The sequence below is a fragment of the Bradyrhizobium sp. WSM2254 genome (assembly GCF_000472645.1).
Lineage (GTDB): Bacteria > Pseudomonadota > Alphaproteobacteria > Rhizobiales > Xanthobacteraceae > Bradyrhizobium > Bradyrhizobium niftali.
In genome coordinates this window covers 57,672-115,342 of sequence record NZ_AXAB01000018.1, presented here as the reverse complement: position 1 = coordinate 115,342, position 57,671 = coordinate 57,672, and the positions used below count along the sequence as shown (strand labels likewise).

The window sequence follows — 57,671 nt, the reverse complement described above, 5'->3', positions numbered from 1 at the left end:
GCCTTTTTCCAGTCCGATCGACTTCGCAAAAGGCCCACATGCGATCGGGCGTCGTCTCGAACACCACGGCCGCGCGATCCACGGGTTCGCCGCGGCGCCACAACCGCACTGTCCTCGGATAGCCCGATGTGGTTGCCATGCCGTCGCCATGCGCGCTGGACAACAGCAGCGTATCGGGATCGACCCATGTGGCGCTACTCTTCGCTTCCGGCAGGGTGAAGCCGTCGGCCACAAAGCTTTTCGCATTGAGGTCGAATTCGCGCAAGACGACGGCATCGCTGCCGCCGCGCGACAGGCTCACAATGGTTCGCGGATGATCTCCCGGCAGTGAAGCCGTCGCGTTCAGAAGCCAGTCCTCACCTTCCTTTGCCGCGAGCTTGTCGACATCGAGCAAGATTTCCCAGGACGGGTTCGACTTGCGAAATTCGTCTAGCGTGGTCCGTCGCCAGAGGCCTCGTCGATTGCTGGCGTCCTTCCAGACATTGTAGAGATAGCCACCACGCCGCGCGATATAGGGAATATTGTCCGGCCGATCGTAGATCGACGCCAGCACGTCGCGATCCCGCTCGAAGGTCGCGCCGCCAAACGCTCGCAACGTCCTGTCGTTCTGCCGCTCGACAAAGTTTAGCGCGCGCCGGCCCTCTATCTCTTCCAGCCAAAGATGGGGATCATCATCGGGAGCGGAGAGCGTTGGCGCTCCAGCTTGCGACTTTGTCGGCGAGCTTGCTTTAGACACCCGTTCACTCCCAGGGCTGGCATTGGCGATCGCTTTCGATTTGCGATCGAGGTTTGCATGATGTGGTTCGGTCGAGACACGAAGCCTACAACCTGACGCAGCATGCGATTCAAGTTCATTCTTTCGAAGTGAACGCTGCTCTGCAGATTTCATAATTGACGTTGGCGCGGCGCCCTTCAGTTCGCTGGCGAGCTGCAGTTCGTACTTGGCGCTTTTACAGTCATTCCCACGCATGCATCAGAGGGATTTCGGCCAAGACGCCGCAAGGATGCGACCCAAGGTCATACGCTGCAAATGGATATTGGCAAAAACGGGTGATGGGCGCTGACTTCTGCGTCGCCGTCAACTACCGATATTCGTAATCAAATATGACAACAGCGCGCCGTTGCTGGTCAATGACTTCTACGGTGCAGGCTCGCGCGGCTGCTCCAGAACAATCTTCGCGTCAGCCTCTCAAAGAATCATGCTGCGCAGCTCCGCCTAGTCGAAACAACAAAGGTGAGCGCATCACATGAGCTAGAGGGGCGACGCATCCGTGAATGCAACACCGGATCACTAGCACGAGGGTCCGATTGCGCGGCTTACCACGATGCGGATTTACCAAGCCGCTTCGGTGACGAGCAATCATTATCGTTCCAGTACTGTGACACTGAGTGGGTGCCGTGTGAGGGCAATTGACTTGCGTCAGAATTCGAGCGGCACCATCAGTCTCGTGCGCTATTTCTGAAGGCGGTGGTGGGTCTGAAAGGCGTTCACTTCCCTGAACCATGTTGGAATGAAGATTGGCATTGTCCGATGTACGACCATGTCGGAGACGCAACATCGCTTGTGCGAGCTGATCTTTGTATTTGCGAAGCTTTCTTTTTGGCACGGTTAATGCTTTGGGGAATGCGCATCGCGTTGGACCGACATAGTCCTGCGGACACGCAAAGACTCTCGATTGGATGATCGGAGAGTCTAGAGCCACCGAGAGATGAAATTTGTTCATCACTCATCCTCATTCCTGACGAACCGCAATGGAGCTTTTGAACAGCCATGCCGATCCAGCAGCTGACGAACTATGTCGATGGCAATAATAGAGCCAAATGCCGAGCGCTTTATTGTGCTTTCTCCTGGGATCTTTGGGTTCGGATGTTGACACGAATCCCAACACCTTCATACCGATCGGCGGCTTGCGTTCTTGCTGCACTGCTCTCCAGTTGCAGTCTTTCGACCGGCAGCGCATTTGCCCAGACGACGCTCACGTCGGCGCCGCCCGCCAGCTTCACGCTCAGCAACGGGCTTCAGGTCGTGGTGATCCCGGACCATCGCACGCCCGTGGTCACGGAGATGATCTGGTACAAGGTCGGCTCCGCCGACGAGACGCCCGGCAAATCGGGGCTTGCCCACTTTCTCGAGCATCTGATGTTCAAGGGCACGGAAAAGCACCCGATCGGCGAATTTTCCAAGACCGTGTTTCGCGTCGGCGGCAACGAAAACGCGTTCACCTCACTTGATTACACCAGCTACTTTCAGCGCGTCCCGCGCGAGCAGCTGCCGACGGTGATGGAGTTGGAGGCCGACCGTATGAACGGCCTCATCCTCAAGGACGAAAACGTACTGCCCGAGCGCGACGTCGTGCTCGAGGAATACAACATGCGCGTCGCCAACAGTCCCAATGAGCGTTTGAGCGAACAGATCACGACCGCGCTCTATCTCAATCATCCCTATAGCCGGCCCGTGATCGGCTGGCATCAGGAGATTGAGAAGCTCGGTCGCGAGGACGCGCTCGCTTTCTATCGCCGCTTCTACGCGCCGAACAATGCGATTGTCGTGATCGCCGGCGACGTCGAACTCCCTGAAGTCCGCTCGCTGGTCGAACGCAATTTCGGCCCCATCCCCGCTCAGCCCGCGATCCCGGCGCAGCGCGTCCGCCCGCAGGAGCCTGAACCGGAAGCCCCGCGCACTGTCACGCTGTCCGACCCGCGCGTCGAGCAGCCCGTCCTGCAGCGCTTCTACCTCGTGCCCTCGGCGACGACGGTCGCTCCCGGGGAGAGCGCGGCAATCGCCGTGCTTGCGCAGCTGATGGGCGGCGGCAGCAACTCCTATCTGTACCGCGCCCTCGTCGCCGACAAGCCGCTCGCGGTCTCCGCCAGCGCCAGCTATTCCAGCATCTCGCTCGATCCGACCCAGTTCTCGGTCTCGGCCTCGCCGAAAGCCGGCGTCGGCTTTGCCGAGGTCGAGCAGGTGATCGACGGCGTCATCGCCGACATCGCGCAGAACCCGATCCGCGCCGAGGACCTCGAGCGAGTCAAGACGCAGCTCATTGCAGGAGCGATCTACGCCCAGGACGACCAGGCGGCGCTCGCGGGCTGGTATGGCGGCGCGCTGAGCACCGGGCTCTCCGTCAAGGACATCCGAAGCTGGCCGGACCGAATTCGCGGCGTCACCGACGTACAGGTCCGTGCAGCTGCGCAAAAATGGCTCGATAAGAAGCGCTCGGTCACCGGCTATCTGATCAAGGACACCAGCACAGCCAAGACTGGCGCAAAGACTACCACCAAGCGCGAGGAGAAACGTTCGTGACCCATCCCTTCCTTCACTCCCGACGCATCGTTCTGTCGTTGGCCGCCGGCGCAGCGCTCACTTTGACTCAGATCTTCCCCTCCGAGGCCGCCGCAAAGATTCAGCGCCTGATCTCGCCGGGCGGCATCGAGGCCTGGTTCGTCCAGGACGCAACCGTGCCCCTGATCGCGATGGAATATTCCTTCGCCGGCGGCTCGGCGCAGGATCCCAGAGACAAGCCCGGCGTCGCCAATCTCGTCGGCGACCTCCTCGACGAGGGCTCCGGCCATCTCGATTCCAAGACGTTCCATGAGCGGCTCGATCGCCGCGCCATCGTGCTCTCCTTCAGCGCCAGCCGCGACACCTTCCGTGGCAGCCTGCGCATGCTGCGCGACAACAAGGACGAGGCCTTCGACCTGTTGCGCTCGGCGCTCACCTCGCCGCGTTTCGACACCGCCGACGTCGAGCGCGTCCGCTCGCAGGTGATCGCCGGCCTGCGCCACGAGACCACGGATCCGACGTCGCTGGCGAGCCGCAAATTCCTGGAGATGACCTTCGGCGATCATCCCTATGGACGGCAGACCAATGGCACGCTGGAGAGCGTGCCGGCCATCACGATCGACGACATGAAGGATTATGTCGGCCGCGTGCTGGCCAAGGACACACTGAAGGTCGCGGTCGTCGGAGACGTCGATCCAGACACTCTCGGCAAGTTGCTCGACGACACCTTCGGCGCCCTGCCAGCCAAGGCCAATCTGGCGCCGGTCCCCGACGTCGAAGCTGCAAAGCCGCCACAGCGCGCCTTCGTGCCGCTCGACGTGCCGCAGACCGTGATCACCTTCGGTGGTCCCGGCGTGAAGCGCAACGACCCGAACTTCATGGCAGCTTATGTCGTCAGTCACATCCTCGGCGGCGGGATGTCCTCGCGGCTCTATCGCGAGGTGCGCGAGAAGCGGGGCCTCGCCTATTCGGTGTTCGACTCGCTGCAATGGATGCAGCATTCGGCGCTGTTCATCGGTAATACTGGCACGCGCGCCGACCGCGCCGGCGACACCATCGACGTCGTCGAGAAGGAGGTACGCCGCATCGCCGAGGCGGGCCCGACGCAGAAAGAGCTCGACGAGGCCAAGTCGTACCTCAAGGGCTCGCAGATGCTGGCGCTCGACACCTCCTCCAAGCTGGCCTATGCGCTGCTGCAAGATCAGCATGATCAGCTGCCGATCGATTATATCGAGAAGCGCAACGCCATTGTCGATGCGGTCACGCTGGACGACGCCAAGGCGGCCGCCAAGCGACTGTGGGGCCAGGGCCTGCTCACCGTCATTGTCGGCCGCGCACCGCAAGCCGCGGCGCTGCCTGCCGGCGTTCCGGCGCCGAAGTCAGACTGATTGGCGCACGTCGATGGCCGGGCTTGTCCCGGCCATCAACGTCAGTGACGCCGCGTTATTGATATGTATGCTTGGTAATTCTCGGCGCCCACGCTGGTACACTCTGCTCCGGGTAGTCCCGCGACATTGCCATCGCCAACCCGACATGCTGACCCGGCTTCGCCTGCGCCTCAAGCGCGGCCGGACAAAGAACAAAGCCGTCGAGCGATATCTGCTGGCGAAGCTTCCCAACTGGCAACTGTATTGACGCCGGCTGGGAGCCGGCCCTTCGTTCGAAAACGATGATCGATATCCCTATGGGATAAGCGTCGCCAGAGACTTACTTTGGAAAAGTGAAACCAAGTTATGAAAGCACAAGGCGCACGCCAATATGGCCCCTGACCTCAGCCCCCGCTTGCCAAAGCAGAAGCTAGATGAGGCGCAGGTTTTCGGCTGATATTTTCCCCGAGCGGCCGATCTTTGGTTCATAGCTGATCTTGTCTCCTTGTGGGAGTAGGACCAAGCCAGCCCTCTGCACCGCAGAGATATGAACAAACACGTCACGGCCGCCATCGTCCGGCGCGATGTAGCCGTAGCCTTTAGTCGGGTTGAACCATCTCACGCTTCCAGTCGCCACTGTCTTTGCTCCCTAAAAACGACACTGAATCGCGCGCTGCGATCTAGCAGCCGCGTTGCTCACCTCAGCAACTCGCGTGCCGCTCCCAACGCGCTGTGAATAGTTGTAGAATACCGTGTGTTTGGTGCGGATTTGCGGGATTCTTTGTCTGTCGTTCTTGAGTGGCACGCAGCGAATGTCTTCAATCCGACAACCCTGGTACGACAAAATACGGAAGGCGATGACTTCGACCGCTCTCTCCTGTACTCATCCGTCCTGTGTAGATCACATCACGAGACTCACTGGATCGGCTTATCCAGGTGATGTTGAAGTTCGTTGCGACTGACATTGGCAGCGATCCAATTGATCAGCAGACCTCTGCGGACCGGGCGGGCCGCTCAATCATTGGCAGACTTGAATCTTATGGGAAGGGCCATCCACCGCCAGACCACGGAACGTGTGCGCTACGTTCCAGATTTTTCTTGTGACATGCTAGGCTGGTGCATTTAGATGGATCACAGGATCGGCACCGTCGAGCCGGGATGCAAACAATGCCACAAAGACTCGATCCGCGTGGCTGGCCGTTGGATCAGACGATGGGTCGTTTCAACGTTTCTTTCATTTGCCGATGGAGAGTCGATGTCTACGAGGCAAGCGGTGTGCCAGCTGAAACAGTTATTGGGGATGCTCGCTGGACTCGCCGGCATTGTTGGGATCTCCGGTGCTATCGCAGCGAGCAATCCGAGATGGGACAGCGCACAGGGATTTGGTGCTGGAACCACGGGTGGCCTGGGAGGCGAAGTTGTTCAGGTCAACTCACTCAAAGATCTGACTTATCAATTGTGTCGTTCGTATAGCTCCGGAATCTGCAAGGACGATAGTCCGCGCGTTGTCCAGATTGTCGGGACCATAGACTTCACAGGAGCGGAAGGGCGCGGCGAGGGTCCGGGTTGCCAATACAGCAACACTTGTCAGACGCCCTACAAGGGTGAATCGCTTCTCCTCTTGGATGGGCTCGACACGCACTGCGACGGCAAGCTCAAAATGGAAGTCAGCTTCGATAAAGCGGGCAAACATCCCTTGGAGGTCGGATCAAACAAGACCGTGATTGGCGTCGGATCAAGCGCTACAATCAGGGGCAAGGGACTGCGACTGAATGGTGTGAGCAACGTCATTGTCCGCAACCTGACCATCGTTGACATCAATCCCGGCATTGTCTTCGCGGGCGATGCGATTGCGATTTCGCGAGCGAACCGGGTCTGGATCGATCATAACCGTTTTCATAACATCGGGCGCCAGATGATTGCCGGCGGCCTTGGGGAGACGACGAATATCACGGTCTCGTGGAACGATTTTGATGGCAGGGATAACTACTCCTCTTATTGCAACGGAGCGCATTACTGGAACCTTCTTTTTCTTGGCAGTCCTCAGTCGATCACGGTTGCCAACAACTACTTCCATGAGGTCTCCGGACGGGCTCCGCACGTTGACGGTCTACGGTCGGTCATTCACCTGGTGAACAACTACTTCCACAACACCGAGCTGCTGCAGCGCAATGGTTTCTTCCACGCGCTGGACGCCGGACCATCTGTTCAAGGCCTGATTGAGGGCAACTACTTCGACAACATTGAAACCCCAATCAGGGCCGAGAGTGGGCACGTCTTTGGCGCGCTGGGAGGCGTAAATCGAGAAATGCAAGACCTCTGCCTAGCCATGCTTGGACGCATGTGTGCGGGCAACATCGCGAGGCCCGCGCCGCGGATCAATGGATTCCGGCTGGATGAAAGCGTCATTAGATCTTTTGGCGCTCTTCCGAAGGCGGCTATTCATCGTCCCTTCCAGGCGGATGATGTCCCGGCATTGGTCACCGCCAACGCAGGTCCCGGCCACATTTGAATTTTCCGATAGGATCCAGCGAAGCTGCGACCGCGCGCACGCATCTGGCCGAAGTACCGCGGAATTCTCCCTCTTCCGGGCAGACCAATTGCCGGTCCGTGGCAGCTGCGCTTCAAAGAGCGCCTTGAGCGTTCAGGCCAGTCGATCCTCACTCCGAGACGCATCGATTTTTTGCAAGCGCGCAACTGCCTCGAAGCTTCGGCGGGTCTAGTTCAACCTCCTGCTCGCCCAAGTCACCGTCCACGAAACACGATATTCTCCGAACTGATTGAGACCTCATCGGCAGATGCGATCGGTTCAAAAACAAAATGCCCGGCATGTGTCGACGAATGCAGCTCTTGCTGCGCCGCGCTGCTTCGATGGGCTAACAAAAAGACTTTCGGATGCGGCGCCCTATTCCTGCTGTTGCAACCAAAGAACGCATTTTTCCATCGTGACTGCAGGGCATTTAGCGGTCTTGCGGCACAAATAAAGGAATATCTCAGATTTGAGAGGGCTGGCATGAGTAATTTGGATCAGCAGTCTTCCGGAGCGACGGCTTGACGCCACGCCCAAGGATCCCGGGCAGCCAGTAAGAGTGTGTTATGGGGCGTGAATTCTACAGAAAACTGGCGCAGCAGGCGCGTGATCTCGCCGAGCGGGCCGATCCGTTCACCAGGCAGCGGTTGCTGAAGCTGGCCGGCAGCTACGACGTGAAGGGCGGAAATCTGGCGCGGGCGCCACGCCCGACGGAGCGTCCGCTGCCGAACCCGCGTACCGCGCCGCCCGCATCGATCTTTTCAGGTCCGGGCGAAGCTGGATGAAGTTCGGTGCAGGCCACCCGTTCGCCGATCCGGAAGCCGCGGCACGCAAGCGATCGCCGGCGGCATCGAGCCCAACCAACGGCCAGTTCCTTTGCGATGCCAGCCGCACCGGCGGCGTTTTCCAAACGGGCCTGACATTGGCGGTTGAACGGGACTGGATCAAGCGGCATGGGTCCGGGACACATTTCAGACCGGCCGAGCACGGAATTGGATCTCAACTAGTTGTCGAGCGCGAAACCAAGCGCTCTCGCTCTCGGCTGCTTCGCTTGAGCCGACTGACCTTCTTGAATTGATCGGAAGCTCAGGCCGATCAGGCAAGCGAAAGCATCATCAACGAGCATTGGAAGGATGACGGCCATGATGGACGACAATTTGGCGCGCATGCGCACACATCTGAGCGCCATCCAGCGCCACCGAAGACTGCTGAAGACCAAGCTCACCGAACACGACCGGCAGTACGTCTGCAGACGCCTGTCGGAGGAAGAGTGCGCGCTCGAAAGCTTGCGAGCGTCGATTTTTCCCATGGTGTTCGAGAGCCCCAGGCCGATGATATCGGCCTCCTAGCCGGTACGGCCGTGTCGATGGCGACGGCCTACGCGCGCAGGAGCGCCGCTATGGCACTCACGTCAACGAATTCATATATCGGCTACCGATATTGGAGCCTTTTTTAGATGCGCGGCCTGCTAATCCTCTTTGTGACCTTTGTGATTATGCTGGCGGCGCGCAGCCAGCATCAGATTGGTTTCGTGCCGCGCCCCACCGCATCCATGCCACCGGTCAATGTACCCTAGAGCCGAAGGTTTGGCGCAGACAGCGCGGATTGCGCTACAACGTGCTTCCGTCTCTCTGGGAATTCGGACCGGTTTGCGTTAGGCGGAGCCTCGCTTTCCAAGTTGTCTGAGGACCTGCAGGAAGCGGGCAAGCCATGCCTCAAGCCATGCGTCAGTTGAGGCCACTTGCGCTGCTGCGATCGTGCGCGCGCTCGTCTCATCAACAAGGAAGATTTGAGGACGGCAGTTTTGGTTTCTGACTGGATCTTGCACTTCTCCCACCCTTTCGCGAGGAGCGTGGCGAGGAGGTGTCCGGACCTCCCAAGCCACGCAGCCGCAACAGCTCAGTCGGCGAGCGGTTTTGGCATGTGCAAAACAGTATCGGTTCCCGGGCAGGTTGAATTGATCTAGCGCAAACACGAGAGCCGTTCGTCTTTAACCCAGCAGATTTGTGGATTGTCCCGGTTGTGTAATCCGAGAAGACCAGCTGCGTTTTTCTGGGCGCATTTTCACGGCCGCGCTTCAATGGTAGTGCAAATAGCGCGAGTTTCCTGATCGTGGTCCTCTTTTTCTCCCCCTGCGATGGAGTGTTGTCCAATCAAGCCTCTAGAGCACGCCCTCGAAACCAACGGGACCATGCGAGTAGACCGGATTATCGGCGCGGGCTGACGCCTGCCTTGATCCTGTGAACCTGCGGTCCGGCCGAATGTCCCTTTTGTGCGAGCGGATCAGGAAGCGTTTGTGCTTCTTCGCGCGTGGTCGGAGCGGCGGCGCTGCCGCCGCCCGTGCCGACCTGAGCGCGCGAGCACCGGCAGCGGGGCAGCGGGGATGGAGCACTCGGGCGGACCTTTTGCGGGCTCCGGACGCCTGGGGCGCGCTTCCATGAGCTCCAAGACGGCGCGTCCCTTTTCCGTTATGCGCCACCCGCCGTTGATACGTTCAATCAAGGCTTGCGAAAAGATGTCAAGGTCGGGCACAAGCGAACCCAGTCGTCGGGTGCGTTCGGCCCAATCGCTACCGCTGGTCGCCAGGATCGCCATGTCGCGCTTCAAGTCCGCCATCACGGCAAACCCATCCGGATAGCTCACCAGGATCTTAAGAACCGTGACCTGGAAGTTCACGCGGCACCCTCTTGTGACTATCGCCACATCGTCGGCGCCTTCGAGAGCGCTTCGCGGCGAACCTGCCGTACACAGTCGGTCGACGTCTCTCCCCCGGTGGTTGCTCCCAGGACTTTTGAGGCGACATTGGTCCGGCCGCCGGTGTCGTACCGGGACACATACTCGCAGATCTCGTCAACAACCCTGCGCATCCGAGCAAGAATGACCACCTGAATGTCCATAAACTGGAATAATGGGCGGGCTATGCTGGTATAAATAGGACTGGCCGAAACCCAAACTACGCCTCGCGATCGCAAGGTGCAACGGCCCCTCGACGATACCTGCATAGTCCGAGTAGCCATACCGAAGCAACTCACCGACTGGGGCGCAGACCACGTCCGTTCCGCGCAGTGCCGAGTCCTTCCCACGGCATTGCTGCCGATGACAGGCCGTTGGCTCAAGACGTCAAGAACCGCCGGCCGATCGGTGCCGATCATCAACGTCCGTATGAGTTCGCGGGATCCAGGCGGCTGCCGGTTGCTGCCGATTACCCCAAATGATGATGCAGCTGCCGATCCGACGCCGACAGCGCTGTCATGACAACCATCATCATCGGCATGTCGTAGGCAGCAGTGTCACAACGGCTAGAGGCGCCATCCGCCACACCAAGGCGGCGGCCATTGTCCGGCTTAGTTCGTTTCGGCGCAGTACTACGGCCGGAAGCGCAAAGGCCACGATCGTCGCATCGCCGGAATGAATGGCGTCTTTCCTCGGGCTCGGTGAAAGCAACGTTCGGATCGCACCAATTCGCGCGCCGCGGCGTCCATTAGGGTTTGCTTTTTATTTTTGCGTTACCGATCGCGACGATTTTGACGTCTGCCGCCGACGGCCATGCCTCGCCAACGCCTCGACTGGCGGCAAGACGAGCGAGATCCGCTTCGTCTTCGCCAACGATCCGCACGTCTGGTCGTGACCGTCGTCCCGGACAGCGTTTCCCAATTGGCGGCTCCCTGCCAGGCGGGTCAGCACTTGCTCGGCTGACAGCCAACTGTTGGCCGATGAGCTTCTTACGGCACGCCTACGCCGGCTGTGGCAACCTCAGTCCGCCATCCGTCCTCGCACCAACGCCACGTAGCGCGATCCACGGCAGCTGACCTCATGATGTCGCGACTGCGTCTTTAGCAACCTTGAGCGGCGACGCCTTGACCGACTTGCTGGCTGGCTTGGCTGCGAATTCCATCGGCTCCTTCGTGAAAGGATTAACTCCGCTGCGGGCTTCAGTAGCAGGCTTGTTCACGACCGACATCTTGACGAAGCCGGGGATGACGAACTCGCCAGACTCGTTCAACTCCTTGTAGCCGACGGTCGCCAACTGCTCGATGACGGCCTTTACGTCACCTTTGGAAACTTGCGTTCCTTGAGCAATTGCGTCAATGAGCTGGTTCTTGGTCATCTTGGCCACGATGAATTCCTTTGTAGCGCCGAACGATACAGTGCGTGATGTATCGCCGGCTCTTTTCCTCTTGTTCGAGCACGGCAAAACTACACGAATTACTTTCATTCACTGAGGTGATGAAGTCGACCGGTTTAAAACCTATCGGAAGCAAAAACACAACGATCTTTGTTTCCAGCATTCGCTCACGCGTCACAGGTGGACGGCGCATGCCCTATTCGGTATGCAGGTCAATGTTTGAAATTGGCCGATGCAGCAGTCAGCGCAGCAATCAGAGCCAATCCCTCTTGGATCTCGCAGACGAGTGATGATCGCAGAGCGAGCCTCATTTTATTTCAAACTTCGTAACGCTCGCGCGGACAGGTCACCTCTGAAGGAAACTCGGGGCCCGCGAATACTGGTGGCGTCGGGACAGAAGCACAAAGCTGATCCCCTCTCTCTTACCGGCGATGCCCTAGAGAGATACCGAGCTTGATTGCCTTTTGACGGAGAGAACCTTCCGTCCTTTTCATAGACTTCGCGATCTTCGCTACCGGCACCCTAGCCTTGGAGTGTGCGCGAAGTTCTTTGACGTCCGCCTTCGTGTACTCGCGGCGGACTACCTTCTTCACTTTCTTCGCCATTGGAAATCTCCACTCGTTGTTGAGCGGGGCTTCTAGCACGAAAGATCAAATTAGCAATGTTGCGACGCGTCGCATTTCGTGCGATTTATAAACCGCTTTTGCGAATTCACTTCCGTCCTGATATCTGCAAAAGTGCTGCCTTCTATTCAGTCAACTACAATTGAAACACTGAAGGGTTTTCCGGACACAATGGCGGCCCGATGTTCGGGGGCGCGCCATAGTAGCGCCGTCAAGTGTGACTCGCATGCGATAGGAGCCGATGTGGCACTGGGACCTGGTCGCGCGGCGCTGAATCATCTCGGTGTGCGCCTGCACTCGGATGCAGTCACTCAGGAAACAAATTCCTAGCTCACCTCGATCTCGGCGGCCTCGTTGTCGGTCAGTTTGGCAAATTCCTTTTCCCGGCCACGTATCGACAGAACACCCTTGTTCTGGTGGAGAAGCGAAATAATAGATCGACAGTGCCGCCCCGCATGTCGACGATCTCCGTCACGCTACGCCTGAACGTATCCTAAGATACCAGATATCTCGTCTCCGCCGGAAGATCTGTATCGATTGTCCTTGCCACGCCATTCATAGAGAAATTCGGCGTGAGGCGTGGCAGTGGCATCGAAGAAGCGTTAGAAATCTGCCGTCTCGTTGAGGACGCGAACACTCCGTTCGCCCGTCGCCTTCCATTTGATGAAGGGGAGCAGGCGGACAGAATAGCTTTCAAGAATCCGCTGATAAGCGTTGATGTTATCCAAAATGGCCGCGGAGACCGGAAACATCATGCCCGGCGGATTGAAGCCGCGTTCCGCCAGAACGTAATGGATCAGATAGCGATGAAGGCGGCCGTAGCGAACTTGGTGTTGAGCACAGCTTGGCATGAAAAGGCGTAATTTTCCATGAAATCCGTAACTTTTGCACCATTTGCGTGAAATATGGAGCCCCGAAGTGACAAGAGGGGTGGTGTGGAACGGCCATTTCCTTGCTGACCTATAGAGCACGGTCGTTTGGGCAGGAAATGCGCCGATGCAAACCGCGTGACATTCAGTCATCCGCACATCTTCGGCCAGCAGCGGTGTGAGGATCAGACCATTCAGGAGGCGGTGCATTTGCGCTCAGTTGGATCGGCTCAAGCTGGGGTTTGAAGACGAGCAGATGAGCGCCGGCCGCCCTCGCGTTTGGACCGCGGCGCAAACGACCTTTTCCAAGTCGAAGGCGTTCTGACTATCTGCGCAAATTCAGCACCGTCAGAAAGCATTCGCCCTGCTCGCGGGCGACGCGCCGGCGCTGACGGCGTACGCGCCGACCGTGATGCGTCAACGCGGCAAGCTGCGATGGGCAAAGTCTGGAGCACTCAGGTTGAGCTTTTTCGGCCGCCGCGTTGAATCCCTACGACGAGCTTCCATACTCTCCGACACGGCGCGTCCTGTTTTCGGTTGTGCAGCACCCGCGGTTCGTACGCTCGATCAGCGCTTATGAAAAAATGTCAGATTGGGAATGTGCGAAGCCGGTCGTCTGGCCTCCGGCCTAATCCTGGCCGCTGGTCGCCAAGATCGCATTGGCGTGCTGGAGGCCCGCCATCGCGGCGAGCCAACGCGTGCCCTTAAAGCGGCTCGCGCTCGCATAAACCCTCAAGTCCGTCAGCTGACGGTCAGCTACGCTGACTATGACCCCTCGCCGGCTTGACCAGCCTTGGCGCTGTAAACGATTCACAGAGGAACCTGATCCACCATGGACCGCCGAACCGACCGTTACTTCGACCTTAAATGGCGCGCCGGCGTTGCAAGCCGAGATTGTCCGCTGGGCGATTCCGACGAACGGAACCGGATCGGACCAAGCTAGAGCGTCTCCTATGCAATGCGGAGCTGTCAGAGGTCTTCGAGGCAGTCAAAGCGATCCTTCATTGATCTGGCAACGAGCCGCAGGATGTCCAGCTAGAACATCATCAGGTCGACAGCGGAGTTCAGCTATGACGAGCCCGGTCCGTGATGTTCGAGTTTCTCGACATGAGCCGAGCTCACTTCCTGCCTCGTGCTGCAAAAGCCTGATCGTCTGGCTGCGCGCGACCTCGGCCGCTGAGGAGCGGGAACGAGCCGACGAAGACATTTATCGCGGCACTCTTGGGCAATAATCGAGCCCGAGAACCAGGCGCTGCGCCGCATGACTGGTCGGTAGCGGGTCGCGTTCGTTCTGGCCGACGAGTTCGGCCCCTCGTCGACAATTGAAGCACACGAAATAGGAGATGAATGATGCACTGGCGCACACCAAGACTACACCTGAATGAGGGCGACGGCTATTTATCTCCTGATGCCTCGCAGCCCCTGAGAACCTGGACTCGGTGGCCGCTCGCGGCACTTCTCCTCAGCTTGGTGCTTTGGGGCGCTCTCTTGCTCTTCGCCACGTTCTCGTGAGCGCCATGCCACTCACCGGCTCCGGCGCTCCCGAGCGACTTGCGCGAGCAAGCATCCACGATGGATCGAGATATCCGCCAGGTTTCGAGTTCAGCGACACGCCCTCGTCAGGGCTGAAAAAGCTGTGTGCGTTTCACAAGCAATCGTTGGTTCCAGGACTGCCTCCTGCTAGTCGCAATGCAGTTGCCAGCACGATTCGCAGGTAGCCACGATCGAACTAAGCCGGCCCCGCCATGCCATAGGCGCGAATAAGGCCGCCAACTGCGTCGATGCGATTGGTCCGACCGGGCTGCGTACGGAAACCGCCGCGAGCGCAACTCTCCTGAGCGATCACGCAGCAGCGGCTGCTTGCGCTCTCTAGCGCCAAAGACGCAAGTTTCCCGCATGACCGGCATCCGGACTCTATTGGTGCCCGCGGGTGGACGGATGGCGGAGCCATGTTCATGCAGCCCGTCGCTAGAGATTGCAGCGAGCGGTGATGTCCAACCTGGCTTGTTCCCGGACTCTTGCGCAGCGCTTGCAGCTCCTGAAGCACACTTCGTCAGAAGGCTGCTCCTGACCGACGGTTGTCCGTGTATATGCCATTGTCCATCGAGATGGCGCAGCACCTTGGAGTTCGGTTCAGTCCGATTGAAGAAGATCGCGTGAGACATTCGTCCTGCCAATCGACGCATTGATCATCGACTGAACAATGTGTGATGGCGTTTTGCGCGAGAACAAGGCGGCCGCGGTTCAGGCGTCGTAGTTTGGATTGATCCCGAGTGCCACGCCCGGACCTGCGCTATACTGGTTGCGAGGTCGCGCACGGCCGGGCCGTTTTCCTGTTCACTCGAGCCCAGCAGCATGGGGCAGATATGCGCACCATCACTTTCCTCTGCCCGATCACACGAGTTATGGTTCAGCACCGGCTAATTGACGACGATGCGGCCGAACACCAGTTTCAAGGCGTGTTTTGCCCCGCCTGTTCCCAGCTGCACTTCGTAGATCGCAAGACCGGAAAGCTGCTAGGCGGGAAGACGAATGACGGCGCGTCCTCACAGAGCGGCTGAAGTACCCGCCGCCGAAAACTAATCCGGTGGCGAACGCGAGCATTTGGCTTCCGAGTTCCATCAGTCTTGAGGTGCAATAGTCAGTATCAGGAGAGTTCAACGGCAGGCTTTTTGCATAGAGCCACCACGTGATCAGCCTGCTCGGCACATTTCGTTTCCTAAATGCGTTGAAAGAACACTGGACCTTAGGCCCGCAATTTTGCACTACGAGAAAATCCGCCGGATGCCCGTGGCGGCAAGTCTCTACAGTGACATTGGGTGACCGCGGCCTGCTACCGTGTGAAGTCGGTGCGCCGGCGTAGGCTGCGGCGGCGGACGTACCGGCGGCACCACAAACACCGAGCGAAGCGAAGCAATCCAAAAGTCTTTCCGCGGTAATAGTCCGGATTGCTTCGTCGTTTCGCTCCTCGCAACGATGAAGAGGAGAGAGGGGGAGCACTAGCAATGATCGACCACATCTCCGTCGGCGTCAGCGATCTCAAACGCTCTGCAAGATTTTACGACGCCACGCTCGCTGCCCGCGGGCTCCCGCGCCTGGTCACACGGCAGCGCACAATTGGCTTCCGCAAGGCCTATCCGGAGTTCTGGATCAATCTGCGCGAGGCGATGCCGTACGTAGCACCGGAGAGCGGCGTGCATATCTGCCTGCGGCCGAAGATTACGGCCGAGGTCGACGCGTTTCATGCCGCAGCCCTTGCGACCCGCGGCGCATCCGACGGCGCGCCGGGCATGCGCCCGCACGACCGCGTGCGTTACTACACAGCCTTCGCCTTCGATCCCGATGGCAACAGGATCGAAACGGCGACGTTTCCGGCTGAAAAATCTTAGAGCTTCCGCACGATGTCCGGCTCGAGCTGCTTTTCCGCCTCGGCGATCTGGGCCGCCGCCGATTTCAGCTTCGGCAGGATGTCCTCGACGCGATCGGCCTTGAGGATATCGACGGAAAAGCCGGTGCGGATGAACTCGATCTGGCGCATGTGCGACAGCAGCAAGAACAGCGGCTCCCAGAAATTGGCGATATTGGCGAGGAGCACCGGCTTGGCGTGACGGCCGAGCTGCTTCCAGGTCAGTTGCTCGACCAGCTCCTCCAGCGTGCCGACGCCGCCCGGCAGTGCCACGAAGGCGTCGGAGCGCTCGAACATCAACCGCTTGCGCTCGTGCATGTCGGGCGTGACGATCATTTCCTGCACGCGGGTCAGCGCATTCTCGCGCTTCCGCAGGAATTCGGGAATGATGCCGGTTACCATGCCGCCGTGATCCAGCACGGAGATGGCGACCGAGCCCATCAGGCCAAGCGAACCGCCGCCATAGACCAGGCGGATGTTGTTCTCGGCGAGCGTCTTGCCGAATGCCTTGGCGCCTTCGATGAAGTGGGAATTGGTCCCGGGACCGGAGCCGCAATAGACACAGACGGTTTTGATCGTGCTCATTGGTACCATGATGCTTTGCAGCGAAGTCTTTCGCTAGTCCAAGGTGTTGCGTTGAATGACGGGAGCCAGTTAGCATCTGAACAGGCAAGCTTTGGGTTGACGACTCCTGATCGCAAACGGCGCTCTTCGGCAACGCGACCGCACGAGCAAATGTGTTGCACCTTCGTCCGGGGCAACGGATCTCCTGGCCAGATTGCAGACCTGAATTCTTTGACGTGTCGCTTCATTGCAGTTTCGATTGACGGTCGCAGGTGTCGGCCAGGGAGACAAGCTTGTGTCGTGCACCGATCGGTCCATCTTCAGCCGATCAGAGGTGTTGGCCACCATTGATCGGCACTTCGACGCCGGTGATATAACTGGCGTCATCCGAGCACAGGAAGAAGATGACCTTAGCGACCTCTTCAGGGGTCCCCACCCGGCGCAGCGGAATGTTCGGTACGACCCGTGCTTCCGTATCCGGTGACAAAATATCCGTCTTGATCTCGCCCGGGGCGATTGCATTCACACGAATTCCATGCGGCGCGTAGTCGTGAGCCATCTCGCGCGTGAGACACGCAAGAGCGGCTTTCGAAGTCGCGTAGGCACTGCCGGCGAAGGGGTGCACCCGCGAGCCTGCAATTGAGGTCACGTTGACGATCGATCCAGACGCGGCTTTCAATTCGCCAAAGAGCCCCTGCGCAAGCAGAATTGGAGCCACCAAATTGAGATGGAATACGTCCATCCAGGTCTCGATCGATGTCGCCAACGATGTTAGTCGTGCGCCGCTCGTCGTCTTCGGTGACATCGCTGCGTTGTTGACCAAGGCGTGCAACGGCGCGCCCGCGAGGCGCTCTTTAACCTCGGTGATAGCGCGCGGCAGCAACCGATGCTCGCTGAGGTCGAGCTGGACATGATTGTCGGATGCGGCCTCCCAAGGACATCGCCGGGCATCGATCGGTTGCCGCGCGCAGGAGATGATCCGCCAGCCTGCTTCCGAAAACAGCTTTCCGGTGGCGTAACCTATCCCACGCGATGCTCCGGTCAGCAGCAGCGTCTTTCGGTCTCTCCGCCGGCCGCGTGCCTTGTCCGATTTGAATGAACTGCCCTCGTTGTCAACCGACATTCGTCTGGCGACCGCATCCTTGTTCGGCAGATCGGCCCTCAAACACGCCTCCTATCAGGTTACGCTCAACCTTCTTGGTGCAGGATTTGGGCCATCTCTACCGACAGTGTGATTCACGCGTGTTGCGAAGCCAGGCCCCGTGGTTTACGACCTGCTTGGCGAGTTCCAGACATCAAGTCCGTTGGCTTTCCGACAGCGGCAACGCGAGGACCGCGGCAAATGACCTTCACTCTTTTCGCGCACAGCTGCGCAAAACCTCGTTCAGTAGATCTGGGCTGAACGCGCGAGTGAAGGTCCTGCCGATGTTGAATGCCGCCGCACGCGGCTCGTCCCGATCCTCGCGGAGCTATTAGCAACAGGAGGGATGGCAGCCATCCGGCTATCCAATAGTGCCTGCCAATTCAAGACGCCCGCTCGCTGGCAACCCCAGCGGTTCATACCGCTGCTCTTGCCCCAATCCACCAAGGGGCATTCGAACGCGGGCGCCGAGGAATAGAAGGCCATCCTCAGGCGTCAACAGCCTCAAAGTACCTGGCGTAAGGTCCCTCTTTGAATTGGCGACGCAACTCATCAAAATCCTCTACGGTTTGGTCGAGCGGCCGCACTTCCTGGCGCTGAAGTTTGACGCGACCGGAAACATTCCGCATACGAACCCCGAGGAATTCCCAAACCAACTCCAAGCACAGGTGCGGCTCGCGAAGAAGCGTCTCATACTCCAGCTCGAGGATTTTGGTCGACGCGAAGGACTGCCTGATCCTATCGTGGAACTCAGCGGTGGTCTTGAAGTAGGTTTCGCAGGTGCTGACGCTTAGGCTGACGAGTGGCGGTTGCGAGTCGTCGCTATCAGAGCTGTATTTCAGCCATTCACCGGTTTGCCTCGCCTGCACGAGTGAGCGGAGCGATTCCAGCGGATTTCTACGACACACGATGACCTTAAGGCGCGGCCAACCGGCCAGCTCAGCCATCATCCCCGGACGGTCATGAAACTGCGGTTCGTTGATCTTGCAGCCAACATGAGTCACGTCGATTTTGTCGCTCGGCGTTGGATAGCGCAAGTAGGCGCACTCCAGAAGCTCACGATCGCTACGTAGGAGCCGCGCCTTGTCGGGCCAATTTGGATCATACTCATTGAGCAATTCCCCGTTGCTCACCACGTTCGGATGTTCATTGAGCAATTCTTCCAGATAGTGGGTGCCGCTTCTCGGCATCGCGAGGATGACGAATGGCTCAGGCGATCGTTCCGATTTCAACATTGTGACAGCTCCTGATTGACTCGATCGAGACAGTTGGGCCCCTAACCAATGAGGCTAGATCAGCCCGCACGTGATACTATCGTTCCACAAGGCGGGATATATCGGTGAGATACGAGCATTCTTGCCGCTGGCTTCCACACCCGCAAATTTCCGCAGAACTGATTCACACTATGTGGGGCATGGTTTGTTCAACGCATCAGCCGGCGGCGAAGCAGCAAAGCCGATACGACGAACGCGACCACAGTGTATATGCAAAGTACGCCCACATGCAGACCGACGCTGCTGGCGTCCCGGTCCAGCATTGCCGGCCGAATGAGGTCAATCGAATGTGCTAAGGGCAACGCCTCTGCTACGCGCTGCAGCGCGATGGGCAGTTGAGCAACGGGAAAGATCGCGCCGCACAAGTACATCATGGGTGTGAGAAAGAGGGTCTGATAGAACACGAAGTAGTCGTAACTGGGCGCGAGCGCTATCACAACCATGGCGAGGCCGGCGAAGGCAACACCAGTGAGCGCGATAGCTGGCAGCGCATAAGGGATGGACGGCCACGCCGCATAGCCCAGCGCGGCGGCTACAATCGTAATTCCCGTTCCTGCCAGAACAGCCTTTGTCGCTGCCCACGCCAATTCACCGAGAACGACGTCGCCAAGCGTGAGTTCCGTGCAAAGGATGGCGTCCCAGGTGCGCTGGGCGTTCATCCGAGCGAAGGCCCCATAGACGGTTTCAAAGGTCGCCGAAATCATCGCGCTTGTCGCGACCATCCCAGCCGCCAGAAAGGCGACGTATGAAATGCCATCGACTTGGCCGATCATCAGTCCCAGGCCGAAGCCGAGACCGAACAAGGCGCTCATGGGCTCAGCGAGGTTTCCCAGAAGCGATGCCAGCGCCGCTTTGCGCCAAGCCATATAATTCCGGCGCCATACGGCGCTCCAGTTCCACGCATTGGCGGGCAGAGCCGCCGCATACTGCTCCCACATCATTCAGTCCCTCATCTCCCGACCGGTCAACCGTAAGAAGACGTCCTCGAGGTTCGGTGGCCGCTGAAGCAGACGAAGACCGGTCCGCCCACGCAGCCGCGCGAGCACCTGCTCTGGATTTGGCGCATAGCAAAAGAGCGTCTCGCCGCTGATTTCGGTGCGTTGAGCGAGCGGCTTGATGAGGCCGCAGAGCTCGTTCGGATCGCCACCGTAGACCTCAATGACTGGGCAACCGATCTGTTCGTCGATCAATGTGTGTGGCGGCCCTTCGGCGATCTTGCGTCCTGCCTCGAGGACGCATAGGCGATCGCACAATCGCTCCGCCTCCTCCATGAAGTGCGTCGTCAGAAGAATCGTCTTGCCGCGCGACAGCAGCGCGCGCAGCCGCTCCCAAATCAAATGCCGCGCATGCGGATCGAGCCCGGTGGTCGGCTCATCCAAGATAAGGATCTCCGGATCGTTGATGAGCGCCCGCGCCAGCGTCAGACGCCGCTTCATGCCACCGGACAGTTCGGTCACCCGCGCGTCTGCCTTGCTCTCAAGGCGGGCGAACTCGAGAAGGGACGGAGTGATCTTCTCGACATCCTTTGCTGTCATCCCGAAATAGCGCCCGAACACCAGCAGGTTTTCGCGTACGGTGAACTCGAGATCAAGATTGTCAGCTTGCGGAACGACGCCGATGCGCTTGCGCGCCAATCGAGCGCGTGCCGGCACTTTCTCGCCGAGCACGGTTATCTTGCCAGCCTCGGGCGTGGACATCCCGAGAATCAAACGCGCAATCGTGCTCTTGCCCGCGCCGTTCGGTCCCAACAGGCCGAAGCACTCTCCCGATGCCACCGTGAACGACAGCTGGTCGACGACCACCTTCTCGCCATAGGACTTTTTCACGGCCGTGAAATCGATAGCCACGTTCGATACGCGCCCGGACCCCCTGTCAGCCGGCGTGACCGGCGCCGGCTCCATCGCGATTGTTTGCCTTGAGATTGGCGCTGCTTCGACGCCGCCAAGCATTTTTTCTATTCCTTCTGCTACAATTTGTCGGCCGGACCAGCTCGCTGATCTCGCCTTCAACAACCGCAATGCGATCCGTCTGCGATACGGCAACTCTGACATAGTCATTTGTCAGCCTCCGAAGCGGGTTGCTTATGCAGACGGCCTCCGAAAGCTGGCGATCAAGCAATCTTCGTTATCCGACTCACCTTGGCAGTGGACACGCTCGATCTCGACCAACGCTTCATTCAACATGGCGATGACCGTCTCTGCACCGGCCACGTGTCCCCAGCGTCGGCAGATGTGGTCGCGCGCCGATCCGAACACCACAAGCCCGCCTGGCGCGAGCATTCCGACCAAGTTGTCGACCGCCGTGCGCATCTCCAGCGTGTCGCTGAGGTAATAGAGGACTTCTGCTACAACAATAAGGTCGAACCGCTCTGGTGGTGAAAAGTGTTGGAGGTCAGCGACTTTCCAGCCGATGTGTGACCATCTCTCCGTCCGGCAACGTGCGCGGCTAATGGCCTGCGGCACGACGTCGACGACCGTGAGCCGTTTGCAGTGAGGCGCGAGCATCTCGGTGAATGCGCCCGCAGCGCACCCGACCTCCAACGCGCTTGTGATGCTTTGGCGGGAGAGCGACATCCGAAGCATTTGCGTGTATCGCTCCCGCTCGAACGGATTCGCGTCCAGACGCCACGGATCATCGGCGACCAGTTCTCGCTCTAGCAACTGATAGTTCTTGTCTAGGCTCACGAGCTTCTCACCTCTTTGACGCGCACAATTACGCGTCGCCTTCAGGCCTGTCAGGTACCGTCAACGTCAAACGCATGTGCACGTGTAGCCGTTTCGCCCATCGACGGTGCAATACCCGAATGGCCTGTGGCATCTAACCTGGCGCTCTGCCTCGGCGTGCTGGCCTGACCTTCACCTGAATCTGGCATATTGGCGGACTTGCGCGACAACCAGTCACTGTTGCTCAACGTGCACAACGCATATACCTTCACAGGAAGTAACAGGAACATGCTGATCGGTTTGTGTAGAGCGAAAGCGAGAAAGCGAAGCTGTCGGGCACGAAATGCCGCCAAGCTGCAGCGAACCATGGTCATTGACGCGATGATCAGTGCCGTCGGCCACGGCAACTCGCTCGTCAGTGCGATTTGCGCAAGCGCGGTCAGTATTGAAACGCCGAGCAGAAGCGGAAGGAGGTTCTGCCCGACAATGTCCAGCGTGATGTAGAAGTCGAGGCGTGGCAGCAGGGGTAGCGCAAGCGCCGTATCCCGGAAGGTACTCCGTGCCCACCGCAATTGTTGACGCAGATATGGCACCAGCCTATCCGGAACGACGGTTGCTGCGATCGCATCAGGAACGTACTCAGTTCGAAATCCGGCCGCGAGCATCAGGATCGTGAGATGGCGATCCTCGCCAAAGTCGCTTGGCTTTCCTCGAAAATACTGCGTCTCGTACTCGTGGAGGACCAAATCGAGCGCCGATCGGCGATACATGGCGCACGGGCCACAGCAACATAAGACGGCTCCGAAGCGAGCTTCCGCCAAACGCTCTTCATTACAGGCTAGCCAGTACTCCATATCTATCAGCCTGGTCAGCCACGTGCCGCTTCGATTGCTGGCTGTGAGCTGCCCCATAACAGCGCCAACCGCTGGATTTTGCATCTTCCGTACAAGCTTGGTCACCACGTCGACGGCGATTGTCGAATCTGAATCGACGTTGAGAACCAAATCGCCGGACGAGCGGCGCAGCGCTGCAATTTGCGCCTTGCGCTTGCCAACATTCTTTCCCAGCCACATAAAGTTGAACCGCGGATCATCTGTGTAGGCGTCCTGTACAGGGCACAGGTACCTACGATTTTCCGAGCCGTCATCTACCACGTACACCCGCACTTGCCCTTCGTAGTCTTGGCTTGCGATCGACTCCAGGCACGCCGACAGCGTGCGCGGGTCCTCGTTGAAGCAGGGCACGATCACATCGACGCTCGGCAGCGGACCAGTCTCGGAAGCGTCGTCAGTCGGGGACGGGATCTGTGTTCGGAGCGCGTTGAGCGTCTGCATGCTCCTGTAGATGGCGGACAGCAGGGCATAGGACGACACAGCGACAACGCTTGTTGTGGCAAGCAGATTCATGGGGGCGGCTCTTTTTTAATGAGATTGAGGAAGTGAGCAGATGGCGAATCCTTGCTCGCCCAATGCCGGAATAAGCCGGGAAAGCGCCTCGAGGGTCTGATCGCGACCGCAATCGATGGCTTGTTGGCGCTCGACGGGAGGACATCCGTCGTGCAAGAGCACAACAGCACCGGGCCGGACCGACGCCAGCACTGCGTCAACAATCGCCGGAACCCCGGGACGAGACCAGTCTCTCGGGTCTACTGACCAGTGCAAGGGAACCAGTCCGGCTTTGGTTGACATCGCGAATACCTGGTCAGTCCAGATGCCATACGGCGCACGTATGTGCCGCAGTGACGCCTCGGGACAAACCGTCCTGATGACGTCGCTCGCCGACTGAATCTCATGTTGCACCTCAGCTGGTTCGCATCGGGAGAGATCGGGATGTGTCATCGTGTGGTTTCCGACTTCATGCCCTTCTGCGATTATTCGTTGGATCAGTTTCGGGTGAGCTGCCGCGCACGTCCCGATGACGAAGAAAGTCGCCGGAGCCTCGTGCTCGGCAAGAACATCAAGGATAGACGCCGTCCAACGTGGATCCGGACCGTCGTCAAAGGTCAGGTAAACGTTACGATCTCCGGTGGCGCTAACGTGCTCGCTTCGCGCTTCCGACAAGCGGCCGGGGCAGGTCACAGCTCTGGCCCATTCCGATCGATCATGGTCCCGACCGGCCATTCGCTTATCGGACGTCCTATTGGGAAGACCAGAACCACCAAGTCGTCGTCGGTACGGGTCGGCGGCAAGTCGAGATGAATATCCGGCCGCGTTGAACGCACGCTCACTCCCGGCAAAACCGTCGCGAGACCCTGACGGCCGACCAGCTTGGTCACATGCTTCTGTAACGCCTGCCGTACTGCACCAAAGCCAAACGGGACCGCGAGCTGCTGCAGCACCGGATACATCACCCGCATTGAGTGCGTGATCCCCAGCCCCTCCAGATCCGGACGAACACCGTACAATCCTAGCTCAGCCACGAGCAGGTCGACGTCCCCGACTTTGATGAAGCGGCGCAGTGCGCCGATATGAGCTGCGATGCCGTGCGCATCGTAGCCGATGACACGAATCTCGGGCCTCGCGCCGGCCCAGCTTCGTCCGCCTTCGAACGGCTTTGCATTGAATTCACCGGTAGGCCCGTACGTCTTACGAAAGAACTCGGACAGTTCGATGTGTTCAGCAAGTTGCAACTCGTTTTCCCAGCACACCCTCCACCGGACTTTGGAGTGCGTGGAGAACACTCCTGTATCGTTGGATATGGCAATGTTCATGGTGGCCCCCGTTGCGACGTTCGAGATCTGATCTGGTACTTTGTGCACGCGCGTCACTCATTCTCGCCGGCGCATTCATGCGCCAACGGGACACCTCGGCGCGCGTTGGCCAGTGCCCACCGGTCGGAGGAGCCGCGTTCACGATGCAGATGACATTGAGGCGCGGCGCCATTCGCATGAGATCGGGCGGATATTTCAGCCGCGCTTTGGGCAGATCGCCTTCGAGCCGCGATCCATTTGGACGCGCCGCCAGCGTGCTTGACATCCGTACGCGGATGGAGGAACGGCGGGGTCGCGTTCGAGATGAGCCGCGGTGGATACTTAGAGGATGCTAGATGATCCCTCTCGGGGCTGGTCCAACGATTAATAATCATTGTGGTACGCCTCACTCCGATCCGACATTTTTGGTATCTCGCACTGCATCAAATTGGTAAAATCGATTGTTTCTATGGTAGACATCCACGGGCTGGATACTTCCCACCATGCGTTTCAAAGGGCTTGATCTGAACCTTCTCGTCGCGCTCGACGCTCTGATGACGGAGCGCAATCTCACGGCGGCAGCGCGCAGAATCAACTTGAGCCAGCCGGCCATGAGCGCGGCGGTTGGCCGGTTGCGTTCCTACTTTCGCGACGATCTATTCGCGATGAGAGGCCGAGAACTCGTCCCGACACCACGCGCCGAAGGACTCGCCGGCCCAATTCGCGAAGCCCTGCTGCACATCCAGCTGTCGATTATTTCGCGGGATGCGTTTAATCCAGCTCTATCGGACCGCAGGTTCAGGATCGGCGTTTCTGACTTCGTCATGGTCGTGTTTTTTCAGGCCATCGTGGAGAGAGTCGCACGGGAGGCACCTGGCGTTGCGTTCGACTTTCTGCCCCTCGCCGACGACCCCGATGAGCTTCTCCAGCGCGGTGAGATTGACTTCCTTGTCTTGCCGGAAATGTACATGTCGCGCTCCCATCCAAGAGCGACGCTGTTCGAGGAAAAACTCGTATGCGTGGGGTGCCGGAGCAACAAGCAGCTCTCACGCAAGCTGACGTTCGAGAAATACATGTCGATGGGACACGTAGCGGCTAAATTCGGGCGTACCCGAAGGCCTTCGATCGAGGAATGGTTCTTGATTGAGCACGGTCTCAAGCGACGCATCGAGGTTGTCGTGCAGAGCTTCAGCATGATTCCACCCATGCTCCTGGGCACTGCTCGTATAGGCACGATGCCCTCGTTGCTGGCCAGGCATTACGGAAAGACGACGCCCCTGCGGATCGTCGATCTTCCGCTGCCAATTCCGTCTTTCACAGAGGCCGTTCAATGGCCGGCCCTTCACAATACCGATCCGGCGAGCATCTGGATGCGGACAATATTGTTGGAGCAGGCTTCGCGCATGTCTTCGGCGCGCGCGACTGCAGCAACTCGAAAGGCCTTGGTAGAGCATTCGCCTTCCAAGTGAATGGAACACTATTGCAAAGTTCACATGTGAACTGAAAGCGACCTGCTAGTGAACGGCGGCAGAAGGAGCCAAACGTTCTCTTGTTGCATCTTCGCGTTCAACTGTTTCGCCCCGCCATCCGAGCCGGCGCATGACGCCGAGCCGAGAGCGAAGGGCTGCGCAGACGCAACACACTCGGGCTGCTGATGGCGCCAAGGTGTGTTGCGTCAACATCACCCAGTCGCCGCGACAATTTGACGACGCCCCACTTTGGTGATAGCCGCGCAGTCCCGTCGTTCTCATCGACATGCAATGTGTCGGTTGTGATCGTCGCTAGGAATGGAGCCAACATGTCATTGGTCTCTGACAGTGCAGATTGATGTCGATCAACGACGAAATTGCGAATCAGTTGGTGCGACTGGCGATGCGCAATTTGCGGCCGATTCACATGTTGAACACGCCAACGGCTGTACGGACGTTCAAGTTGATCTCGTTCCAGATCATGCGAAAACCGCCTCGCGCCTGCGCCAGCCGGTGCCCCCCCCCTGAACTCACCACCGCGCAGATATCAGCCGGTCATCCGGCTCCGGTATCCGCATGGGCACGGGAATGATAGTTCGAAAGTCCTTGGCCCCTCGCGCAAAAGAGCGCCTGCTCTCCCTCAATGACAGGCCGCAAACCTCCCGCTCTCATCGGTCGTTCTCGCTTGCCATCACCGCGCACCGCCGGCCCCTCGCGGTGATCGTTCAGGCGCCGCGATGCGCTGACCCGAACAGTTCGCCGTCAGTTTCGCGCACCAGTCAGCTGGGGATTCCGCAGAGCATTCGATTGTTCAGATTCGTCCGGCATCGGCTGCCTGGATTTCAGGCAAGGCAAGTCCGTCGCTGTTGCACAACCGCGTCACTTGAGTGCGTATCGCGCCTTCCTCGCTGAACGGCGCCGCTCTGTCGTCTTTTCGCCCAACGGCGCAGTCAAGCGCTTCGGCCAGCTAACGATCACAAACAGGGAGCCGAACATTGCTGCAGTATAGTGGTGTCTACGATCCGGAAGATCTCACGGTCCTCGGCGCGATCTTTGATAAAGCCATCGCGTCATTGCCGGCATCTATGCGAACGCCTGAAAACCGGATCACAATCGCCAAACTTGTTTTGGAGCGTACAGCAGCAAGCCAATCCGGCTTGGCGTCCCTTATGCTCTTGCTCGACGCCCTTCCATCTGCCCACTCGGTTGAGCGGCGATCGGAGCAGAGCCAGCCTGCTTGCGCCAGAATGGACGACTGCCCAACCAGCTAATTCAAGTAGCTTGATTCTCACGTGACGTCAGGTTGTAGGCTTGCCAATTGAACATCATGATCAAAGCTACACCACGAAGGCGTCGCTGGCGCATTGGAGAACTTGCGGAGGCTACCGGGGTAACGGTACGCACGCTGCATCACTACGAGCACACGGGTCTGCTCAGCGCGTCCGAACGCACGGACGGCGGTCATCGAATGTACGAACGCGAAAGCATTCAACGAGTGTCGCAAATTCGCGCGCTGCGCGAGCTCGGCTTTTCGCTGAATGATATTCGCACGGCAATGGGAGGCAAGACGTCACTTACTGACCTCCTGCGCAAGCATTTGGAGCAAATTGAACTTCAGGTCACGCGCACGACCCAGTTGCGGGATCGTTTGCGTAACATGACGACGGACTCTGACACGCAAGTCAGCATGCATGAGCTGCCTGCTGCTCTGAATGCAGCTTCGCGCGCTGAAGCGCGCCCCCAGACTGCGCGATGCACGTGCGCGCTCGGCGTTGATCGAGAAGAGCGCTGGCGAAAGATCCGGGATGAGTTGCGCGATTGTGTCGATCGTGGCGAGCACCCTTGCGGTGAGCGGGCCGCTGCCGTGGCGCTGAAGGCGCGCGCGCTCATCACAGAAATTGCGGGGACCGACCCGGCGGCCTCAACCATGCTGAAAGTTCTTGCGCGACTGAGCACGCCCCGCAACCTGGCCGGCTGGAACCATAGCTTGATGCAGTACCTTGATCTCGCAATGGCCGCATTGCAGGACAGGCACTAACGCAGCCGCCGATTCAGATGCATGCTTCATTTGAATGATTAGCGGCCGCAGGTCGCGACTGCTGCGTTTCCGGCTCGGCCTATTCCTTCCGTGCCTCCCCATCAACCTGGTTGCTGTCGCTCCTTCCACGAGAACCACTCACGACCTCGAGAGATTCCTATCTCGAACAGGCTTGAATCGGACGTAACGTCAGATTGTAAGACTGAATCGGGCTGACGCCGGCTTAACGCGCGGAACGCTCTCACGGGCGATGGTTGCCCTCGCCCCGTACGCCTGGATTTCCAAGCAGCTGCGCGTTATCGGCGTTCGACAAGCAATGAAGGATCGTTATGGCCTACCGGAGTCCGATCAGCGCGAATTCGTTTGCGCCGACCGCGAGTGTGGCTCGAGCCAGCTTTCCTCTGACCCTGCCCGAGTGCCTGCCGGAAGAAAGGATCTCTGGGGCATCCTTCGCCCATGTTTCGCTCACCACTGCACGCGCGCGAGCGCCGGACGGAGAACGGCTCACAGCAAGGGGTGCCGATCCCACGGCTGTCATTGCGGGACGCCTCAGCAAAAATAAATCCAGACAACACCTGACGCAAACTCAAGCCCGCATGGGGAGCTCTTAATGTCAATCCATGGCGCCATTTCTCTCGCAGCTATTTCACTCCTTGCTTTGATGTCCGCTGCATCTGCGGCCGACATCAATATTGCTGTGGCAGGACCGATGACTGGAAGCAATGCTGCGCTTGGAGCGCAGATGCGGGACGGTGCTGCTGCCGCCGTCGATGATTTGAATGCGTCAGGCCTCCTTCCAGGAACGAAGGTCGTGTTGAGTGTCGCCGACGACGCGTGCGATCCCAAGCAGGCGGTCGTAGTCGCCAGTCGGCTTGCATCAGATCAGGTCAAGTTGGTCGTTGGCCACTTTTGTTCTTCCTCGTCGATACCGGCTTCCAACGTTTACGACGAGGCGCAACTTATTCAGATATCGCCGGGATCCACCAATCCCGCGCTCACAGAGCGTGGCATCAAATCCGTGTTTCGCATCTGTGGGCGCGACGACCAGCAGGGTGTCGTGGCGGCCGAATATATCCGACGGCATTTCCCCAACACCAAGACTGCCGTCCTTGACGACAGGAGCACCGCTGGCAAAGGCATCGCCGATGTCGTAGCGGCTCATCTTCGGGAGGTTGGGATATCGGATGTGAAGCGACAAAGTTACGTGGCCGGGGAGAAGGATTACATGGCCCTGGTTTCGAGGATGAAAGCGGACGGAATCAAACTTGCTTACATCGGCGGCTACTACAATGAGATCGGGCTGATCGTGCGTCAGGCCTCAGAAGCAGGTGCAGGTATGACCGTGATGGCCAATGATCCTCTGATGACCCACGATTTTTCGATGATCGCGGGCAAAGCCGGAAACGGAACACTGTTCACCTTTATGCCGGATCCCACCAAGAATGCTGAGGCGGCGAGCGTCGTGGCACGTCTCAAGGCCTCCAACCGGTCTTCGGAAGGTTATTCGCTTTACGCCTATTCGGCTGTGCAGGCATGGGCGAAGGCCGCAAAGCGCGCCGGCACTTTTGAGTCATCGAAAGTGGCAGCTGCGCTTCGTTCGCAGCCAATTGACACGGTGATCGGTGCCGTCCGGTTCGACGCCAAGGGCGACAATTCGGCTCCCGGCTTCATTGTCTACCGTTGGCAAGACAACATCGTCGAACAGGCCGAGTGAATTGATCGCGACTCATCACGGCTCGATGGGTCCGTTCAGCCGCTCGATACCGTGATGCACATGTCAAGGGGACGAGCGCACGCTCGTGACTTTCGTACCCCGTAACAGGACTTCCTCGGCACTCTCAATAGTCGAGCCAGCTGGTCAACTGGTGCGGTTCTCCGCGCTTGTTGACCTGGGCTGCACCACACCAAAACGGAGGCTCTCCAATGCGTAAGATATTTGTCGCTTGTAGCATGCTCGTTCTCGCTCAAGCTCAAGCCAATGCTCAAGCTTCCCACCTTCTTGCCGCGGTGGAGGAACATGCCGCGCCAGGTGAGGCTGATGATCGATCGCCCCAAGCAATGTCTGCATGGAAGCCATTTGAAACGCCAGAGGCTCCAACCCCAGTTCCGACTGATACCGCGGAGCTGGGGTCCATTGACGCGACCGTCGCGTTTCTCGCGGACGTTTATGGACCCGCGCCACAAACAACGCAGCGTCGCACTCTTCGTTATGAACAAGCCAAGAGATATATTGACGCGCATCCGGGTACGCCTGGCGTGCTGTTCATTGAAGACGTCATCGATCATCGTGGCTCGAACGGCTTAGCACTGCAACACGAACTCGAGTATCGGGAGACACCGGCTCACTATTACGTGGGCGGCGGGACCTTAAATGACACAGTATTCGGGTTCGTTGACGGACCGTATCCTCCCGTGTGGACGATTGAAGCGGCACCGGTCTATTCCAGCCTCATCTATGTTGATGCACAAGGCAACGAGACGTACGTTAGCGAGAGCAAAGTCCGGCAGATGAACGATCTCGCCCCCGAGCTGCTGGACGAGATGATGCGACGCCAGGATGCGGATCGACGTTATCATGCCAGTCAAGGCTTTCTGGCAGATGAGATTCAGCGAGCCGCGGATAACGGCGACAACTTACGCCTGGCCCAACTCACCGAGCAGCAACGGCAAGCACAAGCTGCGCATTGTGCGGCGATGCAGATGCGTCAGCAGCGCGACGCGGAGATCGATCGGATCTATGACCTCAACTTGAAGGCCGACGCCGGTACGATCAGCACTCCCGAACGAGGGGAACTCGACAACTTCTCCAAGCGATCTGAGTTGATCGAATCGACTGCACCGATTTCTGACCGCGATGCCGCCGGTCCTCCGCCAACCAGCTGCCCATTGTGTCGGAGCACAAACATTGCGGTGTTGCGAAGTCGACATTTTACCGGGACATTCCAGTTTACCTCTAGCGATGATCGGTCTGTGGTCATGGCTTATCGCCACGGCCACGCAGGTCCCATTGGCGTGCTGATCGGTCTGCCGAAGGATCTGTCAGGACCGATATTTGGTAGCTGGACCAACGCGGGAATGACCTTGCCGCCACCCCAGAAGTGACAGCGGTTTGGACCGCCGCCCAGCCTTGTCTGCGCAGGCACGATCAGGACTGATCCGTCACTGCCCGTGCGAACCTAAGCCCCTGCTTGCTGAAACACTCGGCGTCCGCTCAACCCTTCCTTGGCGGTAAGGAAGCTGCGAAATTGGCCGTCCACGGGCACCGCTCGCCACGGCGACGTGCGGCTCAAGGCGATGTCCACCTTGGTCGGTTGCACATCGCGGGCAGGACGGTCGTCCCTTACCGAATGATACTGTCGGTGCAGGGGCGGGCCGGGTATTCAAATGAGGTTTTGGCGAATGGCCTTTGCAATTCCGTGGGTCCGGTTTGAAGTCCCGAGCTTTCGTATCGCGTTCTTGAGATGGAAGTTGACTGTATTCTCGCTCACCTCGAGTATCTTGCCTATTTCCCAGGAGGACTTGCCCTCTCCCACCCATCGCAAGCAATCTTTTTCCCGCTCAGACAGTGCAACTTCGCAATTTGAGCCGCTAGCGGAGGGCCGCGAGATCTCCGCAAGGGCAATGTGGAAGTGCCAGGCCAGTACGTTGAGATGACTCATCTGGCACTGCGGATCAGCATCGTCGAACGGGGATGCAAAGGATGCCAGAGCCACTTGGCCCAATGGTCCGTACAACGGCACGCTCATACCGTGCTTCAGACCTGCCTCTTTGGCTTCTGCGAGTACGCGCTGCTCGCTGGGTTGCAATTGACATTTTTTGGCAAGTTGATCCCACAGGAACGGCCGCGAAAGCGTTGGCGCCCGTCGTACCACCGGATCGATGACACGGTACTTGCGTTCAACGTACCGGCCGCACCAATCGGACGGGAAGGTTACCGTTACCCCGGAGGGCAGATATTCAGGCAGACCACATGCCTCCGCGAAAGTGAGGGCTCCATAAGCGACTTCACTGAAGCCTTTCTCGCTCGCACAGCTTACGAGAAGGTCGAATAAGACCTTGATAGAGTGAGTTGCCTTGGCGCATTCGATGAAATTGAAAAGATCCATGTAGCGCCTCACGAGGCCCCACGGCCCAAAAGTCGTACTGCGTCATTGCGCGCAGAGCTTGGTGAGGGCGGGCGTCGTTCACTTGCCTTCACCGTTGGGCTTCGCGTCTTTGCAATGCGAGCGCTCGAGCGCTGCGGCACGCAGTTCCAGAGCTGGGTAAGCTCTCCCGAAACGCGCTCGGAAGGGATAGGCGCCTCGAAGCAGCGACGAGTCGCGAAGGCCGCGGACGCGTGTCGACGGATTAAGCCCGCCACGTCTCAACTGTCGTGTGGACAGCTGCGATTCGGCTCGTCGCAGCGCGCAGGGCCGGCTATCATGAACAGTGAGAGCGGCCGCTATCGGACTGCCGGCGAGCTCCTCGCTGAGTTGAGGATGACCGACTTCTAAAAGAGTGCGGTTGTGCAATCGCAGGCGCCATAGCGGTGGCGGAGCCTCGGGATGCCTATTTGCGTTTCCGCAACCCGGATCCACGGTAGAGCAAAGCGCATCCGCTCTCTTTGTTCGATGCTGGTGAAGACGCCCTCGGCGAGCCGCACGAGATGCCCGTTGCCGAAGACGAGAACCTCGCACAAGAACCGCATGCCATCTCAAGCGCCAATGACCAAGCGTTTCACCTCGTCGCACGCGGACCCGCGCGCAGCCGCAACTATGCTTCATCGGGACGAAACGGTGCATGCGGGACTCCGGAACTTCCGAGCTGGCTCTTAGGACAGCAAGTGTCGTACCAATTCCCGGCAGTCATGAATTCACGTCTGAAAGCAGTGTGTTGAGCCACTCGTCGGTCGTTCGGCGGGTCGGAGGATCGAAGCAACTCCGACATTCGTCCGAATGCGACACTGCGCTTTGCTACAGAAGCGACATTTGCAGGTCAGCAAAGCTGCCAACAACAAGATACGTAGCCCGTCTGCGGCACAAAGGGGCGCCCCTGTAATCCCATGCGCGGCGAAGCGTATGGTCGAGAGCTGCTGAGCGCGGCCGACCGCCAGAGCGGGCGCCGTTTCAGTTCCAGCTAACAGCCATCGAACATCCCGGTCCGGCACCAATGCTCTGGGTTGCGATCAGCGATCGCGCTCCCACTCGATGGCACTGCATACTCAGCCGTTGGCTGGTCGACTTGCGGATCGTCGGCCAACTCGCCTTGACTGGATGCTGGACGACACACGCGGCTGAATGGCCGCTACCTTCAAGATCTGTACGATAGACCGGTGCTCATCGCACGAGGAACGAGCTGCCGCCGGCCTGCGCGGTTTCCGACAATTTGGCGTGACGCGCTGGCAATCTGAAGCGGCACTACTCCTCGATTGGGCTTATCAAGCCGCGATCGTGTGTCACGCGGCGGACCAAACGTCGCAATGGTTGCTGCCAACAGGCCCGGTTGCGTTGCACCAGATACAGAAAGTGTGACGACGGGGATTGTGCCGCGGACCAGCATCGCGTCATCCTGGAACGTTACCTCGCGCCAAACGGGAATGCGCCACAATCCAAATGCGCGACCCGCGAGCAACACCCTCGGCGCCGTTTACATCCGACGTACGCCGAGGGCTTTTGCGTGCACGGACAGTGGTTCCGCTCGCAAACTCACATCAACTCTATTGGTTGCTCATTGCAACTCACCGGTATTAGGACCGACGAATTCCAGAATCGACTCTGCCTTCTGAACCTCGTGCGCGAGGCGCTTGAAGATTCGAATGGCAGACGCCGGCGTAACAAGGAGTCCAACTCTCTTGCAGGCGAGCTCGAAATGATGCGCAACCTTTTCGTTACTGGGGGCAACCCGGGTCTGAAGCGCGCATGTAGTTAGCGAGGCGAGCATGTGCTCGACGACATCCATTTCAGCCTGACTCACCCCTCTTCCTTCTTTCAGCTGTTGGCCCGCCCGCAAACGTCATCTCGCGAATTGACGGCCAAGTTATGACCGACAAAACAGCGAACCGTCCTGCGGCGGCGCCAGCCTTGCGACGGCCCTAGCATGATGTGCGCTCATTTCACAACCCCGCGGTGGCTTATGTCGACGCTCATGCTGCACACTTGGCTGCGCAATGTCGCTCAACTGTAGAGCCGTCGACACGTCCATCAAGGTAACACTTCAGTCGAAAGCTCGCTCTCTTGATTCGACCGAGGCACGATGCCATCTTTCGGCCAAGCTGGTCCTGCCGCCGATCCAGTTTGTCTAGCTTTCGCGACCGCTCTCATTTTGCCCAAGATATCTCTGCGTGGTCCCCTCGCCGGCAAGCGAGCAGGCGGCATGTGACGCCGCACCGTTGGCTCTCTGTTGCCCATACGCGATAGACGCCGAACGTGCCTGGCGTTCCGAGTTCAAACCTGACGTCACGTCAGATCGACGACGAAGGCCGCAGTCCGGATTCTCCGAGCTGTTAGATGGCCGCAAACCTGACGTAGAGCGCTGCCACGTCAGACCTCGCTCGCATAAATTTGCAAAACTTCGACGACCTCTTCTTTCTGCCATGTTCACGTCCAAAGCAAAGACTGTCGATCGCGCCTCGCGGTTGGCGTAGCGCGTGTCTTAAAGGGAATTCGATGGCGAAGCCGGTTGTGATTGTGGTGGGCGCGGACAAGGGTGGGGTCGGCAAGACGACCGTATGTCGGACGCTTCTGGACTATTTCAGCGTGAACAAGGTGCAGACCCGCGCCTTTGACACGGAGTCACCGCGAGGTACGCTGAAGCGCTTTCATTCCGACATCACTGAGATCGTCGATATGACGACGACGGCAGACCAGATGAGGATCTTCGACACCCTGAACGCCGGGCTCTCGGTCACCGTGATCGACGTCCGCGCCGGTTTGCTATCGGTCGCTCTGAACTCGTTGCGGGACATCGGGTTCCTGGATTCAGTAAAGTCTGGTCAGATCACCTTTGCCGTCTTTCATATCCTTGGCCCTTCGATCGCCTCTCTGGACGAGATCGCCGAAACTTCCAATTTCATGAACGGCGCGAAATACTTCCTCGTCAAAAATTTCATAAATGATACCCAGTTCTTTCAATGGGATCAGTCGACTTACGACTCGTATTTTCGCCGCATCAAGGGCGCCACCGAACTGACGATTCCGAAACTCAACGAGATGGCCTATGAGCAGGTCGAGGTCGCTTCCGTTTCGTTCGTGAATTTCGTCGCAAACAAGGGACCGCTCGATGAGATCGCGAACTACTCCTTTGTGCTGCGGGGCTATGTCCGGCACTGGCTGGCCAACGTCTGGTCCGAGTATGACCGCATCAATTTGACCGATGTGACTGGCGCCACATCAAGGCCCCGCAGCAGTGAAACGTAGCCCTTTTGGTATGCACCTTGGGGAATATACGAAGTCGTGTGATGTCGCTGGAGATGCCGCCCACGCCGGTCTACATCATCTGCTCTCCTGGCCTGCAGGTCGGCAAGACTCTGATCGCGCGGCTCTTGAGCGAGTTCTTGTTGCTCAAGAACGGATCCGTGCTCTCCTTCGACATCAGTTTGAGGGAGCCGTCGCTGGTCGATTACCTGCCCACAATTACCGAGACGGCAGATGTGACAGACACTTGGGGCAAGATGCAGTTGATGGACCGGCTCATCCTGGACGACGGGGTCGCGAAGGTGATTGATCTCGGTTTCCACGCATTCGACGAGTTCTTCAAAATGTGCATCGAGATTGGGTTCATGAGGGAGGCGGTACGCAACCGGGTTGCACCAATCATCCTCTTTGTCGGGAGCGCCGATCGCGTCTCCTCACGGAGCTATGAGGTGTTGCGGCACCAGATCCGGGCACCAGCGCTGATCACCGTCCATAATCAGTTCGTGCTGCGCAGCGAGTTGCCCGAAGCAATGGACCGCGCTCCCGTGCTGCGCATCTTCGCACTGCCGCAATTTTTGAAGACCTATATCGATCGCCTGACGTTTTCCTTTACGGGGTATTTGCGCCACGAGAAGGATTCGACCACGGAGCTGCATCAATGGATTCGGCGGAATTACACCCTGTTCCGAGACCTCGAATTGAGCCTCATGCCGGCGCGCTCATTTCGAGGCCAAGCGATGAATCGTTGACCCGTGCAGTCGACGGGCCCTCTCCATCTCGAAATAGGAGACGTGGACTGACGAGGTCCAGCGTCCGAGTGCATTGGGCCGGGCGCCAACCGCGCACACATCCGATTACGATCGTGCTCTCATTTGTGCCAACAGCGACGCGGCCTCGGACGGTCCGAGGCCGACGACGCCTATAAAGGATGCCGGTGGCCTTGGAATATTCTCACGAATGGGCTTCCAGAGGTGCAGGCAGTACCTGCTGTTGTTCACGTATTGCGAGTATGGAGGGTGCAGCTGCATGACGCATTCCTCTTCGTCCCAAAACAGGTCCTTGACGAAGCACATCTCTTCCCAGTTCGGACAACGCCGCGGCGTCGAGACGGAGACGTGCTCCCATCCCGGACGGACCAATGCTGCGATCTGCAGTTTACAGCCGCAAGGTCCTTGAACAAAAAAGAGACCACAAGGACCTGACCCGGGCGCGCTGGCGAACTGCCCATGCTGTACGCGGCCGGCCTCCAGTCTATCTATGATCTGCGCTCTCACGCGTCCTCCTTGGCTTTTCAGCTCATCTGAAGTCGGCGCACACGAAGGCTCCGCCGGTGCTTCATCGACTCTACTGCTACCGCACAGTCAGCCTGAAACAATCCCAATACGTCATCTATGTGGCCGCAGCCGTTGAGTTTGTCCGGTCAATCAAGCTCGCGCTCGCCATTCGTCGCTGCATCACTCTCTCTCGGATGATCAGTCTGTGGGAAAGTGGCGTTCAGCGACGCATTCCGAAAGACCTTGGGCAGCTGCAGATTCGAATATCTCCGCCGGGACGCCTGGAGCAAGAACCAAATCACGGGCTGCGGACGCGTCAATCCAAAATGTCGCGGACTCCAAACCGCGGGATTCGAGCAACATCGATCTTGCGTCACACGAGTTTAGTTGACGCAAACCATCGGAAGAGACCGCCCGCGCACCGCTTAGCATTCACGTCCGGTTCGTGACGAAGATGTCGGAAACCGGACCATAAGCGCGACACCATTTGCCACGGCGACGCCAAACCCTAGGCTTTCTTGCGTCAACGAACGCCTACAGCACCGCTTCCTGCGGCACGCCAATTGCTGAGCGGAATATGCGGCAGCGAACGCTTGCGCACAACCCAGCAACGCGGGATCACTCGATGACACTTGCTCGACCCACGCCGATCAACACGCGGACGAATCGCGGCTTGGCAATTGTCCGAGATGCACTTGACGGTCGTCGCAATCACGATCGAACCGATACCTGCCTCGACCAATCCGGAGATTGGCCAGGGCTAGGCTTGGCTTAACGTCCCAATCGGCTGTCGATGAGGTCGGCCGGGCGTTGGCCGCTCCGATCTTCAATTTGGGAGCATCGGGCCGCCGTTTCGCCTGGCCATGGTGACATCCGATTTCGCGCGGATGCGACGCTCGCTCGATTCACTAGGGATAGATGAGTGCTGATGATGCACTGGCGTGAACCAAGACGACGCCTGATTAACGCGCAGGACGCGCTGCGAGCGGCGCGTTGTGATCTCCCCCTGAAGTCGGGCACGCCACAACTTTGGTCGCTTGCGGCAATTTTCGCCGCGCTTGTCTGGATGAGCATCTACGGGCTTGCCGGGGTTTTTCGATGGGCGACTGCAACCCGCCACAGGTGCGTGCTGCGCTTAATGCGCCGACGACCCGGCTCGCCGAGCCTCGCCCGCGCCAAAGACAGATGCAAGTGAAGTGGGCCATCGCGTTTTCGGTAAGCTTGTGGGCCATGCTTATCGCTTACTGCGCTGACAGTCCTGAGGCGTTCATCGCGGCGAGTCTTGCCGCAGCGGTAAGCCTGTGCCGACTCTTGGACTAGCCAAGTACCAAGAGAATGACGCAAATCTTCCGACGACAGTTGCGCACGAGCCTCTTTTGCGGCGTCGGGATGGGCTGCCTCACTCGCCTAGGGCTTGCGGCGTTCATCTTCGCTCCGCGACCACGATTGCCGTCTTGAGACATTCAGCCCCGCTACTGGAAGATAGATCCTGAGCCGCAGCACTGCTCGGCTCGAGCCGCGCCCTGGTCCCAAGAGCGATGTCGGCGGTCGATAGCAAGGATGAGAACGATCGCAGTGCCTCAACATAAAAAAGCCCGACGCCCTCGGAGCAGGCTGGAGGTGCGTCGGGCCCAACCTGGCGAGGTTGGGGGCATCGACGTGCCGCTGAGGGAGCCCACGTCCATGCCCACGATGATTGTTGCAAATGATGTGCCGCGGAAATTGGCCGAGAGGTTTCGCGACGGTCATTGAATGTGTGCCGCGAGCTGTCGTCGGTACTCCTGCATGAAGGTCTATGTCTCGCCTGCCCGACAACGTCCGAAGTTCTACGAACCCGATACGACGTGCGTCGATGTTCAACACGGCCAGGGATGTCGCATGCTGGTTGATACAGCTCATTATGCGTCTCTCGGCTGAGCAGCACGAAAAAGCCCGACGCGCCTTGCCGGGTCAAAAGGCGCGTCGGGCCGGCGAGGCATAGGCACTGGAGAGCCTTTCCCCTCAGAAGGCTTCAGCAAAACACGTGCCACCCTGAAGGCTGCCGCGATGATCCGTCGCGTCTGTGAATGGGCGGGAGCGACGCGCGTGCCCACTTCCAGGTACGCGAGCCTATCCGAACGTCTAGTTTGATGCCGCTGGGCGACAGCACGCGTTGTCGTCGCATTGCTAGATCCACTTAAAAGATCCATCGAATTCGAGTTGGAGAGACATCCTTCGAGTTTCCGGAGATCGAAGGCGACGTGCGGATGACGGGGGTGTCAGGGGTGCGGTCGCATGGGTCGAGGTCACTTCAAATGCTGCGGGCCAGAGCCGAGAGAGATCTTCTCGGAAGGCCACCAGATTGAAGATATTCATTGCTCCTCATCGGCATCTCTTCTCAATCTTTCCCGCTCGTCGGCCTACCGTTCCAGCTTTTGATATTCCTCGGCGATTTTAAGTAGCTTGGCTTTTGACTTTGGACAATCGAACGACTCCGCCTTGGCAAGCGTCGCTTGAGCTCGCTGCCGCCAGTGTGTTGGACCGCTCGATGGGCCTTTGCGTTTCATGGACATGGATATGCAACGGCTAGACCAGGTCAAGCGGCGCCCGACATCCGTGGTGATACGTAGGAACTTCTCGGGCGTAGGTCACACTATCTTCAATATGGGAAGCGGCGCCGTTTTTGGTCAGGGCGGGCATTATTGATGTCACGAAGATCGTTGGCGGCAATGCCTGAGAGGCAAAACTAGCGCAGGTCTCGGTTGTCTGAACGGACTCTCCGCGCTGACAAGTGAAGAGTCGTCGGCGGTTGGGCCGCCCTGCGGACCGGGATCTGGTGACGACTTCTGCGCGGCGAATTGTCCGCAGAACGGCGTTGAGCCCGAACACACTCGCACGACCTTCATGGGGGCTTGAATCGCACGTGGCGTCAGATTGTACGGTTTTCGGATCAGGCGGGCGGGCCATTGCTCGCCCTCGATCTCTTCCCGCGCAGTCACAGGGGTTGCACATGTCTTGCAGTTTTGGGAGCACCGCGCACGGGCTGCCGGTACGGAGTGGACCTGCGCATGACTGGCGGACGGCGGCGTCGCAGTCGTGCTGCGGACGACAGACCCTTTGGATGATGGCGTTCCTCGAGTCACTGCGCCTCGTAGCTCCGCCGCAGTGGATCTGTCGTTTCGTGCTCGTGACCTCGGGTCTGATCGGCTGTCCGTCAGCTACAGCATGCGCAGGACGTTAATCCTGGCTGCAGTCGCAGCCGCCACAATGGGTTCTCAAACGATGACGACCGCTCGATCTGCCGATCAGAGATCGTCGGGTATGCCGGCGATCGCCGTGTCGGCGTCTCCGCACCTCAAGCTTGACCGTCCGGCGCTCCCTCCTATGGCATACACCATGTTCTGCCTGCGCTATCAGGATGAATGCCGCGTCCGCCTCCTGTTTCGCGGCGGTCCGGTCCACCTGACCGAGGCACGGTGGGCAGATTTGAAAGAAGCTAACCAGACGGTGAACAGCGCCATTATCCCGGAAGCCAGTGAACCCGGTCCCCCGGTGGAAGCCTGGCTCATTGATCCGGAGCGCGGCGACTGCAACGACTACGCCGTCAGCAAGCGCCACCAGCTTCTACAGCGTGGATGGCCGCCGCGAGCCCTGTTGCTCGCCGAGGTCGTGACCGCCTCGGGCAAACATCATCTGGTTCTGGTGGTACGGACTAAGAGCGGCGACCTCGTGCTGGACAATCTGACCCCGCAGATCCGATCGTGGTCGCGTGCTCCCTATCGCTGGGTTCGAGTTCAGTCGCCAGGCGATCCGCGATATTGGCGTACTATCGCGCAGCGCGGCGAGTAAGCGCCTCACGGAGGAGATCGGAGATGTTCCCGGCTAGCGCCACGGGCGCACTACAGATGATCGAACCCCTGGGTGAATTCGTTCAGCGCGCCACCGGTCGGTCTCCGACCGGCGCCGCAACTGATCTGCGGTCCGCACTTTGATCGGCGGCCGTCAGCTATGGCGATATCGCCGGCAATCAGACCGCATCGCGCGCTGGTGAGATCGCTCTCTCAAGGCCCCGTTTTGATTCATCCATTCTCCTTGTCCCTTGGATATTTGCCTGGCGTGGTCGCGCGTCTTGGATCTGCGGAGCTTCGCAGGCAGAGCCGGCGGACATCACGCCTCTTTTGGCCGCTCCGAGAAAAGAAGGATGATCACGATGAAGGAACGTCACCGCCGATCTGACGCTCTCACGGACCGCGATTTGCGGTGCCGTCGGTATTGTCCTCCTCCAACCTGAAGGAACGGATTCGCTATCACTGTCCCCCGCATCGTATCCCCGAAGCATTTCGAGGAGATCGGCTCTTCAAGCCCGATTTGGCAGCAGCAGACGAGATGCATGGTTTGGAGCGAAAGGCAGATCAAGCGGATCGATCACGCTGAACCGTATCAGGAGAGTTCACCTATGCGCTGCCCGAAATGTGAGGCCGACAAATGGTACGAAGTTTCAACGCACGATCCCTGGAGCGGTCGGCCGGTGATCGCCTGCAAGATCTGCGGCGAATATGCCGAGCTCGAGGCGCTCAAACGTGAGGATGCGCACGATGTGATTGCCCGGACGCTAGCGGATGACTTGGTCGGTGAGGGGCAGGCTGACGCGCGGGCCATTGCGAGCAAGATTCTCCAGGCGCTGGAGAATGCCGGCCTGACAATCAGCCGCTCCTGACGCGATTTCCCTCGACCCTACCTCATTCCGTGCCCGCGGAATCAGACACGATCGGAGTCTCGTTACACTGGCATCCGCGACGAGTTGATGTCTGGCAAGACTCGATGATCGGTTGCAAAGCTGAAACCCGGCCCATTGGACCTTGACGGGGCGTGTGGAAGTGCCCGCAGACGTGGTCTCGACCGTTAGCCATGACGATGGAGCCGCTTGTCTCAATGCCGGTGATTGCGAGGAGGCACATTTTGTTGTTTTGAGAGTGAAAAAAGCTCCACTCGGCCCTCGAAAGGGCTTGAACCTTACGCTGCGTAAGATTGTAGGCTTGCGGTTGCGGCGAAAGCTGGCTTGGCTTGCCACCGCCGAGATTATTGAGCCGGCAGAATATCTGGCTATTCGCTTGACGTCGGCGGCTGTTGCTAAGGAAGAACAGATGATACCCGGGCGAATGACGACAACGCTCACCTCAATCGACCGCATGTTTCTGAAGATTCGGGAACTGATCGACACAGACGACTCGATCCCGCTTGAGCTTCGTGCGTCGCTGCACACGACACTGGACAGACATCTTCGCCTGGCAAAGGAAGGATTCTTCAAGGCGCCTGTGAGGAGCCAATAAGCGGCTTGCGTTGCCCGGCTCCTGCTCGGTTTGCCCGAGGAGCCCGGTTTTCGGTGAAGTTGTCCGAATTCACAACCATTTCCGCGGTAGCAAACGTGGACTTTGTGACAGTTGCCTCAGCGGGCTTCACCGCACGCCGATATACTTCTGCATTTGGATGCTGACGCGCCAGTTGCGTACAGTTGCCTCTCGGATGCACAGCTCCGTCGCTTTTCGGCTTTGGCTCAATGGTTGTAGCCATATCTCTGGCTTGAGCGCGTACTCGATAGGCAGGCTCAGCAGGTTTCGGATGTCGGCAGGCTTGCCCACCGGGTGTTTGATCTCATTGGCACGCAGCAAGGCCTCACCGAGAACAGATCGCCGACCCGGCATGCCAACTTTCGGACTAACGGTCACCCATGTGTAGGGATGCGCCTGAATGGCTTGGGTGCCCGACGTCTCCAATTGCACCGAGAATCCGGAACCGACGAGCAGCGTGGTCAGTGGCCGCAGGTCGTACAGCGCGGGCTCGCCACCCGTGATCACGACATGCCGGGCGCTGAACGCCTGCACAGCGAGCAGGACGTCCTCCGGCGACATCATGGCCCAGGTGTTGGTGTCCTCGGTCTTGATCATCATGTCGGCGATCGACACTCGCCGCTCTGAATCGACGAACCAAGTGTGCTTGGCGTCGCACCACGGACACCTGACCGGGCATGCCTGCAACCGTACGAACACGGACGGTGTGCCCGCCTTGCAGGCCTCCCCTTGGATGGTTTCAAATATTTCGTTAATCGGCAGCACGGCCTGCCTCCCGATACATGGCGCTGTTCGCGCCGTGCTCCTTCACCTCGACTGACACCAGCCGGCAACGCGGAGCAAGTCCCTTTTCCGACAACCAGTTGCTGCCGACGCGGTAGACGTGTTCGGCAAATTTTTCACAGCCAACTGCCGGTAGGACAATGATGTCCGCTAAACCGCGCCGTGCGGCTTCGCGAAACCATTCAATCTCGGGGTCGTCCGCGGCCACGACTGTCTTGTGGTCGAACGTGCCTTCGAGGATCGCCCTCAGCTCCTTGAGGCCGCCACAATCGACGACCCAATTCTTGTCGTCCAGGGTGCTGGCTTCGAACTCGAAACGAAACGACAGCGAGTAACCGTGCAGCAGGCGACAATGCGACTTTGCGCGCCACTGGCGGAACGTGGCAGATAGGCCGACCTCATGGCCGTATGTCTTCGTCGATAGGTATGCCACGCCTAGTCCTTGATCTGCGCCATAAATTCGCTACGCATTGACTTGCTGTCGCGGAAGGCTCCGCGCATGATGCTGGTCGTCATGATGGTTCCGGTTTCGCGAACACCGCGCCAGACCATGCACTGATGGTGTGCCTTGAGGACGAGGGCCAATCCCTTCGGCTTGAGACGGCCCTCGAGCTCGTCCGCCAGCATGACGGTGGCTTCCTCTTGCAGGTGGGGTCGCGACAAGATCCAGTTGGCGAGGCGCACAAACTTGCTGATACCGATCAGCTTGTCACCAGGCAGAACACCGACCCACATGCGGCCGGTGACGGGGACAAGGTGGTGGGCGCACGCAGAACGTACTGCGATAGGGCCAAGCGAGTAGACCGCATCCAGACCGCTGTCGTTCTGAAACTCCGTGACCTCGGGCGCGGCCTCAAAGCGGCCGGCAAACACCTCGCGCACGTACATTTTGGCAATTCGCTTCGCGGTCCCCTGCGTATTGTGGTCGTGATTGCTATCGATGACCAGGGCATCCAGCACGGCCTGCATGTGCCGCTCGACCTCGGTCTGTATCACCTCAATGTCACCGGGCAGCAGGTGTTTTGCGATGTTGGCGTTTGGCGCAAACGACACGCCAGCTTCGAGGAGGCGTTTACGAATTGCCTGCGTTGAGCTTATCAAAACTTCCTGCCTGACACTTTGCCCTGTTTCCGCCGAGGACTGATCTGCAGTCCGATCGCGTGATCCGCCCACGCCATCTGATCCGTCGGCCGAAAGAACTGAGAAATGGCCGCCTGGAGAAAAGGCATTTGGGGCATAACCTGCGATTGAGGGCACTTCAAAGACCGGACGCTAGTCAGCGGTGCAGGCGAAGCTTTTCAATGCACAAATTCGATACATTTGAGATGGACTCCTGGGGTGGTCGCTCCGAGGACCGCAATTGTTGAAATGGGTCTTCTCATCTCTAGCAATCAGCATGCCGGATACGACTCTGCGCGAGGTTGCCCGAAGAAGACCACGGACTTTGCACCGCTCGCGCGGATGGGATACGCCGTCGCGTTCGTCCCCAGACATGGGCGTCTTCGACCCGACGGCGACTGATACGACGATACGGCCACTCTTCTACGACCCAATCGACTGCCAGAGACATGACGCCCCCCTAAGTGGGGCTGGAGTCCGCGGCCGAGCGGCTCGATGTGGAAACCAAGAGGCAACGCAAGATGCAACGCCAGAAAAGGAACGTCTCGGCCGCAAATGTGCGAGCCGCCTTCTCACCGACATAGTGTGGGCCAATCGCCATATGTGGTTGACGCTCCCGTTCATTGCAGCGCATCGGCTCTGAGCTTCACGCTCTCAGATGCTTCAGCATCGAGTTGCAGGCCTGCTCGGCGTCGGCGAACGTTGTGAAGGGCGAGCCAGCGATCTTGATTGCACTACGACTTCGATGAAGCGGGCGCCATGACGCCACATAGCCGGGACGTCCGCGAAAGCCGTGGCCTGCGCGGCTCGCATAAGCGATCACGAAGGAGAAGCCATGTCCGCTTGCACTCCACACGTCCAAATGCTCGACGGCGCAGTGGAATCGCAGGATCATCGCCACTCGTAGCCTGCGACGTTCGGCTTAACGCTCTGTCCACCCACCTGCTCTGCCCCGGCGTAAGCTCGTCGACGGCCGCTGCTCGTCCTTGCCGATCGCCCGAACCTCTCCCCGGGTCATGAGCCTCGGGCGAGAGCGGCAAGCTCGGCTTCAAGCTTGGGCTTCTGCTTGAAAATGGTGTCGATCAAGGCTTGCGCCGGCTGCTCGGCAGCATCCACGATGGCTGCCTTCTCTGCGCGCGCCGAGGGCGCGAAGACGCGTTTAACAACGGTGGGCGAGCCCCTGAGACCGCATTTTGAAACATCCTCGACGCCAGCCTCCTGGGCGTTCCATTTTACAATTGGCGCTCGAGCGGCGCGCAAAGCATCTGCCATTGCGCCACGGCGAATCTGGTTGGTGGCCTCCATCATGGTGATGAGCGACGGCAGGCTTGCGCGCAACACCTGGGTGCCGCCCTCGCAGCGCCGCTCCGCTTCGATTGTGCGCGCGGTGAGATCGATGGTCATGATCTTGGCAACATAGGTTAGCTGTTGCACAGCAAGCCGCCTTGCGATACCAGGCCCGACCTGCGCGGTGTCGCCATCGATCGTCTGCTTGCCCGTGAATATGAGGTCAGGCTGGCCATAATCCTTGCCGATCTTGCGGATGGCGGTCGCGAGTGCGTAGGTGGTTGCCAGGGTGTCCGCACCCGCGAAGCAACGGTCGGTCAGCAGCACCGCGCGATCGGCGCCAAAGGTGAGGGCTTTCCGAAGAGTGTCCTCGGCTGAGGGTGGGCCCATTGTAAGGACGGTGATCTCACCACCAAACTTGTCGCGCAGATCGAGCGCAGCTTCCAGCGCGAACAAATCGTAAGGATTGATGATGGTGGGCACACCCTGACGCATGATCGTGTTGGTCACAGGGTGCACGCGGATCTGTGCGGAATCAGGGACCTGCTTGATGCAGACGACATTGTGCATGTGCTTCTCCAGAGACCTTCGAAATCCGGAGAAAGCACAGCAAATGTCGTACCATTTGCGGTTTAAGGCATGAGTCGATGTAAACAACAAGTTCTGAGAGCCTGACGTGCTCCAACACGTGCAGACGCATTTCGGACATTCGTCGTCATCGCGACAGCGCTATGGTCGCACCGCCCCCACACCGCTCAGAAACGCTTGATCTCGATGCCGTATTTCCTCAGCGCGTAGCCAATCTGGCGGGGAGTAACGCCAAGCAGGCGCGCCGCCTTTGCCTGAACCCAACCCGACCGCTCCATGGCCGCGATGACGCGCTCGGGATCGGTCATCTGTCCGGTACTTACGAGCGCGGCGCCGGCTGGACCCAGCCCAGCCTGCGCGTCCGGGACAGGCGGGACAGCGCCGGCGGCCGACCGACCAGCTTCAGCGCTGCTCGGCTTCGGGGCCCCTGCGCAAGTTGGGCGCGCATGCGGCGCCACGTCTTCAGATCCCCCCTTCCACAGCATCGCCGAAAGGCACTGGCCGTGGCAGCAGGCGAAGTCGTCTCTGCAGATCGAAGGTCCTGGGGCGAGGGTCGCTGTCCGCTGCACGCAATTTTCGAGTTCACGGACGTTACCCGGAAACCCGCAATTCATCAAAATGTCCGTCGCACCTTGATCGAATGTCAACGTGCGGCCGTTTTCGCTGTTGAAATTCCTGAGAAACTCGGCGGCGAGCAGCGGAATGTCGCTGCGCCTTTCGCGCAGGGGCGGCAGCAGCAAGGGAACCACGCTCACACGGTAATAGAGGTCAGCGCGGAACCCGTTATTTGCGACCGCTTCCTCCAGGTTTCTGTTCGTAGCTGCAATGACGCGAACGTCGACTTTCATGGTCTGATTGCTGCCGACACGCTCGAATTCCTGCTCCTGCAGGACGCGCAGCAGCTTTGCCTGAAACGAGGGCGAGATCTCTCCGATCTCGTCCAGAAACAGCGTACCCTTGTCGGCCAGCTCAAAGCGCCCCTTGCGCGAACTGAAGGCGCCGGTAAAAGCACCTTTCTCATGGCCGAACAATTCGGACTCCAGAACGGTCTCGGGGAGCGCCGCACAGTTGAGCTTGATGAACGGCCGCTTGGAGCGCGCCGAGAGGGCGTGAATAGCCTTGGCCACCAGCTCCTTTCCGGTACCGGATTCGCCGCGCAGCAGAACCGTGCTATTCGATTTGGCAACCACCGCGATCTTGTCGAGCAGCGCGCGCAGCGCCGGACTATCGCCAATGATGCCTTCCACATTGACCTTCTTGCGCTCGCGAGCGGGTTGCTGGATTTCGGCCAATTGCTTTTGCAATCGATCCTTTTCCGCCATCAGTCGCTCGCGGTCTGTCGCAAAGAGCCGATGCAGCTTCACGGTCTGCCCGACCAGATTGGCGATCATGGTGAGAAGTCTCACGTCGTATTCGAGCCGTATGCTTGAGCTGTCGTCCAGAACACGGTCGATGGTCAGCGCGCCAACTGCTTTCGCGTCGATCCGAATGGGAACGCCGATGAACGACACCCGTGCGTTATCGCTGGCACCGAGCACCTCGAGGTCGGCCGTCGTGAACGCCGAATGGACTGCGATGTCCTCGGCCACGAGCGGCATGTCCGTCGCCACGATCTGATCAATCGCTTTCGGTGGGAGCCGCGTCCGGTACCGCTCGTCGCTGCCTTCGGTCCAGCCAACGCCGACCGTAATGTCTGGCTGGCCATCATGGTCGAAAAGCGAGACGATGCCGTGCCGCATCTGAACAAACGAATGCAGAATATCCACGACGTTGGCCAACGTGAGCTCGAGCCGGCAGGGGGCGGCGAGTATCTTCGAGATTTCGAAGATCCCGACAACGGCGCTTTCGTGCAGCGTCACAATGGGTACAGTTTGGCTCGTCTCCGACACTGAGTCAGGCCTTTCGTGTGCGGAAGCGATGTTCAACATGACGACGTCTCCGTTATTTTCAGCATCCTCCCTACCATCTTGTTTGGATTTTGCGAGTTTGATGCTGCGCCTGATGCTCGTGCGCAATTCAGGTCGCCAGCTAGACATAGCGCTCTTTCATGGCACTGCTATAAACGCATCGTGGTCCTAACGTCCTTGTTATAAGGTCGTCCTGCGTTCACAGCGCACGGCACGAGTTCCATGGACCTGCATCAACGATTTTCCGACTCCATCTGTAGCCGACCGCGATCCGTCGGCAACCTTTGAATAACAACTTGGCGCATGCGTCATCTTTTTCCCGATCAGAATGGGATTTTTTCCCGGCCAAACATTGGAATGCGATGCTAGCGGTCTCCTCTGGTGCAGTCCCATGCGAGGAGCGCCGATGTTTTGCAGGGATGCTCATTCCTCACCTGCGACAAAACGCCTGCTCTCGCATGCAATCGCATTGCTCGGAATCTGACGCGGTGTGTTGGTGCGTGCGATTTCGCTCGTAAGACTCGGTAACCTCGCTTTGCGAGGGGCTGATCGCAGCTTGCAAAGGCCGGCGAACGCGCAAACGCCGGCGATCACAGTATCGATGTCGGCGTAGCTCTTAGCTGACGAACAACAACATGCGGTTCACATCGGGTCCCCGATTCAAGTGGAATAGGCCGAGCGCAGTCTTGACTGAACTCGTCAACGGCGAGCTTGGTGACGTCCGGCGACGTCGCAGGAATGCCGCCACTGTCGATCGATGCATGCGATAGCGCTCGCGAGCCGTTCATCGACGTCTAGGGCGCCGAATAATAGCTGCCGATATCTGCTGCGATTGACCTCGATCTTGACACTGGTTGCAGGGTCGCACCTGAATCGCTCACGTTGAAGCGGCGGATGAGTGCAGCGAGCCATCGGCCAGCCGGCTGCCCGAGACGGCGCTCCGGCGAGGAGCTCGGGATTGTGCGAGGCCGCGGCCGGAACCAGCGTCTTGCGTCCTCGCTCAGGATGTTACCTTCGAAGGGCGTGAGGCCGATGGGCGCCAGTCGTCGGCTCCGGCCGACCGAATTTCCCACGTTCTTCGCCAAGATCGAGGCACAAACACACACCTTATTCCCATAGCGCCACCGGTGAGCGCGTTGCAGGATCTGGGCCACTGCGATCAACAACGTAAGACTTCGCAGCCAATGTCGTCTCGTGAAGCGGCGCGGCTCAGGACATGGGCTGTGTTTGCTTTCTGACAAAGGGCAGAATTCCAACAGTCGAGTGCCCGAGAGCCGTCCGGCGCTCGCCCCGGCGACCGATCTTGCCCCGTGATAGCTCCCGAACCGCCCTTGATTCGCCGCACGCGCTCTCAAAGCCCGAGCTAGGCCCAACGAACGTTCAGCCACAAGCTTGCGCGAATTCGTGCGACGAGCACGTCGACAGGACTTGATTCGCACGTAGCGTCAAATTGTAGCTTCGGCAAACAGGTCGCCACGGCCTTCAGAAAAGCCGGCGTAGGTCAGTGCCTCGCCGGGGAGCATCGCATGACGCTGCCAATGTACCGACTTTCAAACCAAGGCTTGCGGCTCGATCGTGCTGGGACTGCAAGGGCTGGCTTAGCGACCAGACTCGGCTGCGCGCAGTCGGCTGAGATTGACAGAGCGATCGCAACGTCGCGAACAAACAGCCAGATCGTTCTTGCGATGCGCTGCATTCTAACCGCCGCCTTTTGGCTCGTGCATCGCCAACGAGCCAGGCGACGCCACGTCAGCTGTGCGAAACGGATTTCTCGCTAGACCGTCAAGCACACTCTTAATGGCGACTGCCGTCTGCGTATCAAGAGGGACAAGAATATGGTCGATGCAAAACTGCAAAGTGTGCTCTCTTCTCTGGCGCAGCCGGCTAAGGATCTAGAAGCCCAGTCGCCCGGCCAGCGGGCGCCAGATGCGCGTTACGTGAAACTAAACACCAATGAGAACCCATTTCCACTACCAACAATGGTATGGCGAAGTGCGATCTCGGCGCTCGAGCGTCAGTATCTGTATCCGGAAGACGATAACATCGGTTTGAGGGAGGCTGCCGCCAATGCCTACGGCCTCTCAAAGGACCATGTGATCGCCGGCAACGGATCGTCGGAGCTTCTCGGCCTGATCTACAGGGCCTTTCTTGCGCCGGGCGATAGCGTCGCAATGCTGTCTCCCGGGTTTTCGTTCAATCGTAAGCTAGCTGTGTTGCAGAGCGCCAAGTTTCTTGAAGTTTTGTGGAGCGGCTCGCATTCGATTCCGATTGATCAGCTGCTCTTCGGTCCGGCAAAGGACGCCAAGTTCATCTTGTTAGCCAATCCCAACAATCCGACTGGGACGTTCGCCCCCATCGCCGACATCGAACGCCTCGTGACACAATCTGACCGCTTGGTCGTGTTGGATGAAGCCTATGTCGACTTCGCACCTGATAACGGTCTACGGCTCGTCCGCCGCCACCCCAATCTCCTGCTCCTCAGAACGCTTTCAAAGAGCTATGCGGCCGCCGGCATTCGGGTCGGCTTTGGCCTTGGTCATCCAGAGCTGATTGGAAGACTGCGGAACATCCAGAACGTCTTCAACATGAATGTCATAGCGCATGCGGTCGGCGTCAGCATCCTTTCACATCGCGCGGCCTACGAAGAGAACCATAGACATATCAGGCACGAGAGAGAACGAGTTGCGGCCGCACTGCGTCAGTTCGGGTTCCACGTCGCGCCCTCTCATACCAATTTCTTGCTGGCGCGTGTCCCGAACGGACAGGACGGCAGGTGGTGGCACGCTGCACTGGAGAGAGAAGGAATACTCGTTGCCGCTTTTCCAGGTGACGGCATCGACCACTGCATCCGCATCAGCATTGGCACAAACGAACAAATGGACTCGTTTTTAGCTGCCGTTGCCGCGATCTCAGAACGCCTGAAGCGAGGTGAATAGCCAACCGGGCGTCGATGTCCACTCTCTTCGTTATACTGCTGATGAAACAGGAAGCCGATGATAGCGGCTCGAGCCAGGCAAGGACCCATGCAGGTGACGGCTAAGTGACCGCGCATTGAGTGCTTACGCCTGCGCGTGTGGCAGGGCTGAAGCGAGACAACGATCTCGTGCGCTCGACGCACGGGCACCCATCGAAGTTCAGACCCGACGGTCGTGAGATGTGGCCATAATAAATGCGGCGCCTTTAAGCCCTCCTGGGGAACGAGCAGGCATTCCGCCCAAAAAGGATCTATGCAAATGACACAACAGCCTTCGTCAAAACTCACCTGCGGGATTTTCGATCACCTGGACGACGACGGCCGCGATGTTGGTCGTCAATACGAAGATCGCCTTATTTTGGCGGAGGCATACGATCGCCTCGGCTTCTATGCGTATCACGTGGCAGAGCATTGCACGCCCCATGGAAGAGGTCCTTCGCCGGGTCTTTTCCTGTCGAGTGTCGCCCAGCGTACGCGGCACCTTCGTCTCGGCCCATTTGTAATGCTGCTCAACTTCTATCATCCGCTCCGCGCTTTTGAGGAGATCTGCATGCTTGATCAATTAAGCGGCGGCAGGCTCGAGCTGGGTCTCGGACGGGGGGGCCTTCCAGTCGAGTTAAGCTGTTTCGGGATTTGCGAGGACGTGGCGCCAAGCCGGTACGAGGAAGCCAATGACATTTTCCTAAAGGCCATGACGGGCGGAGCCTTGTCGTACCAAGGCCGACATTTCCACTTGAACGAGGTTCCTCTGACATTAACGACTCACCAGCGTCCATCTCCCCCGATATGGGTGACCACCAATCGGCTCGACACGGCAATTTGGGCCGCTGGCAATGGCGCGAACCTCGCCTGCGTGGGTCCCTCCGCCGGTGTTCGCAAAATTTCCGATGCTTACCGCACACATCGAGAGCGCAGCCCCAGCGCCCCTGATCGCGGGCCACTTGTTGGATTGCTGCGTATGGTCGTGATTGGGCGATCCGAGACGGACGCTTATTCGCTGGCCAGATCCGCCTACGAGCAATGGCTGCGGAGCTTCAAATTCCTGTACGAGCTCAATGATATCCCGACGCCACAGGCCTTTCCGCTGACATTCGATGCGGCAATCGAGAGCGAATTGTGCGTCGTCGGAACACCAACGCCCGTCCGACGCCTTCTGCTCAATCAGCTGGAGGAGGCAGGCGCAAATTACCTGCTTTGCCAGCTCGCATTTGGGAATTTACCACTAGATGCATCCCTATACGCCGCAAGAACCATCCAATCCGAGCTGCTAGGCCATCCCTAAGTCGTCATTTGGTACACCAAGCCACCGTTACTCGTTGCCGTTTTTCCAGATGACGGCCTTGACCACTGCATCCGCATCAGCATTGGCATTAGCTGCAGTTTGCCGCGATCTCAGAATGCCTGAAGCGAGGTGCATAGCCGACCGCGCGTCGATACCACTCATTTCGTTATCCCACTGGTGGAACGAGAAAACGATGATAGCGGCTCAAGCCATGCATTGACCTATTACAGCTGACGACCAAGTGGCCGCGCATCGAGCGCTTACCCCAGCGTCACGGAGGCGGAACGGAACAACGATCTCGTCGCTCGACCCCACGGCACCTACAAAACTCAGACCCGACGCTCGCGAGATGCGGCTGGCCCTTAAGTCCCGCCCTGAAAACGAGCAGGCCTTCCCCCTCAGCAAGGATATATTCTAATGACACAACAGCCTTCGTCAAAACTCACCTGCGGCATTTTCGATCACCTGGACGACGACGGCCGCGATATTGGCCATCAATACGAAGATCGGCTCATGTTGGCGGAGGCATACGACCGCCTCGGATTCTATGCGTATCACGTGGCAGAGCACCATTGCACGCCCCATGGAAGAGGCCCTTCGCCGAGTCTTTTCCTGTCGAGTCTCGCGCAGCGTACGCGGCACCTCCGTCTCGGCCCATTGGTGATGCTGCTTAACCTCTATCATCCGCTCCGCGCTTTTGAAGAGATCTGCATGCTCGATCAATTGAGCGGCGGCAGGCTCGAGCTGGGTCTCGGACGGGGCGCTCTGCCGGTCGAGTTAGGCTACTTTGGAATTTGCGAGGATGCGGCGCCAAGCCGATACGAGGAAGCCAACAACATTCTCTTGAAGGCCATGAAGGGGGGAGTTCTGTCCTATCAAGGCCGACATTTCCAGTTGAATGAGGTTCCTCTGACATTAACGACTCACCAGCGTCCATCTCCCCCGATATGGGTGACTACCAATCGACCCGAGACGGCCATCTGGGCCGCGGGCAATGGCGCAAACCTCGCCTGCGTTGGGCCCGCCGCCGCCGTCCGCCAAATTACCGATGCCTACCACACCCATCGAGAGCGCAGCCCCAGCGCCCCTGATCGTGGGCCATTTGTTGGATTGCTGCGCATGATCGTGATTGGGCGATCTGAGGCGGACGCTTATTCGCTCGCCAGATCCGCTTACGAGCAATGGCTGCGGAGCTTCAAATTCCTTTACGAGCGCAATGACATCCCGACACCACAACCCCTTCCGCTGACATTCCATGCGGCAATCGAGAGTGAATTGTGCGTCGTCGGAACGCCGAGCTCCGTTCGAAACGTTCTGCTTCATCAACTGGAGGAAGCAGGCGCAAATTACCTGCTTTGTCAGCTCGCATTTGGTAATTTGCCGCTAGATGCTTCCCTCTACACCGCGAGGACGATCCAATCCGAGTTACTCGACCAATCCTGAGTCATCATTCCGCCGTTTCAACAGCAGCTCGCCTTCAATGCTCGTTCCCGTTTGGTCAAAGCGCGGAACCACCCGCGACCTCGACCTTCGCCTACTCCACCCGGCGTTGGTCGCGTTGAAACGGCATCACGACGAATGCGTTCGTCCGCGTTTGCAACGCGCACGTTCAGTCCAATTTTCTCCTCGTGCACGCGCGATCTCTGAATTGCGCGTGTCCTCCGAGGCAGGAAGGGCGTCAGCGGTCACGATCGCCGTTGCCACATCGGGCAGATCGGCCTGGCGGCCAAGGCGTGCATGCAGCGTGATCCGATCGAGCTCGCCTTCCCACCAGGATACGAACACAACGGCAACGCCATTGCCGATGATATTGGTGAGTGCGCGCACCTCGCTCATGAACTTGTCGATCGAGAACACGATCGCCATCCCTGGCACCAGAGCCGGGTTGACCGCGGACAGGGTCGCTGCCAGCGTGATGAAACCAGCTCCGGTGACGCCGCTCGCCCCTTTTGAGGTCAGCATCGCCACGATCAAGATCGTGAGTTGCTGGTCGAAAGCGAGGTCGAGCCCGAGGGCGCGCGCGATGAACAACGTCGCGAGCGTCATATAGATGTTGGTGCCGTCGAGATTGAAGGAATAGCCGGTCGGCACCACGAGGCCGACCACGGGCTTCGAGCAGCCCAGCCGCTCGAGCTTCTCCATCAACTGTGGCAGCGCACTCTCTGAGGACGATGTGCCGAGCACAATCAAGAGCTCGTCTTTGAGATAGGCGATGAACTTGAAGATGGAGAAGCCGACGAACCGCGCGATCAGGCCGAGAACCACGATCACGAACAGCGCGGCGGTCGCGTAGAACAGCGCGATCAATCCGATCAGATTGGCCAGCGCCGAGGGTCCGAACTTGCCGATTGTAAATGCCATGGCGGCGAACGCTCCGATCGGCGCGGCCTTCATAATGATGGCGATCACGCCGAATACCGCCTGCGCGGCGTCGTCGATCGTACTGCGCAGCCTCTCGCCGCGCTGTCCGAGCGCCATCAGAGAAAAGCCGAGCAGAATCGCAAACAGCAGCACCTGCAGGATGTCACCGCGCGCGAGCGCGCCGACCACGCTGTCTGGAATGATGCTAAGAACAAAGTCGACGAACCTGGTCGCCTTTGCCTGCTCGACATAGCTGGCGACTGCGGCCGCATCGGGCTTGGCGGCAAGGCCGCGACCAATCTGAAACAGATTGCCCATGACGAGACCAATCACGAGCGCGAGGGTGGAGACGATCTCGAAATAGACCAGCGCCTTGATCCCCACCCTGCCAACCTTCTTCGCATCCTGAATATGAGCGATGCCGGAGACCACGGTGCAGAAGATGATCGGCGCGATCACCATCTTGATGAGCTTGATGAAGCCGTCGCCGAGCGCCCTCATCCAGTCAGAGGTGGCAAGCGACGGCCAGCCCCAGCCGACGATGATGCCGAGGAGGATGGCCAACAACACCTGGACGTAGAGGATCTTATACCATGACCGAGACGCCCGCGCGGTTGGCGCAGCTGCAACGGTTGTCATAACGCTCCTCCCAGGTTTGGCGGCGGTCCCGCTCGATGGGGTATCGGAGCTGCTCCGACACCATCCCGCGAGCGCACTTCTGGCCAGCAATCGTGGGCCAGAGCATCTCGATGACGAGCGGGTCTCGCGCTCTTCATCAACAAGCGCCGATGGCGTTCCCTTTACTACTCGTTCACTGCCGACTTCTCTTGGCCAAGCCAAGGTTCGGCTTCGAGTTGACTGCGCTTAAGCTCGTTTGGAGAGATCAGCGACAAGCGCATCATCATTGTCTGGATCAACGCGACTGCTTCTTGTCTCGCAAGCCGCATCAAGCGCCTGATACATATCCGAGATCAGGTCGCTTGCGTCCTCCAAGCCCGCGTGAACCCGAATCAGTGGTCCAGCGAGTGCAAGCGATGGTTCCGCGCGTTTCAATGGGTCGACATGCATCACGAGGCTTTCATATCCGCCCCAGGACCAGCCGATGCCAAAAAGCCGCAGCCTATTGAAGAAAGTCGAAAGCTGCGGCTGCGACATCGGTTTCAGCGCAACGCCAAAGAGGCCGCTCGCCCCCGAAAAGTCTCGTTTCCAAAGCGCATGGCCAGGATCGCCCGGACACGCCGGGTGCAAGATGTTGTCGACAGCTGGATGCGACCGAACGCTTTGGGCCAGCTTGAGGCCATTGTCCCAATGACGCTTCATGCGGACGGCCAGGGTACGCAGTCCCCGCAGGGCCAAATAGATGTCATCCGGCCCAGCGATCTCCCCGAAATCGTGGGCACTCGACCGCAGCGCCGGCCACGCCGATTCGTTGGCAGTGGCGATACCAAGCAGCGCGTCTGAATGGCCGACGATATATTTGGTTGCCGCTTGGATCGAGATGTCGATGCCGTGCACAAACGGCTTGAAATACAGAGGCGTTGCCCATGTGTTATCCATGATCACTACCGCATCGGAGCGACGGGCGATGGCAACAAGCGCAGGAATGTTTTGCACCTCGAACGTGAGGGACGAAGGTGATTCCAGATAGATCGCCCGGGTCTTCTGGGTGATTCTCGCTGCAAGGTCTGCAGGCTGCGTTGGAGAGAAGTAATGCACCGTGATCTGAAGTCTTGAGAGAACCTCGTCTGCAAATGTCCTGAGAGGTGTATAGACGCCGTCGCTGATCAGAACGTGGTCGCCTGCGCGCAGAACGCCGAGAAGCGAATGCGTGCAGGCAGAGAGCCCCGACGGAAACAGGAGCGAGCGATAGCCGCCCTCCAATCCGCAAACGGCAAGCTCAAGTGCGCGGGACAGAGGCGAGCCAAAGCGGCCGTAGTTCGCCGTCGGATCGCTCTGCCTGCGCGATTCGTATTCCTCCAGGGTTTCCGAAACAATTGTGGAGCCCCGGTAGACGGGCATGTTGACCATCCCGGAATGTTCGGCGGGCGCACGGCCGAGACGAGAAAGCCGGGTCTCGATGTCCAGGTCCTTGCTGTCCTCCAGGTATTTCATTGCTTCTCTCTTTTGAGATTGTGTTCGGCCTGGCCGGGGGGAGCGGCACCAGGTGCGGTTCGGATGGGCCTAATCGATGCGCGTCGTTTTCGTAGGTCGCCTTCTCGTTCCAAATGAAATCGGCTCGCTCCTTCGCACCAGAACCACCTGCGTTGCTTGCGCCTCATCAAGATTGGTCGCACATCAGGACGGCGCAGTATCAAAGCACGCTCCCTCGTAAGATCCGCCAACAGGCCGGCATTCACCGCTGCTACTAAGTCGAGCCAAATCCTTTAAGCGCCATCGAAGCAAGGGGCGGGCCAAGCGTGCTGGGCCCTCGATCGCAACGGCTCATCGTGAATGCGCACGACGTGGACGTCGCGCGCGCGCTTTGTCGCGAACGAAACACATCGTGTTGAGAACCCGCCACTATCGGGCGACTATGTTCGAACTGGCTTTTTCCCGATGATGTTGTGAACGAGGTCAACGAGCAGCGCGCGTGCCGCGTTTGATGCCAGTGCAGTCTTGATCGTTTAAACGTTCAGCCCAGTCACGGACCGTGACGTGATCCGTCATGAGGGACCAGATAGTGGCTGTGTCCGGTTTCCGGGTCGTGACGATCAGAGGAAATGGAACGACATGATAGCGCTCGCTCGATTCTCTACGATCGTCGCTGCTTCAGTGTGCGCGCCTGTCGTAATCGCTCTGGTTCGAGTGCAACGACGCCTCGACTTCATATCGGAGTTGACGCGTACGTCCTTGGGTTCGATACACGATGGACTACTGCGTGTTTGTCGGTTTGATCATGATCGACGAACGCGCAACCTGACGCGGCGTTAGATTTAAGCGCTTCTGGAAGCGAGAATGTTGCGCGACAGCTACAGCAATTCGCGACAGCACTGTTAAGACGCGCGTGGCGCAGGGGACATGTGAAGGAGCGTATTCGAAATGAAGAAGTTGTTGCTTGTGACTGCCAGCATCGTCGCGTTGATCGGGGCAGCGCCCGCATTCGCCGCCGATCTCGCTCAGCAGCCCATCTACACCAAGGCACCGCCGCCGCCAGCACCGGTCGCGGCCGCAATCTATGACTGGAGCGGCTTCTATCTTGGTGCCAATGGCGGCTGGGGTTCCACCCATAGCTCCTGGGATTTTGGAGGCGTCACGCCCGAGGGCTCTCATGACGCGAGCGGCGGAACCGTTGGTGGCCAGCTTGGCTATCGCTGGCAGACGGGCCAGGTGGTTTTCGGT

At 58.9% G+C, this 57,671-nt stretch carries 45 protein-coding genes (2 of these 45 cut by a window edge); 20 read left to right on the top strand and 25 right to left on the bottom strand.

Annotated features, from left to right (window positions below; all coding sequences use genetic code 11):
• On the bottom strand, positions 1–970 hold the 5' end (the start) of the coding sequence (locus A3M7_RS44035) for a prolyl oligopeptidase family protein (RefSeq protein WP_245284236.1). 1,361 nt of this gene lie to the left of the window's left edge; only the first 970 of its 2,331 coding nucleotides appear in the window; it begins with the start codon at positions 968–970; the stop codon falls past the left edge of the window.
• An 897-nt stretch (positions 971–1,867) separates the two neighbouring features.
• Between A3M7_RS44035 and A3M7_RS0113530 the strand changes: the two genes are divergently transcribed.
• Together A3M7_RS0113530 and A3M7_RS0113525 are read left to right on the top strand one after the other, a co-directional pair.
• The gene (locus tag A3M7_RS0113530) at positions 1,868–3,301 is read left to right on the top strand and encodes a pitrilysin family protein (RefSeq protein ID WP_049823366.1); all 1,434 of its coding nucleotides are present in this window, start codon (positions 1,868–1,870) and stop codon (positions 3,299–3,301) included.
• Positions 3,298–4,668 (top strand): pitrilysin family protein, encoded by a 1,371-nt coding sequence (locus A3M7_RS0113525; RefSeq protein ID WP_027544432.1) that lies wholly within the window; start codon positions 3,298–3,300, stop codon positions 4,666–4,668. Before A3M7_RS0113530 ends, A3M7_RS0113525 begins: the two co-directional genes overlap by 4 nt.
• Positions 4,669–5,077: 409 nt before the next feature.
• On the opposite strand, the gene A3M7_RS46475 is transcribed toward A3M7_RS0113525, so the two are convergent.
• On the bottom strand, positions 5,078–5,284 hold the full coding sequence (locus tag A3M7_RS46475; RefSeq protein WP_084302129.1) for a cold-shock protein: 207 nt from the start codon (positions 5,282–5,284) through the stop codon (positions 5,078–5,080).
• 489 nt (positions 5,285–5,773) lie between these two features.
• Between A3M7_RS46475 and A3M7_RS44030 the strand changes: the two genes are divergently transcribed.
• The 4 genes from A3M7_RS44030 (at position 5,774) to A3M7_RS0113505 (ending at position 8,526) form a co-directional block, all read left to right on the top strand.
• Positions 5,774–7,159, top strand: a complete 1,386-nt coding sequence (locus A3M7_RS44030; RefSeq protein WP_084302128.1) for a right-handed parallel beta-helix repeat-containing protein — start codon at positions 5,774–5,776, stop codon at positions 7,157–7,159.
• Positions 7,160–7,743: 584 nt separating this feature from the next.
• Complete coding sequence (locus tag A3M7_RS0113510) at positions 7,744–7,962, top strand: hypothetical protein (RefSeq protein ID WP_027544431.1); 219 nt, start codon at positions 7,744–7,746, stop codon at positions 7,960–7,962.
• A complete protein-coding gene (locus tag A3M7_RS48485; protein ID WP_156936865.1) occupies positions 7,959–8,255 on the top strand; it encodes a hypothetical protein in 297 nt (98 codons plus the stop codon). The genes A3M7_RS0113510 and A3M7_RS48485 overlap by 4 nt, the downstream gene beginning before the upstream one ends.
• A 64-nt stretch (positions 8,256–8,319) precedes the next feature.
• Positions 8,320–8,526 (top strand): hypothetical protein, encoded by a 207-nt coding sequence (locus tag A3M7_RS0113505; protein WP_027544430.1) that lies wholly within the window; start codon positions 8,320–8,322, stop codon positions 8,524–8,526.
• 934 nt (positions 8,527–9,460) lie between these two features.
• Here the strand turns inward: A3M7_RS0113505 and A3M7_RS48480 are convergent.
• The 3 genes from A3M7_RS48480 to A3M7_RS48475 all read right to left on the bottom strand — a co-directional run bounded on the left by A3M7_RS48480 (position 9,461) and on the right by A3M7_RS48475 (position 13,005).
• Positions 9,461–9,853, bottom strand: coding sequence for a hypothetical protein (locus A3M7_RS48480; RefSeq protein ID WP_027544429.1), 393 nt, complete (start codon positions 9,851–9,853; stop codon positions 9,461–9,463).
• A gap of 1,135 nt (positions 9,854–10,988) precedes the next feature.
• Positions 10,989–11,294 carry an HU family DNA-binding protein gene (locus A3M7_RS0113485; RefSeq protein WP_027544426.1) on the bottom strand — a complete coding sequence of 102 codons (306 nt, stop codon included), beginning with the start codon at positions 11,292–11,294 and terminating at the stop codon, positions 10,989–10,991.
• Between the two features lie 1,234 nt (positions 11,295–12,528).
• The gene (locus A3M7_RS48475) at positions 12,529–13,005 is read right to left on the bottom strand and encodes a hypothetical protein (RefSeq protein WP_156936864.1); all 477 of its coding nucleotides are present in this window, start codon (positions 13,003–13,005) and stop codon (positions 12,529–12,531) included.
• Positions 13,006–15,800: 2,795 nt separating this feature from the next.
• Between A3M7_RS48475 and A3M7_RS0113460 the strand changes: the two genes are divergently transcribed.
• Positions 15,801–16,184 (top strand): VOC family protein, encoded by a 384-nt coding sequence (locus tag A3M7_RS0113460; protein ID WP_027544422.1) that lies wholly within the window; start codon positions 15,801–15,803, stop codon positions 16,182–16,184.
• Here A3M7_RS0113460 and A3M7_RS0113455 read toward each other — a convergent pair.
• The 9 genes from A3M7_RS0113455 to A3M7_RS0113420 form a co-directional block, all read right to left on the bottom strand.
• Complete coding sequence (locus tag A3M7_RS0113455; RefSeq protein WP_027544421.1) at positions 16,181–16,786, bottom strand: TIGR00730 family Rossman fold protein; 606 nt, start codon at positions 16,784–16,786, stop codon at positions 16,181–16,183. The two genes, A3M7_RS0113460 and A3M7_RS0113455, sit on opposite strands and share 4 nt — an antisense overlap.
• 307 nt (positions 16,787–17,093) lie before the next feature.
• Positions 17,094–17,888, bottom strand: a complete 795-nt coding sequence (locus A3M7_RS0113450; protein WP_084302125.1) for an SDR family NAD(P)-dependent oxidoreductase — start codon at positions 17,886–17,888, stop codon at positions 17,094–17,096.
• Positions 17,889–18,394: 506 nt separating this feature from the next.
• A complete protein-coding gene (locus A3M7_RS0113445; RefSeq protein WP_027544419.1) occupies positions 18,395–19,141 on the bottom strand; it encodes a sulfotransferase in 747 nt (248 codons plus the stop codon).
• Between the two features lie 188 nt (positions 19,142–19,329).
• The gene (locus A3M7_RS0113440) at positions 19,330–20,118 is read right to left on the bottom strand and encodes an ABC transporter permease (protein WP_027544418.1); all 789 of its coding nucleotides are present in this window, start codon (positions 20,116–20,118) and stop codon (positions 19,330–19,332) included.
• Positions 20,119–20,121: 3 nt separating this feature from the next.
• Complete coding sequence (nodI, locus tag A3M7_RS0113435; RefSeq protein ID WP_198033739.1) at positions 20,122–21,129, bottom strand: nodulation factor ABC transporter ATP-binding protein NodI; 1,008 nt, start codon at positions 21,127–21,129, stop codon at positions 20,122–20,124.
• 132 nt (positions 21,130–21,261) lie between these two features.
• Positions 21,262–21,864, bottom strand: a complete 603-nt coding sequence (gene nodS / locus A3M7_RS0113430; RefSeq protein WP_027544416.1) for a nodulation methyltransferase NodS — start codon at positions 21,862–21,864, stop codon at positions 21,262–21,264.
• A gap of 50 nt (positions 21,865–21,914) precedes the next feature.
• The gene (nodC, locus tag A3M7_RS0113425) at positions 21,915–23,249 is read right to left on the bottom strand and encodes a chitooligosaccharide synthase NodC (RefSeq protein WP_027544415.1); all 1,335 of its coding nucleotides are present in this window, start codon (positions 23,247–23,249) and stop codon (positions 21,915–21,917) included.
• Positions 23,250–23,264: 15 nt separating this feature from the next.
• Positions 23,265–23,963, bottom strand: a complete 699-nt coding sequence (gene nodB, locus A3M7_RS46465) for a chitooligosaccharide deacetylase NodB (RefSeq protein ID WP_084302124.1) — start codon at positions 23,961–23,963, stop codon at positions 23,265–23,267.
• A complete protein-coding gene (locus A3M7_RS0113420; RefSeq protein ID WP_049823391.1) occupies positions 23,918–24,553 on the bottom strand; it encodes a NodA family N-acyltransferase in 636 nt (211 codons plus the stop codon). The genes nodB and A3M7_RS0113420 overlap by 46 nt, the downstream gene beginning before the upstream one ends.
• Before the next feature lie 482 nt (positions 24,554–25,035).
• Here A3M7_RS0113420 and A3M7_RS0113415 point away from each other — a divergent pair, with 482 nt between their 5' ends.
• The 4 genes from A3M7_RS0113415 (at position 25,036) to A3M7_RS0113400 (ending at position 31,141) form a co-directional block, all read left to right on the top strand.
• Entirely contained in the window at positions 25,036–26,001 is a 966-nt protein-coding gene (locus A3M7_RS0113415) for a LysR family transcriptional regulator (protein ID WP_027544413.1), read from the top strand.
• A gap of 1,327 nt (positions 26,002–27,328) precedes the next feature.
• A complete protein-coding gene (locus A3M7_RS0113410) occupies positions 27,329–28,039 on the top strand; it encodes a MerR family transcriptional regulator (protein ID WP_027544412.1) in 711 nt (236 codons plus the stop codon).
• A 610-nt stretch (positions 28,040–28,649) separates the two neighbouring features.
• The gene (locus tag A3M7_RS0113405; protein WP_027544411.1) at positions 28,650–29,753 is read left to right on the top strand and encodes a branched-chain amino acid ABC transporter substrate-binding protein; all 1,104 of its coding nucleotides are present in this window, start codon (positions 28,650–28,652) and stop codon (positions 29,751–29,753) included.
• 209 nt (positions 29,754–29,962) lie between these two features.
• Positions 29,963–31,141 (top strand): hypothetical protein, encoded by a 1,179-nt coding sequence (locus A3M7_RS0113400; RefSeq protein WP_156936863.1) that lies wholly within the window; start codon positions 29,963–29,965, stop codon positions 31,139–31,141.
• A 278-nt stretch (positions 31,142–31,419) separates the two neighbouring features.
• Here A3M7_RS0113400 and A3M7_RS0113395 read toward each other — a convergent pair whose 3' ends face one another.
• Both A3M7_RS0113395 and A3M7_RS0113380 read right to left on the bottom strand, forming a co-directional pair.
• Positions 31,420–32,145 carry a LuxR family transcriptional regulator gene (locus A3M7_RS0113395; protein ID WP_027544409.1) on the bottom strand — a complete coding sequence of 242 codons (726 nt, stop codon included), beginning with the start codon at positions 32,143–32,145 and terminating at the stop codon, positions 31,420–31,422.
• 1,600 nt (positions 32,146–33,745) lie between these two features.
• Entirely contained in the window at positions 33,746–33,991 is a 246-nt protein-coding gene (locus A3M7_RS0113380) for a hypothetical protein (RefSeq protein WP_027544406.1), read from the bottom strand.
• A gap of 692 nt (positions 33,992–34,683) precedes the next feature.
• Between A3M7_RS0113380 and A3M7_RS0113375 the strand changes: the two genes are divergently transcribed.
• The 5 genes from A3M7_RS0113375 to A3M7_RS50435 all read left to right on the top strand — a co-directional run bounded on the left by A3M7_RS0113375 (position 34,684) and on the right by A3M7_RS50435 (position 42,013).
• Entirely contained in the window at positions 34,684–35,433 is a 750-nt protein-coding gene (locus A3M7_RS0113375) for a hypothetical protein (RefSeq protein WP_027544405.1), read from the top strand.
• A gap of 53 nt (positions 35,434–35,486) precedes the next feature.
• Positions 35,487–36,179 (top strand): hypothetical protein, encoded by a 693-nt coding sequence (locus tag A3M7_RS0113370; protein ID WP_027544404.1) that lies wholly within the window; start codon positions 35,487–35,489, stop codon positions 36,177–36,179.
• A 3,888-nt stretch (positions 36,180–40,067) separates the two neighbouring features.
• Positions 40,068–40,532 carry a transglutaminase-like cysteine peptidase gene (locus tag A3M7_RS0113345; protein ID WP_371090184.1) on the top strand — a complete coding sequence of 155 codons (465 nt, stop codon included), beginning with the start codon at positions 40,068–40,070 and terminating at the stop codon, positions 40,530–40,532.
• 679 nt (positions 40,533–41,211) lie between these two features.
• The gene (locus A3M7_RS0113340; protein ID WP_156936862.1) at positions 41,212–41,400 is read left to right on the top strand and encodes a hypothetical protein; all 189 of its coding nucleotides are present in this window, start codon (positions 41,212–41,214) and stop codon (positions 41,398–41,400) included.
• A 172-nt stretch (positions 41,401–41,572) separates the two neighbouring features.
• Positions 41,573–42,013 carry a hypothetical protein gene (locus A3M7_RS50435; protein ID WP_245284235.1) on the top strand — a complete coding sequence of 147 codons (441 nt, stop codon included), beginning with the start codon at positions 41,573–41,575 and terminating at the stop codon, positions 42,011–42,013.
• A 126-nt stretch (positions 42,014–42,139) separates the two neighbouring features.
• Here A3M7_RS50435 and queE read toward each other — a convergent pair whose 3' ends face one another.
• The 6 genes from queE to nifA all read right to left on the bottom strand — a co-directional run bounded on the left by queE (position 42,140) and on the right by nifA (position 47,736).
• The gene (gene queE, locus A3M7_RS0113330) at positions 42,140–42,796 is read right to left on the bottom strand and encodes a 7-carboxy-7-deazaguanine synthase QueE (protein ID WP_027544399.1); all 657 of its coding nucleotides are present in this window, start codon (positions 42,794–42,796) and stop codon (positions 42,140–42,142) included.
• Positions 42,783–43,247: a 6-carboxytetrahydropterin synthase gene (locus A3M7_RS0113325; protein ID WP_027544398.1), complete on the bottom strand. Its 465-nt coding sequence runs from the start codon at positions 43,245–43,247 to the stop codon at positions 42,783–42,785. The genes queE and A3M7_RS0113325 overlap by 14 nt, the downstream gene beginning before the upstream one ends.
• A gap of 2 nt (positions 43,248–43,249) precedes the next feature.
• Positions 43,250–43,987 (bottom strand): GTP cyclohydrolase I, encoded by a 738-nt coding sequence (folE, locus tag A3M7_RS44020; RefSeq protein ID WP_245284234.1) that lies wholly within the window; start codon positions 43,985–43,987, stop codon positions 43,250–43,252.
• 592 nt (positions 43,988–44,579) lie between these two features.
• The gene (locus tag A3M7_RS0113315) at positions 44,580–44,828 is read right to left on the bottom strand and encodes a hypothetical protein (RefSeq protein ID WP_027544397.1); all 249 of its coding nucleotides are present in this window, start codon (positions 44,826–44,828) and stop codon (positions 44,580–44,582) included.
• Positions 44,829–44,947: 119 nt separating this feature from the next.
• Entirely contained in the window at positions 44,948–45,790 is an 843-nt protein-coding gene (locus A3M7_RS0113310) for an electron transfer flavoprotein subunit beta/FixA family protein (RefSeq protein ID WP_027544396.1), read from the bottom strand.
• Positions 45,791–45,975: 185 nt separating this feature from the next.
• On the bottom strand, positions 45,976–47,736 hold the full coding sequence (gene nifA / locus A3M7_RS0113305; RefSeq protein ID WP_027544395.1) for a nif-specific transcriptional activator NifA: 1,761 nt from the start codon (positions 47,734–47,736) through the stop codon (positions 45,976–45,978).
• Positions 47,737–49,550: 1,814 nt separating this feature from the next.
• Here nifA and hisC point away from each other — a divergent pair.
• Together hisC and A3M7_RS0113295 are read left to right on the top strand one after the other, a co-directional pair.
• Positions 49,551–50,651, top strand: a complete 1,101-nt coding sequence (hisC, locus tag A3M7_RS0113300) for a histidinol-phosphate transaminase (RefSeq protein WP_027544394.1) — start codon at positions 49,551–49,553, stop codon at positions 50,649–50,651.
• A gap of 297 nt (positions 50,652–50,948) precedes the next feature.
• The gene (locus A3M7_RS0113295; RefSeq protein ID WP_027544393.1) at positions 50,949–51,971 is read left to right on the top strand and encodes an LLM class flavin-dependent oxidoreductase; all 1,023 of its coding nucleotides are present in this window, start codon (positions 50,949–50,951) and stop codon (positions 51,969–51,971) included.
• 27 nt (positions 51,972–51,998) lie between these two features.
• Here A3M7_RS0113295 and A3M7_RS51040 read toward each other — a convergent pair whose 3' ends face one another.
• On the bottom strand, positions 51,999–52,133 hold the full coding sequence (locus A3M7_RS51040) for a hypothetical protein (RefSeq protein ID WP_256374868.1): 135 nt from the start codon (positions 52,131–52,133) through the stop codon (positions 51,999–52,001).
• 255 nt (positions 52,134–52,388) lie between these two features.
• Here A3M7_RS51040 and A3M7_RS0113290 point away from each other — a divergent pair, with 255 nt between their 5' ends.
• On the top strand, positions 52,389–53,414 hold the full coding sequence (locus A3M7_RS0113290) for an LLM class flavin-dependent oxidoreductase (protein WP_027544392.1): 1,026 nt from the start codon (positions 52,389–52,391) through the stop codon (positions 53,412–53,414).
• A 126-nt stretch (positions 53,415–53,540) separates the two neighbouring features.
• Here A3M7_RS0113290 and dctA read toward each other — a convergent pair whose 3' ends face one another.
• Both dctA and metC read right to left on the bottom strand, forming a co-directional pair.
• Positions 53,541–54,971 (bottom strand): C4-dicarboxylate transporter DctA, encoded by a 1,431-nt coding sequence (gene dctA, locus A3M7_RS44015; RefSeq protein ID WP_084302122.1) that lies wholly within the window; start codon positions 54,969–54,971, stop codon positions 53,541–53,543.
• 225 nt (positions 54,972–55,196) lie between these two features.
• Positions 55,197–56,444 carry a cystathionine beta-lyase gene (metC, locus tag A3M7_RS44010; RefSeq protein WP_049823360.1) on the bottom strand — a complete coding sequence of 416 codons (1,248 nt, stop codon included), beginning with the start codon at positions 56,442–56,444 and terminating at the stop codon, positions 55,197–55,199.
• Positions 56,445–57,371: 927 nt separating this feature from the next.
• Between metC and A3M7_RS0113275 the strand changes: the two genes are divergently transcribed.
• Positions 57,372–57,671 carry the start of an outer membrane protein gene (locus tag A3M7_RS0113275; RefSeq protein ID WP_027544391.1) on the top strand. Its footprint extends 444 nt past the window's final position, so only the first 300 of its 744 coding nucleotides appear in the window; the start codon lies at positions 57,372–57,374; the stop codon falls past the right edge of the window.

Bases quoted from the DNA above. Each gene is read 5' to 3' on its own strand.
- A3M7_RS0113530 (WP_049823366.1), top strand. From the start codon at position 1,868: ATGTTGACACGAATCCCAACACCTTCATACCGATCGGCGGCTTGCGTT.
- A3M7_RS44030 (WP_084302128.1), top strand. From the start codon at position 5,774: ATGGATCACAGGATCGGCACCGTCGAGCCGGGATGCAAACAATGCCAC.
- A3M7_RS0113510 (WP_027544431.1), top strand. From the start codon at position 7,744: ATGGGGCGTGAATTCTACAGAAAACTGGCGCAGCAGGCGCGTGATCTC.
- A3M7_RS48485 (WP_156936865.1), top strand. From the start codon at position 7,959: ATGAAGTTCGGTGCAGGCCACCCGTTCGCCGATCCGGAAGCCGCGGCA.
- A3M7_RS0113505 (WP_027544430.1), top strand. From the start codon at position 8,320: ATGATGGACGACAATTTGGCGCGCATGCGCACACATCTGAGCGCCATC.
- A3M7_RS48475 (WP_156936864.1), bottom strand. From the start codon at position 13,005: ATGCACCGCCTCCTGAATGGTCTGATCCTCACACCGCTGCTGGCCGAA.
- A3M7_RS0113460 (WP_027544422.1), top strand. From the start codon at position 15,801: ATGATCGACCACATCTCCGTCGGCGTCAGCGATCTCAAACGCTCTGCA.
- A3M7_RS0113455 (WP_027544421.1), bottom strand. From the start codon at position 16,786: ATGAGCACGATCAAAACCGTCTGTGTCTATTGCGGCTCCGGTCCCGGG.
- A3M7_RS0113450 (WP_084302125.1), bottom strand. From the start codon at position 17,888: ATGTCGGTTGACAACGAGGGCAGTTCATTCAAATCGGACAAGGCACGC.
- A3M7_RS0113445 (WP_027544419.1), bottom strand. From the start codon at position 19,141: ATGTTGAAATCGGAACGATCGCCTGAGCCATTCGTCATCCTCGCGATG.
- A3M7_RS0113440 (WP_027544418.1), bottom strand. From the start codon at position 20,118: ATGTGGGAGCAGTATGCGGCGGCTCTGCCCGCCAATGCGTGGAACTGG.
- nodI (WP_198033739.1), bottom strand. From the start codon at position 21,129: ATGCTTGGCGGCGTCGAAGCAGCGCCAATCTCAAGGCAAACAATCGCG.
- nodC (WP_027544415.1), bottom strand. From the start codon at position 23,249: ATGAATCTGCTTGCCACAACAAGCGTTGTCGCTGTGTCGTCCTATGCC.
- nodB (WP_084302124.1), bottom strand. From the start codon at position 23,963: ATGGCCGGTCGGGACCATGATCGATCGGAATGGGCCAGAGCTGTGACC.
- A3M7_RS0113420 (WP_049823391.1), bottom strand. From the start codon at position 24,553: ATGAACATTGCCATATCCAACGATACAGGAGTGTTCTCCACGCACTCC.
- A3M7_RS0113415 (WP_027544413.1), top strand. From the start codon at position 25,036: ATGCGTTTCAAAGGGCTTGATCTGAACCTTCTCGTCGCGCTCGACGCT.
- A3M7_RS0113410 (WP_027544412.1), top strand. From the start codon at position 27,329: ATGATCAAAGCTACACCACGAAGGCGTCGCTGGCGCATTGGAGAACTT.
- A3M7_RS0113405 (WP_027544411.1), top strand. From the start codon at position 28,650: ATGTCAATCCATGGCGCCATTTCTCTCGCAGCTATTTCACTCCTTGCT.
- A3M7_RS0113400 (WP_156936863.1), top strand. From the start codon at position 29,963: ATGCGTAAGATATTTGTCGCTTGTAGCATGCTCGTTCTCGCTCAAGCT.
- A3M7_RS0113395 (WP_027544409.1), bottom strand. From the start codon at position 32,145: ATGGATCTTTTCAATTTCATCGAATGCGCCAAGGCAACTCACTCTATC.
- A3M7_RS0113375 (WP_027544405.1), top strand. From the start codon at position 34,684: ATGGCGAAGCCGGTTGTGATTGTGGTGGGCGCGGACAAGGGTGGGGTC.
- A3M7_RS0113370 (WP_027544404.1), top strand. From the start codon at position 35,487: ATGCCGCCCACGCCGGTCTACATCATCTGCTCTCCTGGCCTGCAGGTC.
- A3M7_RS0113345 (WP_371090184.1), top strand. From the start codon at position 40,068: ATGGCATACACCATGTTCTGCCTGCGCTATCAGGATGAATGCCGCGTC.
- A3M7_RS0113315 (WP_027544397.1), bottom strand. From the start codon at position 44,828: ATGATCCTGCGATTCCACTGCGCCGTCGAGCATTTGGACGTGTGGAGT.
- A3M7_RS0113310 (WP_027544396.1), bottom strand. From the start codon at position 45,790: ATGCACAATGTCGTCTGCATCAAGCAGGTCCCTGATTCCGCACAGATC.
- nifA (WP_027544395.1), bottom strand. From the start codon at position 47,736: ATGTTGAACATCGCTTCCGCACACGAAAGGCCTGACTCAGTGTCGGAG.
- hisC (WP_027544394.1), top strand. From the start codon at position 49,551: ATGGTCGATGCAAAACTGCAAAGTGTGCTCTCTTCTCTGGCGCAGCCG.
- A3M7_RS0113295 (WP_027544393.1), top strand. From the start codon at position 50,949: ATGACACAACAGCCTTCGTCAAAACTCACCTGCGGGATTTTCGATCAC.
- A3M7_RS51040 (WP_256374868.1), bottom strand. From the start codon at position 52,133: ATGAGTGGTATCGACGCGCGGTCGGCTATGCACCTCGCTTCAGGCATT.
- A3M7_RS0113290 (WP_027544392.1), top strand. From the start codon at position 52,389: ATGACACAACAGCCTTCGTCAAAACTCACCTGCGGCATTTTCGATCAC.
- dctA (WP_084302122.1), bottom strand. From the start codon at position 54,971: ATGACAACCGTTGCAGCTGCGCCAACCGCGCGGGCGTCTCGGTCATGG.
- metC (WP_049823360.1), bottom strand. From the start codon at position 56,444: ATGAAATACCTGGAGGACAGCAAGGACCTGGACATCGAGACCCGGCTT.